The sequence below is a fragment of the Paraburkholderia panacisoli genome, from assembly GCF_008369935.1.
GTDB lineage: Bacteria > Pseudomonadota > Gammaproteobacteria > Burkholderiales > Burkholderiaceae > Paraburkholderia > Paraburkholderia panacisoli.
Genome location: NZ_VTUZ01000027.1, coordinates 56,543 through 114,213 on the forward strand (window position 1 = coordinate 56,543; position 57,671 = coordinate 114,213).

Sequence of the window (57,671 nt, forward strand, 5' to 3'; positions counted from 1 at the left end):
ACGAGTCGGAGTACCTGTACCTCGTCGGCGACATCATCGACGGCTGGCAGTTGAAGAAAGGCTGGTACTGGCCGCAGGCGCACAACGACGTCGTGCAGAAAGTGCTGCGCAAGGCGCGCAAAGGCACCCAGGTGATCTACGTGCCCGGCAATCACGACGAAGCCGCGCGCCAGTTCTGCGACCTCGCGTTCGGCGACATCCACGTGCGCGGCGAAGCGTTTCACACCACGCTCGCCGGCAAGCGTCTGTGGATCGTCCACGGCGATCTGTTCGACGGCGTGATCCAGCACGCCAAGTGGCTCGCCTATCTCGGCGACACGCTCTACACGATGATCCTGGTCCTGAACCGCTGGTTCAATCGCATCCGCAGCAAGCTCGGCTTTCCGTACTGGTCGCTATCGCAGTACCTGAAGCACCAGGTGAAGAACGCGGTGAACTTCATCTCGTCGTTCGAGAGCGTGATGACCGACGAAGCGCGCCGCCGCGGCTGCGACGGCGTGGTCTGCGGGCACATTCACAAGGCCGAGATGCGCGACATCGACGGCGTGCTGTATTGCAACGACGGCGACTGGGTCGAGAGTCTGTCGGCACTCGTCGAGACCTATGAAGGCGAACTCAAGGTGATCTACTGGACCACGCTGCGCGCTCCGCAGGTCGACACGCAGAAGGCCCGGGCGACCGCGTAGTCTTCCTAACTTCCATTGCACCCGAATCGAGGAACAAGCCGATGAAGATCATGATCGTCACCGACGCATGGGAGCCGCAGGTCAACGGCGTCGTGCGCACGCTGAAAAACACCACGCGCGAACTCACCGCGCTCGGCCATCAAGTCGATCTGCTGACTCCGCTCGAATTCAAAACGATCCCCTGTCCGACCTATCCGGAGATTCGCCTGTCGCTGCTGCCGCGCCGTAAGCTGCGCGAGCGCATCGCCACGTTCGCGCCCGACGCGCTGCACATCGCCACCGAAGGCCCGCTCGGGATGGCCGCACGCACTTATGCGCTGCGCCACAAGCTGCCGTTCACGACCGCTTATCACACGCGCTTCCCGGAATATGTGCAGGCGCGCTTCGGCATTCCGCTTGCCGCGACCTACAAGTTCCTGCACTGGTTTCACAAGCCGTCGCTGGCCGTGATGGCGCCCACGCCGGTGGTCAAACAGGACCTCGAAAAGTTCGGCTTCACGAATGTCGTGCTGTGGACCCGTGGCGTCGATCTGGAGATCTTTCACCAGATGGACTCGAAGGTGCTCGACACGGCGCGGCCGATCTTCCTGTACGTCGGACGCGTGGCGGTCGAGAAGAACGTCGAGGCGTTCCTGCGACTCGATCTGCCGGGCTCGAAGTGGGTCGCCGGCGAAGGCCCCGCGCTTGCCGAATTGAAGTCGCGCTATCCGCGAGCAAACTATCTGGGCGTGCTCACGCAAGCGGAACTGGCGAAGGTGTACGCGGCGGCCGACGTGTTCGTGTTCCCGAGCCGCACCGATACCTTCGGCCTCGTGCTGCTCGAAGCGCTCGCGTGCGGCACGCCGGTGGCGGCGTATCCCGTCACCGGTCCGATCGACGTGCTGGGCGACGGCGGCGCGGGTGCGATGCATGAAGATCTGCGCGAGGCCTGCCTGGAAGCGCTGAAGATCGATCGCAATCACGCGCGCGCGTGGGCCGAACGCTTCTCGTGGGCGGCGGCGTCCGCGCAGTTCGCCGCGCATCTGAAGCCGTTGCCGCACGCGTCGTATCGCGAGGAAAGCGCCGCCGCGTGACGCGGCGCGCGAAGGCCGTCCATGCGAACCAGCCAATCCACGCAATCTGCCGCGAGGCGCGCGTCGAACGGCGCGCTGCGCGCCATCGAGGCCGAGCGCGATGCCGCCGCCCCCGATCCGTTCGACGACGTCGGCGAACCCGCCACACCGATTCATTCGGAGCATGCACAGGGTATGAACGGCAGCGCCGCTGCGGACCGCGCCGACGACGCACCACACGAACCGCTCAGTCCCGACGATCCGCTCGCGCCGCTACCCTTCAATCCGTACAAAGGCAATCGCGGACTCACGCGCGCATGGCACGCGATGAAAAACTCGCTCGCCGGTTTTCGCGTCGCGATTCGCGAGGAGAGCGCGTTTCGTCAGGAACTCACGCTCGCCGCAATCCTGATTCCGTGCGGGCTGCTGGTGCCGGTCGAGCCGGTGTCGCGCGTGTTGCTGCTCGGCTCGGTGCTGCTGGTGCTGATCGTCGAGTTGCTGAATTCGAGCGTGGAAGCGGCGATCGACCGGATTTCGCTCGAACGCCACGAACTGTCGCGCCGCGCAAAGGACCTTGGCAGCGCGGCCGTGATGGTCGCGCTCGGCATGTGCGTGATGACGTGGGGGTTGATCGTCGGGCCGCTCGTCGCGCGTTGGCTCGGCGCGGTGGTGTGACGCCCACGTCGCGCGCGGCGCGTCCCAAAAGCATGAAAACCTTCAGGATCCGCTTGGTATAAGAACGGTCAGTTTATAATCGTTCGATAGTCTCACTGGAAAGCGCCGGGCCGCCCCGTGATTTCCTGGCCCTTCGGGGGGACTTGGCGCGCAGCGCCAGGTTCAGGGGCGCTCGAACATACCAACCGCATCCGGGTGGAACACGCAGCGGCGGCACGCCGCCGCGCGCCCAGCCCGGCATAACCAGGGCCGGACGACATGGAAGCCAAACCTCCCCGCCGCACGCGCGAACGGATTCTCGAACTGTCGTTGAAGCTGTTCAACGAAATCGGCGAGCCGAACGTCACGACGACGACGATTGCCGAGGAAATGGAAATCAGTCCAGGCAATCTGTACTACCACTTCCGCAACAAAGACGACATCATCAACAGCATCTTCAGCCAGTTCGAGCAGGAGATCGAAAAGCGTCTGCGTTTCCCCGACGACCATCGCGCGACCATCGACGAAATGTGGTCGTATCTGCAATACATGGTCGACTTCACGTGGCGCTACCGTTTCCTGTATCGCGACCTGAACGACCTGCTCGCGCGCAACCGCACGCTCGAAACACACTTCAAGCAGATCATCAGCCACAAGGTGCGTTTTGCGAGCCAGTTCTGCGAGCAACTCGTCGCGGACGGCGAAATGGTGGTCACGCCGCAAGAGATGCAGGTGATCGCCACCAACGTCGGCGTGATCGGCACGTACTGGCTGTCGTATCAGTTCGTGATGAATCCGCGCAAATACAATGAGCAGGAAGCGATCCGCGCGGAGCTGCATCAGGTGAGCGTGCAGATCGTGTCGCTGATGGCGCCTTATCTGCGCGGCCGCTCGCGGCAGATTTTCGACGACCTCGTGTCCGGCAAGCTGCCCAAGCGCGAGTTCTACGACTACCTGCCGCCGAAGGAAGGCGCGGCGCCTCGCAACGAATCGAAGGACGTTTGAGCATGAAGTCGGTGTGTGTGTATTGCGGCTCCGCGAACGGAGCCAAACCGCTGTATACGGACGCCGCGCGCGCTTTCGGCCGCGCGCTGGTGCAAGCCGATCTCGCGCTGGTCTATGGCGGCGGCAAGGTCGGGCTGATGGGCGTGATCGCCGACACGGTGATGGCCGAAGGCGGCCGCGCGATCGGCGTGATTCCCGAGCTGCTGGTCAACAAGGAAGTCGGCCATAACGGGCTGACCGAGTTGCACGTGGTGCCCGACATGCATCAGCGCAAGAAGATGATGGCCGACCTGTCCGACGCGTTCGTTGCGATGCCGGGCGGCGTGGGCACGCTCGAAGAGCTGTTCGAGGTCTATACGTGGGCGCAGCTCGGCTACCATGGCAAGCCGGTGGCGGTGCTGAATATCGACGGCTTTTACGACCCGTTGATCAGCATGCTACGGCACACGGTGGACGAAGGCTTCATGCGTAAGACCTATTTCGACATCCTGCAAATAGATGCCGATCCCGTCGCGCTGATCGACAAGCTGCAACGCTATCAGCCGCCCGTCAGCGACAAGTGGGCGATCAAACGCGACTCGGTCTGACGCGACCCGGTCTGACGCGGCCCGGTCTGACGCGACCCGGTTGAACTTGCCACAGCTCTGAGTGCCCCGCCCTGATTCCACTACGCCGCGTTCAGGCGCCTGCAACACCGGCCGCGCTTCGCACGGCCCTCACGCGAACGATGAGGTTGCGATGACGAAAGCCGTTCTGATCACTGGTGGCAGCCGCGGCATCGGCCGTGCGACCGCGCGTCTGCTTGGCGCTCGCGGCTGGTTCGTCGGCGTGAACTACGCGCGCAATCTGGCCGCCGCCCGGGACACCGTCGCCGAAGTCGAGCGCGCCGGCGGCCACGCTTTGGCGATCGAAGGCGACGTCGCCAACGAAGCCGATGTGATCGCGATGTTCGACGCGCTTCAGCAAAAGTCCGGCCGGCTCGATGCGCTCGTCAACAACGCCGGGATCGTCGCGCCGTCGAGCCAGCTCGCCGACATGGACCTCGCGCGTCTGAAGCGGATGTTCGACGTCAACGTGCTCGGCGCGTATCTGTGCGCGCGCGAAGCCGCGCGGCGCATGTCGACGGATCGCGGCGGCGCGGGCGGCGTGATCGTCAACGTTTCGTCGGCGGCGGCGCGCCTCGGCTCGCCGAACGAATACGTCGACTACGCCGGCTCGAAAGGCGCCGTCGATACGATGACGCTCGGCCTCGCCAAGGAACTCGGCCCGCAGGGCGTGCGCGTGAACGCGGTGCGCCCCGGCCTGATCGATACCGAGATCCACGCAAGCGGCGGCAAGCCCGAGCGCGCCGCGCAGCTCGGCGCGACCACGCCGCTCGGCCGCCCCGGCAGCGCCGGCGAAGTGGCCGAAGCCATCGTCTGGTTGCTGAGCGACGCAGCGTCCTATGTGACGGGCGCGCTACTCGACGTTTCCGGCGGACGCTGAGTCACGCCCGTTTTCAAGGCGCGGCCCGCGGCCGCCCCTTTCCCCCGCGCTTCCCATCCCCCGAACTACGAATTTCCGTCGATTTGACGACGAGTGCGTGCGTTTGCGCATGTATCGCCAACACATTCGGACTTTTCTGTAATCGGCCGTAATAATTCGCGACTACAATCGCATCCGATCGCGTGCAATAGCAGGCGACGCACTGCCATAACATCAGTACGCGGCCCATGCCGCCGCGTGCGGCGACCAGAGATTTTCATGCTAGAAAAACCAGCCGCGCCGTGGCGCGCGACACATGTCGCAACGACGACATCCGCGCCCGCCGTTACCGCAGGCGGCGCTCAAGAGCCTCCACATTCGGTCCCGCGCGGCGGAGCGCTGCCCCACCCGGTGCATGGCCCGCTTCACAACCCGCTCGACAGCCGGTTGCACACCACCCCCGCCGACGCCGCGCGCGCGGCCGGGCACGGCGCGCAGACAGCCGAAGCGAAAGCCTTCCCGGACGCCGCCACCCCCGCCGGCGCAACCGATCGCGCCGCCCGCGGCGTGCGCCGCTGGCGCGCGCTCGCCGCTGTTCGTCCGCTGTTATGGCTCGTCGCGCTGGCGATCCTGTGCGCGTGGCTGCTGCCTGGCACCCTCGGCCATGAGCCGTGGAAGCAGGACGAAACCTACACGTTCGGCATCGTCCAGCACATGCTCGACACCGGCGATCTGGTCGTGCCCACCAACGCCGGCCAACCGTTCGTCGAAAAGCCGCCGATCTACGACTGGGTCGCCACCTGCCTCGCCTGGATGTTCGGCCGCTATCTGCCGCTGCACGATGCGGCGCGTCTCGCGAGCGCGCTGTTCGCCGGACTGACGGTCTACTACACGGCACGCATCGCGCGCCGCGCGGCGGACGCGTCGAGCTGGTTCGACCTGCGTGTGATCGGCACGCTGGCGTTGTTCGCCGGCACGCTTGTCGTCGTCAAGCACGTGCACGATTTGATGACCGACATCGCCCTGATGGCCGGCGCCGCGCTAGGCTTCTGCGGACTCTTCGAGCTGGTGTTGGTGCATCTGCGCGACGACGCGCGTGAGCAACCGGTCGACGCGCGCGCGCGGCGCGATGCGATCCTCAGCGGCGCGGCGATGTTCGGCGCGGGGGTCGGCGTGACGCTGCTGGCCAAGGGCCTGTTCGTACCGCTCGTGTTCGCCGCGACCACCGTCGCGGTACTCGTGCTGTATTCCGCTTGCCGCAGCCGCAGCTTTGCCGGCGCGCTCGGCGTCGCCGCGCTGGTGTGCGCGCCGTTCGCGCTGATCTGGCCGATCTGCTTCTACCTGCGCTCGGAAACGCTCTTCAAGGTCTGGCTGTGGGACAACAACGTCGGACGCTACTTCGGTTTTTCGGTGGCCGAACTCGGCTCCGAAAACGAGAGCCACCTGTTCGTGCTGCGCACGGTGTTGAGCGTCGGCTTCCCGGTGGTGCCGCTGGCGCTAGCCGCGCTTGCCGGCGGCGCGTGGCGGCGCTGGCGCGATCCGCGCGTGGCATTGCCGGCGATCTTCGCGGGCATCGGCTTCGCCGTGTTGCAGAGCTCGGCGACCGTGCGCGAGCTGTACATCCTGCCGTTCATCGCGCCACTCGCATTGCTGGCGATGCAGGGTGTGGAAAGGCTGCCCCGTCGCCTGCATGTGAGCTGGGACATGGTGAGCCGCGTGCTGTTCGGCAGCACGGCGGCACTCACGTGGATCATCTGGTCGATCATGAGCAGCCCGACGCACACGCATGCGCAGTTGCACCTGCTCAGCCGCTGGCTGCCGCTCGATTGGGTGTTGCCGGTCAAACCGGTGCTGGTCGCCGCCGCCCTGCTGATGACCTTCGGCTGGCTATGGCTGCTGCCGCTCTTCAAGCACAGCGGCAAGTGGCGCGGCGTGCTGAGCTGGTGCGCGGGCGCGACGCTCGCGTGGGGGCTGGTGAGCACGTTGCTGCTGCCATGGCTCGACTATGCGAAGAGCTACCGCTCGGTGTTCGAAGAACTGGCGGCGAAGATGAATATCGAGTGGAACGACGGCGATTGCATGGCTAGTGCCGGGCTGGGCGAATCCGAAGCGCCGATGCTCTACTACTACACCGGTATCGAGCATCAGCCGGCTGCGGACACGCGCAACACCGAATGCACGTGGCTGATCGACGAAAGCCGCCGCGACCATGCGCGCGCACCGCAGGGCGAATGGCGCCTGTTCTGGTCGGGCGCGCGTCCGGGGGATACGGATGAACTGTTGCGGGTGTTCGTGCGTACGCCCGCTACCACCACTCCGGCTGCGGCGCCACGCAATTAGCGCGGCAGCGCCCGCGCGCGTTGGCTTATCTTCGGCTGCCTAGAACGACGAACCGGGTTCGCGCAGAAACGCGATTTCCTCCGCGCTCGACGCGCGCCCAAGCACCGCATTGCGATGTGGAAAGCGCCCAAAGCGCTCGATGATCTCCGCGTGCCGCACCGCGAACCGGTAGTAAGACTCGCCACCCGGTTCCGCTTGCAGCTGCTTGGACAGCCGCAGCGACTCGCGCTGGCTGGCGAGCGTTTCGTCGTGTTCGAACGGCAGATAGGCAAATGCGCGGTGATGCGCGCTCGGCAGCAGCCGCTCGGCGCCGCTTGCGATCATCCGTTGCGCGACACGCAATGCCTTCTGATCGGCGGCAAACGCGCGCGGCGTGTTGCGATGGCAATTGCGCGAAAACTGATCCAGCACGATGATGAGCGCCAGCGCGCCAAGCGGAGTGGTCTGCCAGTCGTCGAGGGCGGCGCTGCCCGTCGTGTCATTGGCCGCATCGATCAGCGCACCGAAGCGCTCCCGCAGCATCGCATCGAACGCTTCGTCGCGGGAAAACCAGCGCTTGTGTTCCTCGCCAAAGGCGGCCGAGTCCGGCGCGCCGAACCAGCAGTCGAGCACCTCGCGCGCCTGCGGCGCGAGCGCCGCGTAGTCCGCCAGCATCGAGTACGGCGCGCCGACCGGCTCGTCAGCCATTGCGGTTGCGCATCCAGTCGGCGGTTTCGAAAAACGAACCGAGCAGACGTTCACGCAGCGGCTCTGCCAGTCCGATATCCTCCATCGCCCACGCCATGCATCTGAGCCACTGATCCCGCTCGCTCGACGCAATCGCAAACGGCAGGTGCCTCGCGCGCAAGCGCGGATGGCCAAACCGGCTGATGTAATGATCGGGGCCGCCCATCCAGCCGCACAGGAACCAGAAAAACTTGTCGCGCGAGCCGTCGAGCGACTCCGGATGCAAAGCCCGAATCCCGGCGAAATCCGCTTCCAGATCCATCAGGTCGTAAAACCGGTCGACCAGTTCGCGCACCCGCGCTTCGCCGCCCACCAGTTCGAAGGCCGTCGGCTGCGCCGTGGACACTTCGTCGTTCAAATCGCTCATAACCCGCTCGTCAACCAGAAATAAAAATCACGCGTCCCGCAGCGATTGCAACGCGGGTCGCGCCAGCACATGCCGCAGGCTCAGCCAGCCGCCCACGCCGGCACACGCGACGCCCGCGGCAACGCCCGCCGGCAGCAGCCACGGATCGAAGCTCAGATAAAACTCGAACACGCGGGTCGCCAGCACCCAGCCGATCACCTGCGCGCCGATCGCCGCCATCAAGCCGGCCAACGCGCCCACCGCGACGAACTCGGCAATCTGCACCGTGCGCACCTGCCGATGCGACGCGCCGAGCGCGCGCAGCAGCGCGGATTCTCGCATACGCTCGTCGCGCGTGCCGGCGAGCGCCGCGTACAGCACCAGCACGCCCGCCGCGAGCGTGAACGCGAACAGGAACTGCACCGCGCCGATCACCTGCTGCAACACGCGCTGAATCTGCGCGAGAATCGGACCGGTGTCGATCGCGGTGAGATTCGGATAGACGCCGATCAGGCCGTCGATGGTCGACTGCCTGTCCTGCGGCAAATGGAAGCTCGTGATGAACGTCGCGGGGAAATCCTGCAACGCGGCGGGCGGCATCAGCACGAAGAAGTTGACCTTGAACGACCCCCAGTCGAGCTTGCGCACACTCGTCACCGGCGCGTCGATCTGCAGGCCGGTCACGTCGAAGCGCAGCACGTCGCCGGGCTTCACGTTGATCAGCTTGGCGAGCCCCTGCTCGATCGAAATTTGCGGCGTCTTCGTGTCGCCGTACCACGTGCCGGCGGCGATGCGGTTGTCGTCGGGCAGCTCGGTCGTGTAGGACAGGTTGAATTCGCGGTCCACCAGACGCCTCGCGTCCTCGCCCTTGAACGAGTCCGGATTGACCGGTTTGCCGTTGATCGCCGTGAGCCGCCCGCGCACCATCGGCGAGAGCACCGTGCCGGGCACGCCGTGCGTGTCCAGATAGTGCGTGACGGCGTCGCGCTGATTGGGCTGGATGTCGATGATGAACTCGTTCGGCGCATCGGGCGGCGTCGATTTGCGCCAGCCTTCCACGAGGTCGTTGCGCGTCATCGCGATCAGCAACAGACACATCAGGCCGATGCCGAGCGCGGTGATCTGCAACGCGCTCGCACTGCTGCGCCGCTCGAGCGACGCCAGCGCATAACGCCAGCCGATGCCCGCGTTCACGCGCTCGCTGCGCACGACCCGCGCCGCGCCCCACAGCGCGAGCCGCGCGATGCACGCGAACACCAACAACCCGCCCGCGAAGCCGCCCGCGACGATCCCGCCGAGCTTCAGCTCGCCCGCCGCGACGATCAGCAGCGCGGCGAACAGCACGATGCCGAGCGCGTAGGCAGCCCAGGCGGTGCGCCCCGCTTCGCCCCATTCGCGGCGCAGCACGCGTACCGGCGGCACGCGCGTGAGCGGCAGCAACGGCGGCAGCGCGAAACCCAGCAACAGCACGAGCCCGGCCGCGATGCCTTCGAGCGCGGGCCACGCGCTCGGGTACGGCAGCGCGACATCGATCAGACTGCCGAGCCACGTCAGCAACGCGAGATGCCCGAGATAACCGAGCGCGACACCGAGCGCGCCGCCGACCAGACCGAGCCCGACGAACTCCAGCGTGAACAGCGCGCGCAGTGCCGCCTGGCTGACGCCGAGGCAGCGCATCGCCGCGCAGCCGTCCAGATGCCGGCGCATGTACCGGTGCGCGGCCATCGCAATCGCCACGGCTGCGAGCAACGCGGTAAGCAGCGACACGAGCGTGAGGAAATGACCCGCGCGATCGAGCGTCTGGCGCACTTGCGGCTGGCCCTCCTGCAACGATTCGAGCGCGACGCCGCGCATCTTGCCGCCGTCCACCTTGTCGTGCGCGAACTGCGCGAAACGGGCCACCGACGCATCCGCGCCCGCCACCAGCAGCCGGTAGGTCACGCGGCTGCCGAAGGTGATGAGACCGGTCGATTGGACTTCGTCGGCGCGCAGCATCAAGCGCGGCGAAAAGTTGATGAAGGAAAAGCCGCGGTCCAGTTCACGCGTGATCAGCGCGCCGACCGTGAAGCTGCGATTGCCGACTTTCACGGTATCGCCCACATGCAGCTTCAACGCGTCGAGCAGTGCCTGGTCGACCCAGACGGTGCCCGGTGCCGGAATCGACTGCGCGGGATGGTCCGGCGTGCCGGGTGCCGGCGCGATCCGCACCGCGCCGCGCAGCGGATAGCCGGGCGACACCGCCTTGATCGCGGCGAGGCGCGAGACCGGCTGCGCGCTGGTCGAATTGATCATGCTGGGGAAAATCGCCGTGCTGGCGGTGTTCAAACCGAACGCCCTGGCCTGCGCGGCAAATTGCGGATCGACCGGATGATCGGCGCGCACGATGAAGTCGGCGGCGATCATCCGCCGCGCGTCGCGCTCCAGCCCCTGATGCAGGCGGTCGGCGAGGAAGCCGACGCTCGACAACGCCGCGACGGCCAGCACCAGCGCCAGCAGCAGCATCGTCAATTCGCCCGCGCGCCAGTCGCGCGCCGTCATGCGGATAGCCTGACGCAGCAGATCCCTGCCGCCGAACCGGCGCGCCGGCGTTGACCTGGCGCGCGCCGTGGAACCCCGTACCCTATCGCTCAATCGTGCCTGCTCCTGGCAAAACGCGACACCATGTGCATGGCCATGCCGCGAAACCCGACCTGCACGCCGCGCCAGAGCCGGGGCAACGCCCAGCCGGCCAGCATCAGGAAACCCACCATCAATACCAGAAAAACGAGCGGCACGAACAGCGCGAGCAGCATGCCGCCGAACACGAGGCCGTCTTCCGCGGTCGAGGTGATGACATTCGACACCGGTTCCGGCGACAGATTGATCAGCGCGCGCGTGCCCGCCTTGGCCAGATGGGCGGTGCCCGCCAGCGTGCCGCCCGCGAGCGCGGCGACGGTCAGCAGCGCCGGATCGGCATGGCCGAGCGCGCCGGCTGCCAGCACGGCGCCGGCCGGAATGCGGATGAAGGTATGGATCGCGTCCCACAACGAATCGAACGCGGGGATTTTGTCGGCGAGGAATTCGGTGACCGTCAGCACGGCCGCCGCGCCGATCACCCACGGCGACGACAGCGCAGACAGCGTATCGGGAAGATGGATCAGGCCGAGACGCTCGAACACGCCGGCCAGCAGCACCGTCAGATAGAGGCGCAGACCGCTGCCCCACGAAAGGCCAGCAGCAAGCGAAAGTGATTCGAGCATGGCCGCCTCCAGGCGCGCTGTGCGTGCCGGGCGCTTCGGCAGCCGATAAAGCCTGGAGCCCGGAGAGGCCCCGCACCGAAGTCGTCAGACCCGCGCCAAGCCGGCCGCGCCATAGAGGCCGCGGGCAGTGTCAGGTTGGATTCGGTTTCATTATAGCCACGATAATTCGCAGAACGTAGAGCGGCGAAGAAACGGCGGCGGGGATCAATCGCGGGGCGGGGCCGCTTTGGCTTGCCCGATGGCGCAGACTAACCGGGGCTTATCGAACTGCATGGGGCCTCGATGCCAGCGCGCGACGCGCGCAATTCAATGCCCGGACGACAGCTTCAGCCCGATCAGACCGATCAAGATCAACGCCGCGCTGGCGACTCGCGCGACGCTCAACGCCTCGCCCATCATGACGATCCCGAAGATGAACGCGCCGACCGCGCCGATCCCCGTCCACACGGCGTAGGCGGTGCCGAGCGGCAACTGGCGCATCGCGACGGCGAGCAGCGCGAAGCTGCCGAGCGCGGTCACGGCCGTGAACACGGACGGCCACAGGCGGGTGAAACCTTCGGAGGACTTGAGGCCGGCCGCCCACGCGACTTCGAGCAAACCGGCGATCAATAGAAGAAACCAGGACATGAGACAGCTCCATGATGAGATGGGGCCGTCCCCGTTCGTAGCAAAAGCGTAAGGTCGTCCTTACGAAGCGTAATTATATCGAAGCGGCTCATTCGTTGCTTCGCGGCTGCCTCACACCGCGCCCACGAGGCGATAGCCGACGCCGGTTTCCGTAATGATGTGTTCCGGTTGCGCCGGATCGCGCTCCAGCTTGCCGCGCAGATGCGCCATGTAGATGCGCAGATAGTGATGGCTCTCCACATGCGACGGCCCCCACACGTCGCGCAGCAACTGCCGGTGCGTCAACACGCGGCCGGCATGGCGCACGAGCGTCGCGAGCAGCCGGTATTCGATTGGCGTCAGATGGATCGCGGCGCCGTCGCGCGTCACCTGGCGCAACGCGAGATCGACCGTGACCTCGCCGAAGCGCACCTGCGGCGACTCGTTCGCGCCGCCGTGATTGCGCCGCCGCATCTGCGCGCGGATGCGCGCGAGCAATTCGGACACGCCGAACGGCTTGGTCAGGTAATCGTCAGCGCCGGCATCGAGCGCGGCGACTTTCTCGCTCTCCTGGGTGCGCGCCGACAACACGATCACCGGCAGCTGGCTCCAGCCGCGCAGTTCCCGGATCACGTCAAGGCCGTCGGTGTCGGGCAAGCCGAGATCGACGATCACCAGGTCGGGCTTGCGCGTCGCGGCTTCGACGAGACCCTGCTTGCCGGTTTCGGCGTCGTGCACGACGATGCCCTCGCCTTCCAGCGCGGTTCGCACGAAGCGGCGAATCTGCTTTTCGTCTTCAATCAGGACGACGGTGATGCTCGGGTCACTCATGGGCGGGCTTGGGCAGCGGGTTGAGGGTGGCGGGGGCGGCTCGGGGGTTGGTGCGGAGCTCGGCGTGCGGATCGGCTTCGAGCCCGGCCTGCGCCAGCGGATCCGCGCCCTCGTGTTCCAGAGCATCCGGCGCCTCGGGCGGCGTGTCCATTGGCAGCGTGAACCAGAAGCGCGCGCCTTCGACACGGCCATCCGCAGACAAGCGGTTGAGCGCGCCGATTGTACCGCCGTGCGCCTCGACGATCGCGCGGCAGATCGCCAGGCCAAGGCCGATGCCCGGCTTGGCCGATTCCTTCTCGCCGCGCGTGAACTTCTCGAACACGCGCGCTTCCATCCCGGCGGGCAGACCGGGGCCGCCGTCGTCGACGGTGACGCGCACGAGCGGCTTGTCGTCCGCGTCGATGCGCTGCGCGCCGATCGTCAACGGCGTGTCCGGCGCGGTGTACTTGGCCGCGTTCTCGAACAGGTTCGAGAAGAGCCGCTCCATCAGCACGGCATCCAGTTGCAGCAGCGGCAGGTCGGCGGGCAGCGCGACGCGCACCGGATGATTCGCCAGCACGCGCCGGCACGCACGCAACGCGGCGCCCACCGTTTCTTCGAGCAGCGTCCACTGCCGGTTCAGTTGCAGGCTGCCCGCCTGCAAGCGCGCCATGTCGAGCAGATTCGTGACGATGTCCGTCATGCGCAGCGCCTCTTCGTGGATCGCGTCGACCAGGTCGTCGCCGGGCTGCGCTTGCGCGTGCGCTTCGTCGTGCCCCTTGCGCCCCTGCGCCAGCATCGACGAGAAGCCGACGATCGTCGTCAACGGCGTGCGCAAATCATGCGAGATCGCCGACAGCAACGAGTTGCGCAAACGCTCCGATTCCATGTTGACGAGCGCATCGCGCGCGATGTCGACGTAATGCACCCGTTCCAGCGCCAGCGCGATCTGCGCGGCGAACGCGTCGAGCATGCGTTGCTGTTCGGGCACGTCCAGCTCGCGCTCGTCGCGCAGCACCACCGCGAGCACGCCGCGCGTGCGCATCGGCGCCTTCAGCGGCAGATACAGCGCGCTGGCGGCCGGCAACGTATCCGTGCCATGGCCAGCGGGCTTCTGCTGATCGTAGACCCACTGGCCCACGTCGAGATCGAGCAGCTCGCCTTCGAGTGTGATCGCCGCGTCGGGGTCCTCGATCTTCTGTTTGACCTGGTCGGCGCTGTCCGGCAGCAGGATCGCGACGCGCGCGCCGAACACCTCGCTCACGTGCCGGCTGCCGATCTCGACGATCTGCTCGGTGGTCAGCGCCGCCGCGAGTTCGCGCGCCATCGCGTACATCGCGCCGGTGCGCTGCTCGCGGCGCCGCGCGACGCTCGCCTCGCGGCGCAGGCTCGACGTGAGATGGCTGATCACCAGCGACGTCAGCAGCATGCCGAAGAAGGTCAGCAGATACTGCGTATCGGACACCGACAGTGACATGCGCGGCGGCACGAAGAAGAAATCGAACGCGGCCACGCTGAGGAACGACAGCACCACGCCCGGCCCCCTTCCCAGCCTCACTGCCGTGAAGATCACGCCGAGCAGATACAGCATCACGAGGTTGGTCAGATCAATACGGTCGATCAGCTGGCTCGACAGCAGCGTGATGCCCGCGCAGATGGCCAGTGCGAGCGCATACGCGCGCGGCGGCGAACGGCGTTCGCGCGCCGCGCTCAGCGCGTCGCGCCATGCGTTCGCGGTGGTGCTCAGCAAGCGCTGCTCCGCGCCGCCCGCGTGTTCGGACGATGCGCGAATCAGCGTGAGATCGAGCTCGCCCGCCTGCTCCGCGATCCGCTCGCTGAACGGCCGGCGCAGCCAGCGCTTGACGCCGGTACGCGACGGCGCGCCGGCCACCAGCTTCGACACGTTGCGGGCCTGCGCATAGCCGATCAGCGCGGTGAGCGCATCGGCGCCCGCGAGCGTCGCGGTTTCGGCGCCGAGTTCGGCGGCGAGCTTCAACGCGTTCAGCGTGCGTTCGCGGCGCGCGTCGGGCAAGCGCTGCAACGCGGGCGTTTCCACATAGACCGCCAGCCAGTCAGCCTTGAGGCTGGCGGCGAGGCGCGCGGCCGCGCGCACCAGCGCCGGCGCTTCCGGGCCGGGGCCCACGCACACCAGCAAACGCTCGCGCGCCTGCCAGATGCGCTGAATCGAGCGGTCGGCGCGATATTCCCGCATCTGCGCATCGACGCGATCCGCCGTGCGGCGCAGCGCCAGCTCGCGCAGCGCAATCAGGTTGCCCTTGCGGAAAAAGTTGCGCACCGCGCGCTCGGCCTGCTGCGGCATGTACACCTTGCCGTCGCGCATCCGGTCGAGCAGTTCTTCGGCGGGCAGGTCGACCAGCGTGACTTCATCGGCGCGATCGAACACGCGATCCGGGACCGTCTCCCACACGCGAATCCCGGTGATCTGGCCGACCACGTCGTTCAGGCTTTCGAGGTGCTGGACGTTGACCGTCGTGTACACGTCGATGCCCGCGTCGAGCAGTTCGTGAACGTCCTGCCAGCGCTTCAGATGGCGCGCGCCCTGCACGTTCGAATGCGCGAGTTCGTCGACGAGGATCAGTTGCGGCTTGCGGGCGAGCGCGGCATCCAGATCGAACTCGCCGAGCTTGCGGCCGCGATATTCGATATGCGCGAGCGGCAGGACTTCGAGGCCTTCGAGCAGCGCGGCGGTCTCGCTACGGCCATGCGTTTCGGCGATGCCGATCACCACGTCGGCGCCTTCATCGTGGCGGCGGCGCGCGGCCTGCAACATCGCATAGGTCTTGCCCACGCCGGCCGATGCGCCGAAGAAAATCTTCAGCCTGCCGCGCAGACGCTTCTCTTCGTCGCGTTGCAGCTTGTCGAGCAGTTCGTCAGGATCGGGGCGGTTCATGCTTAGTGCTTGTAGGGGTTGTCATCGTCGTACGCGCGGCGGTGTCGGCATGGTGGCACGGCCGCAGCCGGCCTGCAAATGACGGCGCAACAGGCAGCGACACGACGCGACGTAGCAAAGGCAAAAGGCGGCGTCTCGCGGACGCCGCCTTGGGCATGCTGCGGCGCGCGGCCGCGCTGCCTAGCCGTGCTTCATCTCGTCGAGCGCGAGGTTCAGCTTCAGCACGTTCACGCGCGGCTCACCCAGAATGCCGAACTGGCGGCCGGTCGTATAACGGTCCACCAGCGCCTGCACGTCGTTCGGCGCGAGCCCGCGCGTCTTGGCGACGCGCGCAATCTGATAGGCCGCCGCCGCCGGACTGATTTCGGGGTCGAGCCCGCTGCCCGACGACGTCACCAGATCGACCGGCACCGGCTTCGACATGTCAGTGCCGGCGGCCTTCAACGCGGCAAGGCGCCCGTTGACTTCGTCGAGCAGCGCCGGATTGGTCGGCCCGAGGTTCGAGCCGCTCGAACCCTGTGCGTTATACGGCATCGGGCTGGTCGCCGACAGTCGGCCCCAGAAGTACTCCGGCGCATCGAACTGCTGGCCGATCAGTTGCGAGCCGACCAGCTTGCCGTTCTGCTCGAGCAGGCTGCCGTTGGCCTGGTCGGGCAAAGCGGCCTGGCCGAAAGCGGTCATCACCGCGGGGTAAGCGAGACCCGTGAGCGCGGTGAGCACCGCGAAGATCACGAGCAACGGACGGAACAGATTTTTCATGATGATTGATTCCTTTTAGGCCGATGCGGCTCAAACCCAGCCGAACGCGGCCAGCACCATATCGATCAGCTTGATGCCGATGAACGGCACGATGATCCCGCCCAGACCGTAAATCAGCAGATTGCGGCGCAACAGAATCGCCGCACCCAGCGCGCGATAACGCACGCCCTTGAGCGCGAGCGGAATCAGCAGCACGATCACGAGCGCGTTGAAGATCACTGCCGACATGATCGCCGACGCGGGCGTCGCCAGATGCATCACGTTCAGCGCGTTCAGCGCCGGGTAGGTGGTGGCGAACGCGGCCGGAATGATCGCGAAGTACTTGGCGACGTCGTTGGCGATCGAGAACGTGGTGAGCGAGCCGCGCGTCATCAGCATCTGCTTGCCGATCTCGACGATCTCGATCAGCTTGGTCGGATTCGAATCGAGGTCGACCATGTTGCCGGCCTCTTTCGCGGCCTGCGTGCCGGTGTTCATCGCCACCGCGACATCGGCCTGCGCGAGCGCCGGGGCGTCGTTGGTGCCGTCGCCGGTCATCGCCACGAGGCGCCCTTCGGCCTGGTGCGCGCGGATGGTCGCGAGCTTCGCTTCCGGCGTCGCTTCGGCGAGGAAGTCGTCGACGCCGGCCTCCGCTGCGATCGCCGCCGCGGTGAGCCGGTTGTCGCCGGTCACCATCACCGTCTTGATGCCCATCTTGCGCAGTTCGGCGAAGCGTTCCTTGATGCCGCCCTTCACCACGTCCTTCAACTCGATCACGCCGAGCACGCGCGCGCCGTGCTCTCCCTTCTCCGCGACCACCAGCGGCGTGCTGCCGCGGCGCGCAACTTCGGTTACGGCATTGTTGACTTCGCTCGGGAAACGGCCGCCGTTGGCTTCGACGTATTGCTTCACCGCATCGGCCGCGCCCTTGCGGATTTCACGGCCCGGCGCCCCGGACGAAGTCCCCGTGGGATGCAGATCGACGCCGCTCATCCGCGTCTGCGCGGTGAAGCCGAGGAACACCGCATGCAGCGACGCCATATCGCGTTGGCGGATGTTGAAGCGCTGCTTGGCGAGCACGACGATGCTGCGACCTTCCGGCGTTTCGTCGGCGAGCGACGACAGTTGCGCGGCGTCCGCGAGCGCTTCTTCGGTCAGGCCCGGCGCGGGCACGAATTGCGACGCCTGACGGTTGCCGAGCGTGATCGTGCCGGTCTTGTCGAGCAGCAGCACGTCGACATCGCCGGCGGCTTCGACCGCGCGGCCCGAGGTGGCGATCACGTTGGCCTGCATCATGCGGCTCATGCCGGCCACGCCGATTGCCGACAGCAGCCCGCCGATGGTGGTCGGAATCAGGCACACCAGCAGCGCGACCAGCGCGGTGATCGTCACCACGTGACCGGCCTTCGCGGCTTCAACCGAAAACATCGAGAACGGCAGCAGCGTCGCGGTGGCGAGCAGCATCACGATCGTCAACGCGACCAGCAGGATGGTCAGCGCGATTTCGTTCGGCGTCTTCTGACGCTTCGCGCCTTCGACCATCGCGATCATGCGGTCGAGAAACGCTTCGCCCGGATTCGCCGTGACCCGCACCACGATCCAGTCGGACAGCACGCGCGTGCCGCCCGTCACCGACGAAAAGTCGCCGCCCGACTCGCGGATCACCGGCGCGGATTCGCCCGTGATCGCCGATTCGTCGACCGACGCGACGCCGTCGATCACTTCGCCGTCGGCCGGAATCACGTCGCCAGTTTCGACCAGCACGACGTCACCTTTGCGCAGATCGGTCGCCGTGGTAATGCGAATCGGCGACTTCGGATGCGGCTCGTTGAGCTTCTTGGCCATCACGTCTTTCTTCGCGCTGCGCAGCGACGCCGCCTGGGCCTTCGAACGGCCTTCGGCGAGCGCTTCCGCGAAGTTCGCGAACAGCACTGTGAACCACAGCCACAGCGTGACCGCGAGAATGAAGCCCGCGGGCGCCTCGGCCTGGCCGCCGAGCGCGGCGATCCACAGAATGGTCGTCAGAATGCTGCCGACGTACACGCAGAACATCACCGGATTGCGGAACTGCGTGCGCGGCGTGAGCTTCTTGAAGGAGTCCACGATCGCCGGGCGCAGCAGCGCCGGGTCGAACATGGACCGGGTTGCATTATGTTCAGTCATTGAATCCTCGAATATCCCGTTTGCGCTTATGAGCCGTTGGTTCGCATGGGCGGCCTCAATGGGCGCCCATCATCATCAGATGTTCGACGCCAGGGCCGAGCGCGAGCGCAGGCACATAAGTGAGCGCGCCGACCAGCAGCACCGTGCCGAGCAGCAGCACGACGAACAGCGGGCCGTGCGTGGGCAGCGTGCCGCCGGTCACGCCGATGCGCTTCTTCGCGGCGAGCGAGCCGGCAATCGCGAGCACCGGAATGATCGTGCCGAAGCGGCCGAACCACATCGCGATGGCGGTAAGCCAGTTGTAGAACGGCGTGCTGACCGTCAGACCCGCAAACGCGCTGCCGTTGTTGTTGGCCGCCGAGCTGAACGCGTAGAGGATTTCGGAGAAACCGTGCGCGCCGGGGTTCGCGATGCCGGCCTTGCCCGCCTCGGTGAGCACCGCGATCGACGTGCCGACCAGCACCAGCAGCGGCGTGAGCAGCACGACGATCGACACCATCTTCATCTCGTACGCCTCGATCTTCTTGCCGACGTATTCAGGCGTGCGGCCGATCATCAGGCCCGCGACGAACACGGCCAGCAAAGCGAACACGAGCATCCCGTACATGCCGGAACCCACGCCGCCGAAGATCACTTCGCCGAGCTGCATCAGCAGCATCGGATAGAGGCCACCGATCGGCGTCAGCGAGTCGTGCGTATTGGCGACCGCGCCGCACGAAGCCGCCGTGGTCGCGACCGTGAAGATGCCCGACTGCGCGATGCCGAAGCGCGTTTCCTTGCCCTCCGCATTGCCGCCCGACTGCAACGCGTTCGCCGACTGATCGACGTGCAACGCGGTGAGCGCCGGATTGCCGCCCTGCTCCGCGCTGATCTCGCCGACCACGCACACGCCGAACGCGATCGTCATCGCCGCGAGCACGGCCACGCCCTGCTTGCGGTCGCCGATCATCCGCCCGAACAACAGTGCGAGCGCCGCCGGAATGACGAGGATCGCGAGCATCTGCAGGAAGTTCGAGAACGGCGTGGGGTTTTCGAACGGATGCGCCGAGTTGCCGTTGAAGAAACCGCCGCCATTGGTGCCGAGCATCTTGATCGCTTCCTGCGACGCAACCGGACCCATCGCGATGGTTTGCGTCTTCACCGGCGTATCGACCGTGACCGGATTGCCCTTCGCGTCCTTCACCGGACTGCCTTGCGCATCGAGCTTCGGTGCGGCGTAGGTGGTGGTTTGCAGCGTCGGCACGTCCTGATAGGCCTTGAAGTTCTGGATCACGCCCTGGCTCATCAGCAGCGCCGCGATGATCATCGACATCGGCAGCAGCACGTACAGCGTCACGCGCGTGATGTCGACCCAGAAGTTGCCGATGGTTTGCGCGGTGTGGCGCGCGAAGCCGCGCATCAGCGCGATCACCACCACGATGCCGGTGGCCGCAGACAGGAAGTTCTGCACGGTCAGGCCGAGCATCTGCGTCAGATAGCTGACGGTTTGTTCAGGCGTATAGTCCTGCCAGTTCGTGTTGGACACGAAGCTGACCGCCGTATTGAACGCGCCGTCGACCGTCATCGGGCCGAACTGCTGCGGGTTGCCCGGCAGCCAGCCTTGCACGCGCAACAGCACGTAAAGGAAACCCACACCGAGCACGTTGAACGCGATCGTCGCGATCGCGTAGTGCTTCCAGCCCATTTCCGTCGACGGGTCGACGCCCGCGATCCGATACAGCAGACGTTCGAGCGGGCCGCCCAGCCGGACGACGCACGAGCTGCCGTCCATCACCGCGGCCAGATAGCGCGCCAGCGGCACGGCGGCAGCCAGCAGCACGACGATGAACAGGCCCACCTGCAGGACATTGTTCGAGTTCATTCAATGTCCTCCGCGCGCAACAGCGCATAGACAAGGTAAATAAACAGCAGCGCGGTGGCCGAGCCTGACAACCAGAGAATCCAGTTCATGAGCGCGCTCCCTGGCCACGGCGAAACTGCATCAGCTTCTCGCAGCCGCTAATCAATGCAAAGGTCAGCGCGGCAAACAGCACCAGCCCCCCGACATACAGCACATCCATTTTTCTTCCCCATTCACGGACTTTGGATAGATGCAACGGTAAGCCTTGGGGCGTAAAGGCCGGGTCAAAGGTGGGCGCGCGGGTATAAAGATCGTGTAAACGGACAAGGCCGTTCCATCGAAAGATGGAACGGCCTCGCTTGTTGCGCACATGTCGTGCACGTGTCGCTTCGCGTGCGGCGCTTGCCGCCGCATTCGCTGCATCTGCCGCATCAAAGCGGCGGCGCGCTGCTATTCGCTTACGGCATCAGCACCGTCGAGCCCGTGGTGCGGCGGCCTTCGAGCGCCGCATGGGCCTGACCGACATCCGCCAGCGCGTAACGCTGATTAATGCTCGTCTTGACCTTGCCCGACAGCAGCACGTCGAACAGTTCCGCCGACATTGCATCGTAGTCGCTGCGCTTCGCGATATAGGTGAACAGCGTCGGGCGCGTGAAGAACAGCGAGCCGCGTCCGGCGAATTCCGACGAGTCGATCGGCGGCAACGGCCCCGATGCATTGCCGAAGCTCACGAACAGGCCGAGCGGCGCGAGGCAATCGAGCGAGCCCGTAAACGTATCTTTACCGATCGAGTCGTACACCACCGGCACGCCCGCGCCGTTGGTGATCTCGCGTACGCGCTTCGTGAAGTTCTCGCGCGTGTAGACGATCGCGTGATCGCAGCCGTGCGCTTTCGCGATCGCGGCTTTTTCATCGGAGCTGACCGTGCCGATCACGGTCGCGCCGAGCGCCTTGGCCCACTGGCACACCAGCAGACCGACGCCGCCCGCCGCGGCCTGGATCAGGATCGTGTCGCCGGCCTTCACCGGATACGTGCGGCGCAGCAGATACTGGGCGGTGAGGCCTTGCAGCATCACCGACGCGGCCTGCTCGTCGCTCAATGCGTCGGGCAGCTTGACGACCTGCGCCGCCTGCAGCACGCGCTCCTGCGCATACGCGCCAGGCGGGCGCGCGACATAGGCGACACGGTCGCCGGTCTTCAGCCCCGTGACGCCCGCGCCGACCGCGCTGACCTCGCCGGCCGCTTCCATGCCGAGGCCGCCCGGCAACGGCTGCGGATACAAGCCCGTGCGGAAATACACGTCGATGTAGTTCAGCCCGACCGCCGTCTGCCGGATGCGAATCTCGCCCGCGCCGGGCTCGCCCACTTCGACGTCGACCCATTTCATCACTTCCGGGCCGCCGGTTTTGTCGAATCGGATTGCTTTGGCCATCATGTCTCCTCTTGAGGCGGGTGTTGTTCGAGCTTTTTTCAGGTTGCCGCGAGCGCGCCGTCAGACTGTTGATTGAGGCGCAACGTCAGCACGTCGAGCACCATGCGCGCGGTCGAGATGTTGGTCGCGCACGGAATGTTGTGCACGTCGCACGCGCGCACCAGCGCGTTGATGTCCGGTTCGTGCGGCTGCGGCGTCATCGGGTCGCGCAGGAAGATCACCATGTCCACCCGCCCTTCCGCGAGTTGCGCGCCGATCTGCAGGTCGCCGCCGTGCGGGCCCGACAGCATCCGCTCGACCATGAGGCCATGCGCGTCGCTGATGCGTCCACCGGTCGTGCCGGTCGCGACGATCTCGCAGCGCCTGAGCGTATCGACGTATTCGCCGGCCAGTTTGACGATGTCGTCCTTCTTGTGATCGTGCGCGATCAGCGCGATGCGGGTGGTCATGACGTAAGACTCCTGAAACCGTGATGATTGTCGTTGTTGTGTCGTGGTGCTTCGTTTCGTTGCGAGGCCGAAGCGGCTGCTCGTGCCGCGTTGGCCGCTTCGGCAGCCGTCCGCTCAGAACGTGCCGGGATACGCGCCGCCATCGATCAGCCAGTTCTGCCCGGTGATGTAGCCGGCATGCACGCTGCACAGGAACGCGCACGCCCGGCCAAATTCGTCGCTATGGCCGAAGCGGCCGGCGGGGATCGTCTTCATGCGCTGCTTGCGCGCGTCGTCGATGGAAATGTTTTGCGCCTTGGCCTGCGCCTCGAACGTCACCGCGATGCGGTCGGTGTCGAACAGCCCCGGCAGCAGGTTGTTGATCGTCACGCCGGTCGGCGCGACTTTGCGCGCGAGCCCTGCGACAAAGCCGGTGAGCCCCGAGCGCGCGCCGTTCGACAGGCCCAGCACGTCGATCGGCGCCTTCACCGCCGAGCTCGTGATGTTGACGATACGGCCATAGCCGCGCGCACTCATCGAGTCGATGGTCGCGCGGATCAGCTCGATCGGCGTGAGCATGTTGCTTTCGAGCGCGCGAATCCAGTCCTCGTGCGTGAAGTTGCGAAAGTCGCCCGGCGGCGGCCCGCCCGCGTTGTTGACCAGGATGTCCGGCTGCGGACAGGCGGCGAGCGCCGCGGCGCGGCCTTCCGGCGTGGTGATGTCGCACGCCACCGCCTTCACTTCCACGCCGCTTTGCTTACGGATTTCGGCGGCGGTCGCCTCCAGCGTTTCGGCGGTGCGCGCGACGATCGTCAGGTTGACACCCTCGGCGGCGAGCGCTTCCGCGCAGCCGCGTCCCAAACCCTTGCTGGCCGCGCAAACCAGCGCGGTGCGTCCTGCGATTCCCATGTCCATGTGTGTGCCCTCGTGGCGTAGTCGTGGCGCGTCGGCGCCATGGCGTTGCAAAGATTCCCCTGATTCTAGAAGAATCGGTGCCGGACTGCGCCCACCCGCTGCAATCTCCGGTATCTTCGGGCGGCACTCTTTCGGTAAACTTGCGCCGTGGCGCGTCCGCCGGCCCGCTGCTTTGCGGACCGGGCGGCGCGCCGAACGATTCCCGAACCGATCCCTCTTGCGCCCTCCGCGCCCCCGCCATGACCCAGGACAGCCGTTTTCCCAATCTTTTCATCCTCGATCACCCGCTGATCCAGCACAAGCTGTCGCACATGCGCGACCGGGACACGTCGACACGCACGTTCCGCGAGCTGCTGCGCGAAATCACGCTGCTGATGGGCTACGAGATCACCCGCAACCTGCCGATGACCACGCGCCGCATCACCACGCCGCTCGTCGAGATCGACGCGCCGGTGATCGCCGGCAAGAAGCTCGCGATCGTGCCGGTGCTGCGCGCCGGGATCGGCATGTCGGACGGGCTGCTGGAGCTGGTGCCGTCGGCGCGGGTGGGCCACATCGGCGTGTACCGCGCCGAAGATCACCGGCCGGTCGAGTATCTGGTGCGGCTGCCGGATCTGGAGGACCGCGTGTTCATCCTGTGCGATCCGATGGTCGCGACCGGCTACTCGGCGGTGCATGCGGTCGACGTGCTCAAGCGCCGCAAGGTCGCCGCCGAGAACATCATGTTCCTCGCGCTGGTCGCCGCGCCCGAAGGCGTGCAGGTGTTCCAGGACGCGCATCCGGACGTGAAGCTGTACGTCGCGTCGCTCGATTCGCACCTGAACGAGCACGCGTACATCGTGCCGGGTCTGGGCGACGCCGGCGACCGGCTGTTCGGCACGAAGAACTGAAGGCCGGCTGGAAGCCGCCTGAGCACGGCCCGGAAAAATGCCGGGGGCGGGTGCGCAACGCCGCCTCACCCTCGTGTCCGTGCGCTTTGCGCGCAGTTTCCGGCCACGTCACCCTCTGCCGCGCCCCGGCGGCGTGATAAAATTCGAATCCGCTCCAGAAGCGGCCCAATCCGCGTCTGCGCCTGCACCGTCTGTACCGCCATCTGGCGCATCGCGCCTGTGCGCAAAGCTTGCAGAGCCGGCGCCGGGTTTGCCGCACGCCAGCCGCCCCGCCCCCACCGCGCCGCCGACCTTCGGCCCCGCTGCGCCGGGCCCGGCGCAGCGTGAGCAGGCTGCAGCCGGGTGACACGGGCAGCTAGTTCGGACGGGCCGCCGCCGGCGGTCTCACACCACGGTTTGACATCGAGGCGCGCAACGCGAGCGCCCGACTTCGCAACGACAATTGCACTATGCGTGCGCCCCGCTGGCGCGCGCGACGGAGAAAGGTATGGCGGGTCATTCGAAATGGGCCAACATCAAGCATAAGAAAGCAGCGGCCGATGCCAAGCGCGGCAAGGTCTGGACGCGGCTCATCAAGGAAATTCAGGTCGCGGCCCGCATGGGCGGCGGCGACATCGACTCGAACCCGCGTCTGCGGCTCGCCGTCGAAAAGGCGTACGACGCCAACATGCCGAAAGACAACGTCAACCGCGCGATCCAGCGCGGCGTGGGCGGCGTGGACGGCGCGAGCTACGAAGAAATCCGCTACGAAGGCTACGGCATCGGCGGCGCGGCGGTGATCGTGGACACGATGACCGACAACCGCACCCGCACGGTCGCGGAAGTGCGTCACGCGTTCTCGAAGAACGGCGGCAACATGGGCACGGACGGCTCGGTGTCGTTCATGTTCGATCACGTCGGCCAGTTCCTGTTCGCGCCCGGCACGGCCGAAGACAAGCTGATGGAAGCCGCGCTCGAAGCCGGCGCCGACGACGTCGTCACGAACGACGACGGCAGCATCGAAGTGCTGTGCCCGCCGAACGATTTCCCGAAGGTGAAGGCCGCGCTCGAAGCCGCGGGCTTCAAGGCCGAAGTGGCCGAGGTGACGATGAAGCCTCAGACGGAAGTCGAGTTCACCGGCGACGACGCCGTGAAAATGCAGAAGCTGCTCGACGCGCTGGAAAATCTGGACGACGTGCAGGAAGTCTATACAAACGCCGCGATCGCCGACGAATGAGCGTGCTCCGGCAACGCGCGGCGCGCGAGTTCCCATCGAACCGCGCCGCGCTGCCGGCTGGCCCTCGCGTCATTGCGTCATCGCGTCGTTGTGTGCTCGCGAAGCGGGCGTCTGGACCTCGCTGCGCGTTTGCGCGCGGCCATGCCATCGTCACTCGGGTTCGCACGCGTTCGGCTTGCCAGCTTCGCTGGCGTCCAACATGTGCGGCGCGAATCTCGCTGTTTATTGCACGGTTGAGCTTGCTGCTTCAGCCGTTTATGGTTTTTAAGTCTCGGGGATTCACATGAAGTTACTCGTCGTCGGTTCCGGCGGTCGCGAACATGCACTCGCATGGAAGCTCGCGCAATCGCCGCGGGTTCAGCTCGTCTACGTCGCGCCGGGCAACGGCGGCACCGCCCAGGACGAGCGTCTGCGCAACATCGACATCACCGCGCCGGCCGCGCTCGCCGATTTCGTCGAGCAGGAACAGATCGCCTTCACGCTGGTCGGGCCGGAAGCGCCGCTCGCGGCCGGCATCGTCAATCTGTTCCGCTCGCGCGGCCTGAAGATTTTCGGGCCGACTAAGGAAGCCGCCCAGCTCGAAAGCTCGAAGGACTTCGCGAAGGCGTTCATGAAGCGCCACGCGATCCCGACCGCCGAATACGAAACCTTCGCCGACGTCGCCGCCGCGCATGCCTATCTGGACGCGAAGGGCGCGCCGATCGTCATCAAGGCCGACGGCCTCGCCGCCGGCAAGGGTGTGGTAGTCGCGCAAACGCTGGAAGAAGCGCACGCCGCGGTCGACATGATGCTGTCGGACAACAAGCTCGGCGACGCCGGCGCGCGCGTTGTGATCGAGGAATTCCTCGCCGGCGAGGAAGCGAGCTTCATCGTGATGGTCGACGGCAAGCATGTGTTGCCGCTCGCGTCGAGCCAGGACCACAAGCGTCTGCTCGACGCCGACCAGGGCCCGAACACCGGCGGCATGGGCGCGTATTCGCCCGCGCCGATCGTCACGCCGCAATTGCATGCCCGCGTGATGCGCGAAATCATCCTGCCGACCGTGCGCGGCATGGAGAAGGAAGGCATCCGCTACACCGGCTTCCTGTACGCCGGTCTGATGATCGACGCGCAAGGCAACCCGAAAACGCTCGAATTCAACTGCCGCATGGGCGACCCCGAAACGCAGCCGATCATGGCGCGTCTGAAGGGCGACTATTCGAAGGTGGTCGAGCAGGCGATTGCCGGCGCGCTGGATACGGTCGAACTGGAATGGGACCGCCGCACCGCGCTGGGCGTGGTGATCGCCGCGCACAACTATCCGGATACTCCGCGCAAGGGCGACCGCATCAACGGCATCCCCGCTGAAACCGCGGATTCGGTCACGTTCCACGCCGGCACCACGCTTGCCGACGGCAAGCTGACCACCTCGGGCGGCCGCGTGCTGTGCGTGGTCGGCCTGGCGGATTCGGTGCGCACCGCGCAATCGGTCGCATACGAGACGATCAACCAGATCTCGTTCGACGGCATGCAGTATCGCCGCGACATCGGCTACCGTGCGTTGAACCGCAAGCACGACGCCCGCACCGAAGGCAAGTAGTAAGTCACCACCCCGCTCGCCCGCGTGCGGCGCCAACGGCGCTACACTGCGGGCGCTACACTGTAAGTTTCGGCGTCCACGGCAGCAGGTGGGCCGGCGCGGGCGAGAGCCCGTGGCCCGGCGCGAAACACCGTACGGCCGCGCCTCGCCAGGTTTCTCCCTGACGAAGGCCCGCCCCTCACGAAGAACCCGCGGCACGACGAGCGTGCCGCCCTCAGCATCCGCATTCATGACCGATTCGAGCTACGACGCACAAGCCGTGCGCAGCTGGCTGCAAGGCCTGCAAACGCATATTGCGGACACGCTCGGCGCGTTCGACGGCACGCCGTTCGCGACCGACACGTGGCAGCGCGCGCCGGGCGAGAAGCTGCGCGGCGGCGGTTGCACGCGGATTCTCGAAGGCGGCAAGTTTTTCGAGCGAGCCGGCATCGGCTTCTCGGATGTCGCGGGCGACGCATTGCCCGGTTCGGCGAGCGCGGCACGTCCGCAACTGGCCGGGCGCGGTTTCGAAGCGATGGGCGTGTCGCTCGTGCTGCATCCGCACAATCCGCACTGCCCGACCGTGCATATGAACGTGCGTCTGCTGATCGCAACCAAGCCGGGCGAAGAGCCGGTGTTCTGGTTCGGCGGCGGCATGGATCTGACGCCGTACTACGGCTACGAAGAAGACGCGCAGCATTTCCACCGTACCTGCCGCGACGCGCTGGAGCCTTATGGCGCGGACCTCTACCCCAGCTTCAAGCGCTGGTGCGACGAGTATTTCTTCCTCAAGCATCGCAACGAACCCCGTGGCATCGGCGGGATTTTCTTCGACGATTTCTGCGCGCCGGGCTTCGATCAATCGTTCGCGATGCTCAGGAGCGTCGGCGACGCGTTCCTCGAAGCGTACCTGCCGATCATCGAAAAGCGCCGCAACATTCCGTACGGCGAAGCCGAGCGCGACTTCCAGGCGTATCGGCGCGGCCGCTATGTCGAGTTCAATCTGGTGTTCGACCGTGGCACACTGTTTGGACTGCAGAGCGGCGGACGCACCGAATCGATCCTGATGTCGATGCCGCCTGTAGTGACCTGGCGCTACGACTGGCATCCCGAACCGGGCACGCCGGAAGCGCGTCTCTACAGCGATTTTCTCGTGCCACGCGAGTGGGTGTGACGCGCATTTCGCCTGCACCGCACTGCACGCGCCCGCCACGTGGCTACGATTGAGGACCTTCACCTGAAGCCGAACGCTCACCCTGTCGCCCTGCCACGCCGGATCGGCCTGCTAGGCGGCACTTTCGATCCGATCCACGACGGCCACCTCGCGCTCGCGCGGCGTTTCGCCGACGTGCTGCGGCTGACCGAACTGGTGCTGCTGCCGGCCGGTCAGCCGTGGCAGAAAGCGGACGTGTCGCCGGCCGCGCACCGGCTCGCGATGACGCGCGTGGCGGCCAGCACGCTCACGCTGCCAGGCGTGACGGTACGCGTCGCGACCGACGAAATCGATCACGATGGCCCCACGTACACGATCGACACGCTGCAACACTGGCGTGCGCGCGAAGGTGAGGACGCATCGATCGCGCTTCTGATCGGCGCGGATCAACTGGTGCATCTCGACACATGGCGCGACTGGCGGCGCCTGTTCGACTTCGCACATATTTGCGCGGCCACCCGGCCCGGCTTCGACCTCGCGTCGATTCCACCGGCGGTCGCACAGGAAATCGACGCGCGCCGTGCCCGCGCCGACGTTCTGCAAGCCACGCCCTGCGGCCACTTGCTGATCGATACGACGCTTGCGTTCAACGTTTCGGCCACCGACATTCGCGCGCATCTGCGCGAGCACGTGCGTCAACGGCTTGCCCTCACCGGCGGCGAACAGCAGGACGAGGCCGCGAGCCATGTCCCCACTGCGGTGTGGGACTATATTCTTCAACATCATCTGTACCACCGGTAACCCCATGGATATTCGCAAACTACAACGCGTGATCGTCGACGCTCTCGAAGACGTCAAGGCGCAAGACATCAAGGTGTTCAACACCAGCCACCTGACCGCGCTGTTCGATCGCGTGATCGTCGCGAGCGGCACCTCGAACCGGCAAACCAAGGCGCTCGCGTCGAGCGTGCGCGAAGGCGTGAAGGAAGCCGGCGGCGAGATCGTCAGCACCGAAGGCGAGGACATCGGCGAATGGGTGCTGGTGGATTGCGGCGACGCGATCGTCCACATCCTGCAACCGGCGCTGCGCCAGTACTACAACCTCGAGGAAATCTGGGGTGAGAAGCCGGTGCGCATCAAGCTGTCCACGCCCGATCCGTTCGGCGGCGCGCGCGCGAGCGAGTCTGAAGACGAGGACGAAGACGAAGAAGCGCCTGCTGTGAAGAAGCCGGCGCGCAAGACGGCCGCGCGCCGCAAGTAAGCGGGCTTTGGCCGGCATAGCGTAGAAGTCCGCCACTGCATCCGCGATCACCTTCGTCATGAAACTGCACATCCTCGCCGTCGGCCACAAGATGCCGGACTGGATCGCCACTGGCTTCGACGAATACGCGAAGCGCATGCCACCCGAGCTGCGCATCGAGCTGCGCGAGATCAAACCCGAGCAGCGTTCCTCCGGCCGTCCGGCGGAAAGCGTGATGGCCGCCGAGCGGCAGAAGATCGAAGCCGCCTTGCCGAAGAATGCGCGCATCGTCGCGCTCGACGAACGAGGCAAGGACTGGACCACGATGCAGTTGGCCGGCGCCCTGCCCGGCTGGCAGCAGGACGGCCGCGACGTGGCCTTTCTGATCGGCGGCGCCGACGGGCTCGATCCCGATCTGAAAGCGCGCGCCGACATGCTGTTGCGCGTGTCGAGCCTGACCTTGCCGCACGCGATGGTGCGCGTGCTGCTTGCCGAACAGCTTTACCGCGCGTGGACCATCACGCAAAATCACCCCTATCACCGCGCGTGAGCAGACGAGGCGGCTGACCGGTCGCGAGTTTCGTTGCACGTCTTGCCACGCGTTTCTGGTCTTGCCGCCGGTGCCGATGCCGGTCGGCTTTTACGTCGACCTTTCTGCATCGATCCCATTTTCAACGCGCCTGATTGACGTACGTGACGTGCATACGGTACGTGTGCGACGCGTTCGATCGACACCCGATCGGCACGCCCGTGTCACGTTCCTGCATTCGCGTTCCTGCAATCCGCTTCACCGAGACCTGTACATGCCCACGCCCGCCGCTTCGCTGCATCCGTTCGTCTACCTCGCTTCGCAAAGCCCGCGTCGCCAGGAGTTGCTGCAACAGCTCGGCGTGCGGTTCGAACTGCTGCTGCCGCGCCCCGATGAAGATGCCGAAGCGCTCGAAGCCGAATTGCCCGGCGAACACGCGCGTGATTACGTGCAGCGCGTGTGCATCGCCAAGGCGCACGCCGCGCGCGCCCGGCTCGTGGCCGGCGGCCATGCGGTGCGGCCGATCCTCGTTGCAGATACAACCGTCACGATCGACGACGCGATTCTCGGCAAGCCCGTCGATGCCGACGACGCCGTCGCGATGCTTACGCGCCTCGCGGGTCGCCCTCACGAAGTGCTGACGGCCATCGCCGTGATCGACGCCGACGGCGCGTTGCTGCCCGCCGCGCTATCGGTGTCGAGGGTGCGTTTTGCTGCGCTGCACGCAGACGCGATCCGCCGTTATGCGGCGAGCGGCGAGCCGCTCGGCAAGGCGGGCGCGTATGGCGTGCAGGGACGCGCCGCGGAGTTTATCGAACATATCGACGGGTCCTATTCAGGTATCATGGGTTTGCCGCTTTTTGAAACCGCTGCCCTCCTGCGTGCAGCGCGCATCGACTTCTAAAATAACATCATGAATGAAGAAATCCTGATCAATGTCACGCCGCAGGAAACGCGCGTCGCGCTCGTCCAGCAGGGCGCCGTCCAGGAACTTCACGTCGAACGAACGCTGTCGCGCGGGCGCGTCGGCAATGTCTATCTCGGCAAGGTCGTGCGCGTGTTGCCGGGCATGCAATCCGCCTTCATCGACATCGGTCTCGAACGCGCGGCGTTCCTGCACGTAGCCGATATCTGGCATCCGCGCATTGCCGGCGAGCCGCAACATCAGACACCGCATCAGCCGATCGAGAAGATCGTGTTCGAAGGCCAGACGCTGATGGTGCAGGTCGTCAAGGATCCGATCGGCACGAAGGGCGCGCGGCTGTCCACGCAAGTGAGCATTGCCGGGCGCACGCTCGTGTATCTGCCGCAGGAACCGCACATCGGCATCTCGCAGAAGATCGAGAGCGAGGCCGAGCGCGAAGCGGTGCGCGCGCGCCTGACCGCCGTGCTGCCCGCCGATGAAAAAGGCGGCTACATCGTGCGCACGATCGCCGAAGATGCGACCAGCGAAGAGTTGGCCGGCGACGTCGCATATCTGCGCAAGACGTGGGCCACGATTCTGTCGCAGGGCCAGCGCATGCCGCCGACCAGCCTGCTCTACCAGGATCTGAATCTCGCGCAACGCGTGCTGCGCGATTTCGTCAACGATGAAACGTCGCGCATTCAGGTCGACTCGCGCGAGACTTATCAGATGCTTGCCGACTTCGCGGCGGAGTTCACGCCGGCGGTGTCGTCGATACTGCATCACTACACCGGCGAACGGCCGTTGTTCGATCTGTACAACATCGAAAGCGAGATTCAACGTGCGTTGTCGCGGCGGGTGGATCTGAAGTCGGGCGGCTATCTGGTGATCGACCAGACCGAAGCGATGACCACGATCGACGTGAACACCGGCGGTTATGTGGGCGCGCGCAACTTCGACGATACGATCTTCAAGACCAACCTCGAAGCCGCGCATACGATTGCCCGGCAATTGCGGCTGCGCAATCTGGGCGGCGTGATCATCATCGACTTCATCGATATGGAAAACACAGAGCATCGCGACCAGGTGCTCGGCGAGTTGAAGAAGGCATTGTCGCGCGATCGCACGCGCGTGACCGTGAATGGGTTCTCGCAGCTCGGGCTGGTGGAGATGACGCGCAAACGCACGCGCGAGTCGTTGGCGCATGTGCTGTGCGAACCGTGCCCGGTTTGCCAGGGCAAGGGGCAAGTGAAGACGCCGCGTACGGTTTGCTATGACGTGCTGCGGGAAATTCTGCGCGAGTCGCGGCAGTTCAATCCGCGCGAGTTTCGTGTGGTGGCGTCGCAGCAGGTGATCGATCTGTTCCTCGAGGAAGAGTCGCAGCATCTGGCGATGCTGATTGATTTTATTGGCAAGCCGGTGTCGTTGCAGGTGGAGTCGAATTTGAGTCAGGAGCAATACGATATTGTTTTGATGTAGCTTGATTGACTTTTGTTTCGAGTTGATCGGAAAACGAAAAAGCCGACCCTCGCGGGTCGGCTTTTTCGTTGGCGTGGCTCTATCCCAATAACATTACTCGCGGACTTCGAATCCGATGATTACGCGGCAGCGCTCGCCACACTCGACCAGTCCTATCCGTGGGGGCGAAACCAGCGTCGCAAATCGATCGTTTCGATCGAGGCAACGTTGGGGGCGGAGCTGCTTGTTGAATGTGACAACGTTGAAGTAGAGCCCTTGAACTCTGCGGCCAACTAGCGGCTACCGCGAGGAGACGCTCTCAGACCGATCGCATCCACTCCAGGGATTTTGCGCCGTTGCTGCTCGCCGCGAAACGTCGTTCAGTGCAATTGGAAAATCGAGCAGACGGACACGGTCTTCGCGAGCCGGGATGATCTCATTAAAGCCAACCCCGCCTGAATATGCCAACTGCGCCGCAACGGCGGAGTCGGTTTGCCCCCCGCCGCGCCAATCCGTCGCTCGCGGCGTTTGCGATATCGCCGCCCGATGCTGTCGGCACTTCCCCCCACCTCTCCCGACCCTCAATTTCCCAATTGACTCGCCTGCCCAACGCGCGTAAAACCTAAACCATCCCACTGGATGTTAATTGGATGTTCTCTGGATGCCCATCGGAGTGCAAATGCCCAAACTCAACCTCGTCGACAGTTCACGCCCCAAAGGGGGCGACACCGAAAAAATCACCATCAACCTCGGTCCGGTCGACCTCGGCCAGATAGACCTGCTGGTCGAAGAAGGCTTTTACTCGAACCGCACCGACATGATTCGCACGGCGATCCGCAACCAGCTTGCGGTGCACGCGCAGGTGGTCACGGAAACGGTGACACGGCGCGCGATGGTGCTCGGCTTGCAGCACTTCTCCCGGCAAGACCTCGAAGCCGCCCAGGCCGCGCACGAACAACTCGACATCCACGTCCTCGGCCTCGCCAGCATCGCCTCCGATGTGCCGCCGGAACTCGCGGCGGCGACGATTGCATCGGTCGTAGTGCTCGGTGCGTTTCACGCCTCGCCCGCGGTCAAGGCGGCGCTCGCCGGACGCATCAGCTAGCCGCTTCGTTCGACTCGTCGAGTGACGCAAGCTGCGGCTCGTCACTCGCTCACCCATGCCGCGAGGCAACTCAACGAAAGCCATCATGAAGATGAACGAAGATTTTCTGAGGTCGATGAAAGACGCCTTCGATCTGCTGCACACGAAGGGTCCCACCGAAGCGACCGCCGCGGTTCAACGCGCGCTCGCTGGGGTCAACGCAGAAGCGGTCCATGCGCGCACGCCGCATACTCCGCGCGCGCCGAGCAATTGGACGCAAGCATGGTCCCGGGTTCAAGCGGAGGCTGAGGCACAGGCGCAGGCATACGCACAAACGCAAACGCACGCGCGCCCGAAGCCGCGCACCCCTGCCCCACACACCTTCGACGCCGCGACACCCGGCGCCTTCAGCACGCACACCTTCAGCAACAGTGCGGGGCAGCGTCAATACAAGCTATACGTGCCGGCGGTTTACAACAACGAGCCGTTACCGCTGATCGTGATGTTGCACGGCTGCACGCAGAACGCCGACGACTTCGCGGCCGGCACGCGCATGAACGAGATGGCCGAGCGTCATGGCTTCATCGTTGTGTATCCGAATCAGTCGCAAGCGGCGAATCATTCGAAATGCTGGAACTGGTTCAAGCCTGGCGATCAGCAGCGCGGCCTTGGCGAACCGTCGATGATTGCGGGCATCACGCGCGAGGTGATGACGCACTATCGCGTCGATGCCGCGCGAGTCTACGTGGCTGGCCTGTCGGCGGGCGGCGCGATGGCGGATGTGATGCTGAACACGTCGCCCGAGCTGTACGCAGCCGCTTGCGTGCATTCGGGCCTCGCCCACGGATGCGCGAAGGACCTGCCCTCGGCCCTCGCCGCGATGAAGGGCGGCAAGCCGCAGCGCAAGCCCGCGCGCGCCGCGCCGCAACGTCCGCTGATCGTGTTTCATGGCGATGCGGACACGACGGTCCATCCGTCGAATGCGACCGGTCTCGTCGCGTCCTTCGATGCCGGCACTACGACCGTCAGTGCGCCGGCCACTGCGGCTCACGCGTCGCGGAACGGACGCGGCGCTACGCTGCAACGGCGCGTCGCGGCCAATGGCGTCGAAGCGGAGTACTGGTTGATCCACGGTGCGGGCCACGCGTGGGCCGGCGGCAGTCAGCGCGGCTCGTACACGGACCCGGCGGGCCCCGATGCGACCGAGGAGATGCTGCGATTCTTTCTCGCTCATCCGCGGATGGATTGAGCGGAGGGTCGCTTTGAGATATGATTTCATATAACTTACCGCGCTTTACAGCGAAGTCAGTTAACGATCACCTAGTCGACACAGTGGCTTATATTTTAAGTAAATTCATGTTTTGGTTGCAATAAATGGATTTTGGCGGCAATGCTCTCTCAGCGTTGCGAGTCATTTATCAAAGTATAGTTGTAGGACGACATACAATAACTTCTAATCGCATAGCGTCGTCGCCACCGTCCAACTGCGCACCCAAGTCCAATATTCCGTCCGCCCGACCAACCTCTCCTTTCCCGCCGGCGGCAAGCACCAACGAATCCCCCTCGATGCAACGACCGACTCCGGTTTATCAAGGCCCCACCCCGCCGCCATACGAATCAGCAGCAAAGCAATGAAAGCGACACGGCTCGTGGTCAATCCACACAGTGCGCGACGACAACATCATTAGAAATATGACCATGTCTATCACAACAACTGGACCGCGCGAACCCGCGCGTTTCTTTTCGCAACCCAGAGTGCTGATCATGCTCGCGACCTTCTGCTGCCTTCTGTGGGGCAGTTCGTATCCGGCAATCAAGATCGGCTACGCTTTGCTGGGCATCGCGCAAAGCGACATTCCATCGAAGCTGGTCTTTGCCGGCTACAGGTTCGTGCTCGCAGGACTGCTTTTGCTGATAGTCGCCGCACTGTCGAAAAAGCCGCTTTTCAATTTGGACCGCCGTAACGCCGGGCAGTTGATGCTGCTGGGCTTTACGCAAACCGCAATCCAATACGTTTTCTTCTATATCGGCCTCGCCTACACCACAGGCGTTCGTGGGTCCATCCTGAACGCAACGACGACTTTCTTCAGCGTGTTGCTGGCCCATTTCATCTATAAGAACGACAAAATCTCACCGCGCAAAGCTGCCGGGTGCCTGCTGGGATTTGTGGGTGTCATGGTCGTGAATGCCGGCGACGGGTTATTCGATTTTGCATTTGCGCTGCTCGGCGAAGGCTTCATCGTCATCGCCGCCTTTGTCCTGTCCGCCGCATCGATTTATGGAAAACGTATCTCGCAGGGCATGGACGTCATGGTCATGACCGGGTACCAATTGGGGTTTGGCGGCGCTGTGCTGTTGGCGGCGGGATATGCCACCGGAGGAACCGTGCGCGCATTCACAGCGGAATCGGCGGCGTTGCTGGGTTACCTGGCGATCCTCTCCGCATTGGCCTTCACGTTGTGGAGTTTGCTCCTCAAATATAACCAGGTCGGCAGAGTGACCGTTTTCAATTTTCTGGTCCCCGTGTTCGGCACGACGTTGTCCGCCATCTGCCTGAACGAAAACATCATGGAGTTGAAAAATCTTGTGGCGCTCGTTCTCGTATGCAGCGGAATATGGCTGGTCACTCGCTCGCCAAAGCTGCGTTCGCGTCATTCAAAACCGGCCGTTGTTTTGACCGATGTTCAGGAGTGCCGCAGCAGCCACGGCCGATAGGATTGTTGCGCCAGGCCGCCTGGCGGACTTGTTGGTACGCGCTTGAGCCTCGTCTGGCAACTCAGCCTCACGCCGCGACCTCGCAGCCGGCCTGTTCCAGCGCGGCCTGCGCATGCTCGTGCAACTCACCGCCCGCAAGCGACGCGTCCGGCGTGCGCACCCACGCAGCGATGCGCAGCGTTGCGCCGCCGTCCTCCGGGTAATGGGCCACCGAGACAATCGGTGCGAGCGTCGTGCCGTTTAGTACGCGTGGTTCGTCGGCGACCAGCTTCTTCAATTCGCCGATCGCGGCATCGACGTCCTTGCGCTGGGCAAGTTCGACATCGACCTCGATGCGCTGCGTGCCGCCGCTGCTGTAATTGATCACCGGATTGCTCCAGATCTGGCTGTTCGGCACGAACACCGCGTTGCCGTCGCCACGCTCGATACGCGTGGTGAACAGCCCCACTTCGCGCACAATGCCAGCCGCCGCGCCGCTGCCCTCGATCACGTCGCCGACGCGAAACGGCCGCAACAACAATAGCATCATGCCGGCCGCGATATTCTGCAACGTGCCTTGCAATGCGAGCCCGATCGCGAGGCCGGCAGCGCCAAGCACCGCGAGCACACTGGCGGTCGCAATGCCGACCTCGCCGAGCGCCGCGATGAAGACGAGCACGCGCACCGCCCAAGTGCCCATGGCGGCGAGCATCGGCGCGAGCGTCGGGTCAGCATGCGTGCGGGCGAGCGCTTTGGCGAACATCGCACCCACACGGTTCGACAGCCACCAGCCGACCACGAGGATCAATACGGCCAGCGCGATTTGAAGCGCGTCATGTGTGAGCGTGACGAGCAGCGACGGTTGCAGATGCAATAGACGGGAAATGAGATCGTTCATCGTGACTCAGTTTCGTTGCGGGATAGGTTCTCCTGGCGCGAGTCAGCAGGATGCGTTCCTGCCCTCACGTTTTACGCGGAGGCACATGGCTTGCTTTCCTTTGCACCGGCAACACCCCGCTTGCGTTTGCGAATAGGGAGAACCAGATGACTGCGCATTTCAAGCCGCACGACCGCCTCAGTTCGAACACGCCGCGAGGCATCACGCAAGGTAAGGTCGTGCGTGTCATTTCTACGCATACGACCGTGGACGGCAAAAGCGTCGATGCGTAAGAATCCGACCCGCGTTACGAGGTGGAGTCCGAGAAAAGCGGCAAGCATGCCGTTCATCGCGGCGACGCGCTGCGGCGTCTGAAGGATTGAAGGGATTCGAGGAATTGAAGCGCGGATACTGCGCGAAAAAATGAATGGCCGCTGGGCCGAGTTCTACTTCAAGCCGTTTTGCTTGAAGCCGGGAGGCAAAGTCATCCACCGCAACCTCAACGGCAGTTCGCGCAACGCATCCAGCGTCTGCAGCGTCTGATCGGTATCGCCAAGCAGCACGCCCTTTGGTGAGACTGCCGGAACGGCGACCGTTATATCCGTGGATGCAGGTCGTCGCGCGGAGCCGCCAAGATTGAACGTGCTTGCCGTCGAAGCCGGCGACAGCCATAGACGGGGCGGCAAGCGAAGCAACGAACGGCAAGGAGTGCCAATTGCCAGTTGCGCTTATTGAAAGCACTCCGGTGAAGCGGCAAAGCCGCGCAGGCGCGCGGCAACGTCAGCCGTGTAATGGCGCGCTGTATTCCACTCAAGCGTGTGTCGATCAGACGGGAACAAACAACGCGCCGCGCTCCGAGACCGATAGATTCAGTTCAAGCCGCCGGCGCCGCACCGCGCGGCAACGCCGCTTCGATGAACACCGCGCACAACGCCTCCATCCCCTTCGCGTCTTCCGCATCGAAGCGCGCGACGACCGGGCTATCGACATCCCATACGCCGATCAGCGTGCCGTCCGGCGCGACGAGCGGCACGACGATTTCCGATTGCGACGCCGAATCGCACGCAATATGACCGGGAAACTCGTGCACGTCGCGCACGACCTGCGTCTGCCGGGTCTGTGCGGCCGTCCCGCATACGCCCTTGCCGAGCGGGATGCGTACACACGCGGGCTTGCCCTGGAACGGTCCGACGACCAGTTCGCGGCCGTCGTGAAAGTAGAAGCCGGCCCAGTTGAGATCGCTCAGCGAATGAAACACGAAAGCGGAAAAATTCGCTGCGTTGGCGATCCAGTCGGTTTCGCCGGCGAGGAGCGAGCGCGCCTGGGCGACCAACTCTTCGTATTGCGCGGCTTTAGGCAGATGCGAGGCAGAGGAGACTTCGAACATGACGGCGTCCGTGATGAGAGCAAAAAGAGGAACAGCAAGTCGTGCAGTGTAAAGCAAGCGCCCGCTTCCTTCACGGCGCGCGGCCGCCGTTGCACATGCTCGCCCCTCCACACCGGTTGGCTTCAGCCGCGCTTAAGACCAGTCAGCGCGTCTGAAGCCAGCGGACCGGACAGTACCTTTGTTACTGATCGACGCCGATGATCACGCTCGACGCCTTGAAGATCGCCGTTGCCGCCTTGCCGCTCGCGAGGCCGAGGCGATCGACGCTCTCATTGGTGATGACCGCCGCGACCTGCGCGCCACCCGCGCTGATGATCACTTCCGAATTCACCGCACCCTTCGTCACCGCCGACACGGTGCCGGCGATGCAGTTGCGCGCTGAGACCTGGCTCTGCGCGACATCGACCATCACGATCACCGACGATGCCTTGACCAGCGCGAACGCTTTCTTGCCGGCAGCAAGACCAAGCGACGTCGCGCTGCCGTGCGTGATGACCGCGACGATCTCGAGGCCGTCCTGGGTGCGCAGCGTGACTTCGTCGTTCACTGCGCCGTGTTTGACTTCCGCCACTTCGCCGGCGAATTGATTGCGTGCGCTGGTTTGCATGTCGTGCTCCTTGCTGGTTGGGACGCCGCGCATGAAGGTTGCGAAGCGAGGTTTGGAGTTACGGACCAGTGTAACGAAACGCCCACCGGCTGCAATCGCACGCGCTTGCAGTGCGCGCGATGAACGATCCGAACCCATATGAGAACACGTAAGCGCTGCGTATAGGCGCGCATAACGCGGCGCCGGCACCGCATGACACGGCCGGACGCGTCGCACGACTCACGGACGCCGTATCATCGTGCCCTGGACCCACTCTGCCGAACTCTATGTCTGTCGCCGTCCTGTTCCGCCGCCTTGCCGTTTCATGGCCGGGCGCCTGCCGCGCCGCCGCGCTGTGCACCGCCGCGGCAATCCTCGCCGCCTGCAGCGCCCCTCCGCCGGCGCGCGATGTGCGTACACAAGCGCACGCGTTCATCGACACCGTCACGCTATTCCCGCTCGAACATTACGACCAGAACGTCGACCACTGGCTCCAACCCGGCAGCCCCGCCTACGACCTGCCGTTCCTCAGTCCCGAGGACCAGCGGGCCCACTTCGACGCGCTCTTCGCGCGCTACTTCGGCACCGGCGCGAACGCGCCGTCGCCGTGGAATTCCGCCTACGTGACGCAGCGCGTTTATCGTGAGCAAGGCGCGGATATCGCCGCGTTGCAGCAACGCCGCATCGACAAGTTCGACAACACCGGCAAGGAAGGCGCAGCGCTCGGCTACGGCGAGAATTTCCGCCCGCATGACAAGGCATGGATCGACGCGATCGCGCGCAACATGAACGTCGAGCAGTTTACGCGGACACCGGTCTATCGGCCCGAGCGCCGCGCGATCGCCACCGGCAACCTGATGGTGCGCGAACTGCCAACCACCGACCCATCGTTCTACGACCATCATCTGGCGGGCGAAGGCTATCCATTCGATAACCTGCAAATCTCGGCCGTGCGCCCGGGCACGCCGTTGTATGTGCTCGGTAGCAGCGTCGACGGCGCATGGCAGTACGTGCAGACGCCCGACGTCCAGGGCTGGGTGCGTAGCGATGGCGTCGCACTGGCCGACGACCGCTTCGTCGACGCATGGCGCGCGGCTGCCGGCAAATCGCTGGGTGCGGTGACGGTGGCCTCGGCGCCGGTGCGCGACAGCAGTGGCGCGTTCCGCTTCGACGCGCCGGCGGGCACGATGCTGCCGCTGTTGCGTGCGTCGCCATCCTCGTTGCCCCAACGGTCCGTCGCAGTGGCAAACGGCGCGCGGCAGGCGGCAGCGGGCGCCGTCACCGTCACAAACGAGCGGGGCACCGTGGACGACACCCCCGTGCTGCGCACGGTTCTCGTCCCCGCCCGCGATCCCGACGGCCGCGCGCTCATCCGCACCGCCACGCTGACCGACACGCAAATCACGCCGATGCCGCTCGCCGCCACGCCGCGCCATCTGGCGATGCTGATGAAAGCGCTGATCGGCCGCCCCTATGGCTGGGGCAATAGCGGGCTCTACAACGATTGTTCGTCGGAGCTGCAAAGCATTTTCGCGGTGTTCGGCGTGTGGCTGCCGCGCCATTCGTCGACGCAGATGAGCGCCGGGCGCATGATCGACCTGTCCGCGTCCACGCCCGCGCAGCGGCTCGACTATCTCGCGCGGCATGGCGAACCGCTGCGCACGCTGATCTACATCGGCGGCCATGTGATGCTGTACATCGGCAACACGACCCGCGACGGCGTCACGGTCCCCGTCGTCTATCAGGACGTGTGGGGCTTGCGGCCCGCCGACGACAGCCGTCGCGCGGTGATCGGCGGCTCGGTGATCTTGCCGCTGTATGAGCACATTCCCGAGGACGCTTCGCTGCAATCGCTGGCGGCTACGCGTACGTTCCAGATCAGCATTCTCGGCGCGCCGGGCGGGGTCGCGGCGCCGCAGGACGAGGACAACCCGGCGGGTTGAAGCGGGCCGGGGGGCTGGCAGATGCGGCGGCGGCCGTCGCCGCGTCGGCATCCCCACTCAGCACCCGCACTTCGCGCTTCGCCCTTCGCCCTTCGCCCTTCGCCCTCCGCCCTCCGCACCTCGCACCTCGCACCTCGCACCTCGCACCTCGCACCTCGCACCTCGCACTTTGCACTTCGCACTTTGCGCTTGCGCACCCCGGCGCGCCCACACGTTCGCACTCCGCTTCCACACGCGCACACCCGCACACGCTCGCCCTGCACATCCACGCGCCACGCGCTCCCGCCCCCAGTACTTCCGCAACTCCCCCCAAAAATATTTTTTCCGGAGTGTCGATCCAACGGTAACGAACTCGTCGTAATGTTGAAAGCCTGGCTCACGCAGCCGGTCTTTCAAGTCACGAACCTGTCACTTCAAGGAGTCACCGACATGACTAGCGCCGCCGTCAAACCGATCCCCGACGGGATGCACTCGCTCACTCCGTATCTGATCTGCGCCAACGCCGCGGAAGCCATCGCGTTCTACACGAAGGCCTTCAACGCCGTCGAGCAGTACCGGCTGCCCGGGCCGGGCGGCAAGGTGATGCACGCCTGCCTGAAGATCGGCGATTCCATGCTGATGCTGACCGACGAATGGCCCGACCATCAGGCGTTCGGTCCGAATACGCTAAAGGGCACGCCGGTCACGATTCACCACTACGTGGAGGACGTGGACGCCAGTTTCAAACAGGCCGTCGATGCCGGCGCGACCGTCCTGCTGCCCGTCTCCGACATGTTCTGGGGCGACCGCTACGGCCAGGTGAAAGACCCGTTCGGCCATCACTGGTCGCTCGCCACGCACAAGCGCGATCTGAGCACGGAGGAAATCCAGCAGGCCATGGCCACGATGAAGTGCGAGTAGCAAGCAACGGAGAATAACGGCGAGGCCGCCCGCCTTGCAGGAGCAGAGACATCATGCAAAGGATTGCGCCGTGCCTGTGGTTCGACGGCAATGCGGAAGAAGCGGCCCGCTTCTATACGTCGGTGTTTTCGGATTCGCGCATCGCCACCACGCTGCATTACACGGACGCTGGCCCCGGACCAGAAGGGGGCGTGCTGGCCGTCACGTTCGAGATCGAAGGCCAGGAGTTCATGGCCTTGAACGGCGGCCCGCAATTTCCCTTCACGCCGGCGATTTCGCTGTTCGTGCACTGCGGTTCGCAGGAGGAGATCGACCGCTACTGGTCGATGCTCATCGACGGCGGCGGCGCGCCGTGGCAATGCGGCTGGCTGCAGGACCGCTTCGGCGTGTCGTGGCAGATCGTGCCCGACGCGCTCGGCGAGATGCTGCGCGATGAGGACCGCGCGAAAGCGAGCCGCGTGATGCAGGCGATGATGAAAATGGTCAAGCTCGATGTCGCGCAGCTGGAGCAGGCATATCGCGACGGATAGCACGCGCTCCGACCCTCCCTCACTGCATCACGCCGCCGCATGGTCTCGCGGTCTCGCGGCGATCCCGCCGCGAGACCGCGACGGCGCCATCTTTGATAGCATCGGTCTCGACCCATAAACGGCGGGACCACAACAAGTGCGAGTCAACCATCAGGCGTTTTTTTGTTCGTTGTTCATCGCGCGTCTCGCCGATCAGGTCCTGCTGTTTCTCGTCCCCCTCGTCGTATTCCAGACCACACACCAGGTCTCGTGGTCAGGCCTGGCGTTTTTCATCGAAACGCTGCCGCGCTACCTGGTCTTCCCGTTCTTCGGCGCATTGTGCGATCGCATCTCGCCGCTCAGGCTGATGAGGGTCAGTCAGGCCGTGCGCGCGCTGGCGTGTTTCGGCGGCGTGTTCGCGTACGCGCTGTTCGGCGGGATCGGCTGGCTGATCGCGCTGTCGGCGGCGTGCGGCGTGCTCACGAGCCAAGGGCTGGTGGCGCGCGAAGTCATGCTGCCGCAAATCTTCAGCACGCGGCAGTTTCAGCGCGTGCTCGCCTACTCGCAACTGGCCGACCAGTTAGGCTTCGTGCTCGGCCCGATGCTGGCCGCGCTGCTGCTCGGCTGGTGGCGCTGGGAATCGGTGGTGGGCGTCGCCGGTGCGCTGTTCCTCAGCGCCGATGGCGCATTGCTGCTGTGGCAGCGCACGAGCGGATTTAAGGCCGGCAATCCGCCGCCCGAGGCCGCGGGCCACTGGAGCTTGCCGTTGCGCATCGCATTGCGCCATGTGCTGGTGCTGCCGGGTCTGAAGAAGGTCGTGCTGCTGGCGGCCGCCGAAAACCTCGTGATCGGCGTCACGCTCGCCACGTCCGCCGCAATGGTGACGGGCTATCACGCGCAGTCGAACCACTACTATGCCGGCCTGCAAACGGCCGGCGCCGTCGCCACGGTGCTGATTCTTTTGACGATCGCGCGCACTGCATGGCCTGCCCGCGTGCTCGGCCGGGTCGCTTTCGTGGCGATCTGCGCGGGCGGCGTGATCGCCGGCGCGAGTGCGGCGCCTTGGGGCTATGCGCTTGGCTTTCTATTGATCGTCGGTTTCGACAAGATGTTCAACGTCTACATCCGCAGCGCGCGTCAGCGAATCATTCCGCCGGCGGACTACGGCAAGACGACCGGCGTGGTGATTCTGCTGAACAACATGACGCAGCCGCTCGCCGGCTTGCTGGTCACGCTGTTCTCCACGCGCACGCAAACCGGCCCGCTGATCGTGACGCTTTCGGTCGCGATGGGCGGCATCGGCGCGGCGGTGTCGATTGGCTCGGCGCTGTGGCGGCGCAAGCGTGCGCTGGCGCTTGGGGAATGACGCCGCATCCGGCTCGATGAGCGCCGCCAGGTTCGCGATACGGGAGGCGATGCAGAACATGCCGGCATGCCGCCGCCGAACTTCCGTATTTAAAGCCGCAATGCGCGTGGATCGGCTGGCGCGTCGCAGAGGACTTCAACAGTGGCCGATGGAATATGGAATCAGCATACGCGCGCCATATTGAGTGAATTAATTCATTCGACTGTGGTGCGGCGCACGGAAGTTATCAACAGAAACTGGGCACAAATCTGTGCATAACTACCAGCCAAAATCCGCAAGCCGTTGAAGCGATTGCCATTTTCACCGCGATGCCGAAGTTGGGCACGCCGCTCCCTTCAATCCCGCACCGCGCCCGACGCGACACCGTGCTGCGCGTCCTGCGCCGCCGACACATGGCGTGCCTCTTCGCGCCATTGCCGACGCGACTGCATCATCCGGCGCACCGCAAGGCGCGCCATCCGGACCCAGCCCGACGGCCGCGGGTCGGCCAGCATGCTGAGCGCGCGCGCATAGTCGAGCGTGAGGCCGGGGGTCCACGCCATCGTCGCGGCGCGTTTGTGCAGTTGCGCGGCCACCCATAATTCCGGCGTCGTGATCACACGCAGAAACGGCCGCCAGCCGCCGACGCTGCCCCACACGCGCGCCGATGCGCCTTCGAGCGCCGCCTCCAGTGCACGCGACACGCTGCTCGAACAGTTGCGATGCGTCAGGTTGTAGGTCGTGTCCTGCCGATACACGTCCCAGAATCGGCGCAGCCGCAGCGGATCGTAATTGCGGATGCGCACCTGAACCGTCGACGGACACCACGCCTTCGATTCAGTCGGATAGTCCGGCTGGAACATGCCCGGCACGTCGTTCTCGCGCGTGGCGCGCAGGAGCCGCGTGAAATCGTCCGGGGAACGATCGATCTCGACGCCCGGATACAGGCTGATGTCGATGCCCTCGGGCGATTCGAGCGCGGCATGCCCCGTCGATATCACGCCATGGCGATCCACCGCCGCGATATAGCGGTCGACGATCGGCTGCCGCCGCGCCTCGCTTTTGGCCGACCCGACCGGCGCCCACACGTGGACGGTCAACGCGGCTTCATCGGCGGCGGGCGGGCCGTCCCATTCGAGCCGCGCCGTACGGCTAGCCGGCGCCGCGCGCGCCGCGGCATGAGCGGGGGGTACGAGCGTCGTCCATCGCCGCATCGTCCGACGCAACCGCCGGGTTCGATACCAGCCGCCGCACACGCGTGCTCAGCAGAATCAGGTTCCAGCCGCCGAACATCAGCCCCAGACCGAGACAATACGGAACGGTGCCGACATAGTGCGTCGGAAACGGCTGGAAGAAAAAATCGCCAGCGCGATTTCGAGGCCGCCACCGATCATCGCGAGCCGCCACGTGCGATAGCGGACCACTCGCGCGGAGACGATCTGCAACAGACCATCGGCCAGAAAGAGCGTGCCGAAGATCATCGACAGAATGAAGTTGCCGTGGTGATGCCCGGCGAGAATCAGCGCCGCCGCGAAGCAGAACGCGAACCCCTTCACATAGCGCAGCGTGCGCTGCCCGCCCATGCCGGTCCACGCGACGGCGGGCGTGCACAGCCCTTCGAGCAACAACAACAAGGCGAAGGGCGTGATCGGGAAATAGAGCGCGTTGTCGAGGGCGTCGATGAACACCACCACGCCGAGCAGCAGACTCAGCCAGCCGGCGATCTGCAACGACCGCCAGCGGGTTCGCAGGTAATCGACGCCCAGCAAGATCATGACGAGACGAACCATCGCGAGCCCTCCTTGACCGATGCAAGCATCAGCTTCTGTTCGTCATCTTATACAGAATCGTCGGGAGAAATCGCGCTGCGGGGCGCGGCTATGCGCGCGCAAGCCGCCGCTCGCTCATGTTCGCGGCGGCGTGCGGTTCATCGTGCGGAATTCGTGTGCGGCTCTTTGTGTGCGACGGCACACGGGTTTTATCAAGCCGGATTCAAACAGGCGCCAATCCGGCCTGATAAACAGAACCCCGGCGCGCCACTCCTCCAACGCGCCGGTCGACAACCAATATCAACAACCGATCACGCCACCGCAGCTTGCGGCATCGCCTCACCCTGCTCACCGCCCAACGCATCGAGCAGATCCGTCAGCATGCGGTCGAGTTCGGCGGTCATCAGCGTGAGGTCGGAATCGAAGCGTTCATCGTCGTTCTGCGCGGTCGGGTCGCTCGCTTCCTTCAGCACGTCGAGCGGCGCGATGCGCTTGATCGTCAACGAAGGCGTCAGCACGAATGACACGCGATCGTTCCACGTCATCGCGAGACGCATGCATTGCTTGCCGGCTTCGATATGCCGGCGCATATCTTCGGTATCCAAAGTATGTCCGACGTAGCGCACGGTGGCATTGCCTTCCGTGGGCGAGCGCAACTCGGTGTCCTGGTCGAGCGTGAAGCCCGCCGGACCCTCGCCGGAGAGCAGCCACTCCGTCATCGCCGCGACCGGCGACTGCGTGACGCGCACGGTGCCGAGCGGCAACTGATCGATCGACTTCACCAGCAGCCCTCGCACTTCGTCGGCGATGGCTTGCGAGGCCGCGTCGATCACCAGCCAGCCGTTCTTGCAGTCGATCCACACGCGGGTGTCGCGGCGAATGCTGAACGCGCGCGGCAGCAGTTCGTCGGTGACCTGCTCCTTGAGTTCGCGCATCTGCTTGCGGCCAGGTTTGAAGCCCTGCTGCTCCTCGAGTTCGAGCGCGCGCGCCTTGGTCACCTGGGTGACGACCGACGCGGGCAGCAGTTTCTTTTCGGTGCGGAACACCAGCAGCATCTGGCCGTTGAGCGCGTACACCAGCGAGTCGTTGTCGCGCGGCGACGCCCAGCCATGGCTTTGCATCTCGACGCTATTGCCGGGTGCAAACGCGTGCGGCGCGAGCCACTTCTGCATCTGTTCGGGGGTGACGGACCACGGAGCGGGAAGACGGTGCAACTGAAGGTTTTTGAACCACATGGGCGAGGTCGTTTCCGGGCAAAGCGCGACATTCTATATGACGACCGGGCCGCGGCGCGCTCGTCGAGCACCCGACTCGCCGGCTATTTTCAACCAGGAAGCGAAATTCATTTAAGCGACAGACCGATTATCAAACACCGTAGTTAACCAGAGGATGCGTTTCGTCCGCTTCGAGTTCACTTCGGCTTCTCTGGAGCACGCCATGTCGACGTCATTGCTTTCCCGCCTCGCCCGCCAGATTTTGCTCGGCGCGATCAAGCCGTAATGGTTTTGTCCTATCCGTTCTGGAGCGCGCTTTGCACGCAAATCACCTAGACTTTTTGATAGATATGACCAAGACGGAGGCGGCCATGGCCGATGAAACCGCACACTGGCAAGTGGTGGAATACGAAGGCTTCGAAATTCACGTGTCACCGGTTCCCAAAAATCCACCCGACGCAGCGAACCCATCAGCCGCGGCGGATAACCGCTACACCTATCTCGGCTACGTCTGCCACCCGGGCGCCGATCCCGCCATTCCCGGCCACGCGGTGCCGTTTCATGCGGACGGCGAAGAGAGCTTCGCCGGCAAGGACGAAGCACTTTACGAAGCCGTGCATGTGGGACGCAGCATCATCGACGGCACGCATCCGGATTTGACGGTATTGCCGCTGGTGACGGGCGGGGTGTGACGGACGTGAGCGGCACGGGCCCTCCCGTGAGCGCCCCGCTCGGACACCGGCACCCCTCAGCCAAACGCCCGCTTGATCCGCGACTTCAGCAACGCGCGCCGCAGACGCCCGGTCCGCTCAGGCTCGCTGACCGCCGCGCCGCCTTCGACAGCGGTGCCCCGGCGCAGGTAGTAGCGATCGAAAGTCGCCTGCGTCATGCCCCACTTGTTGAGGAACTGGCGACGCCCGTCGTTCTTGACGACCTTGCCGGTGCTCTTTTGCTGGAAGTGATAGACCAGGCTGTCGCCGACGCCGAGGAACACGCGGCAGCCGGCGTCCCACAGCTTCATCGAGAAGTCGTTGTCGCTGCTCATACCCGGACTCAGTTCGCTGCTATAGCCGCCCACCTTATGCCACCAGTCGCGATGCACGAGCGTAGGCGGCCAGGTCGCGCCGCGCCAGTCGGCGCGCACGAGGCCGGACGCCGCGGCGACCAGCTGGTCGGCGCGGAACGTCTGCGCGTCGCGGCCGAAATTCTGCACGACCACGCACGGATTGCCGGAGTCGACGGGTTCGATCATCGTGCCGGACAGCATGAACAGGTTGTCGGCGGGCATCTGCGCGAGGCGTTTGACGAGCGCGTCGTCCCAGCCGGGGCAGCAGTACATGTCGTCGTTCATGTAGACGATGTAATCGCGCGTGGCGCGCGCCGCCGCGAGATTGACCGCGTGGCAGATACCGATGTTGCCGGGCGACGCCGTATGTTCGATCCCTTCGTCGCGCACCCAGGCGAGCGTGCCGTCCGAGCCGTCGTTCACGTGCACGATGATCTGATGCGCGTGCGTCGAATGGCGCCGCAGGCTCTCGATCACGAGGCGCAGGTAAGGCAGGTTGTTCCAGGTCGGGATGATGATTGAGAACATCGATGCGGTCCGTTGAGCTGCGTGCGGGTGCGGCACGCGCCGCGCGCCGGTCATGAGATTCGCGGGGATTGTACCGCGCCCGCTCGCGCGACAAACTTTGCGGCCCCGGTTGTGCGGCTGGCCGCCGCCGTCGCACAGGGGGCACGCTTGCGGCGCTCATGCGCTCAGGGGTCGCACGCCTGGTGGCCCGGATGACCGCGCGCCGCCACCTCGACTCGCCGGCCGCTGCCGGGCAAACCACTGCCTGAGCCCGACAGCAAGCATTTTGCAAGGAGGCGCACGGTTATAATCGCGGTCGCTCTGCCGTCTTGAAAATGTCACCAAATGGTCCGGCTTCCCAGCAACTCCACCACCGGAACGGTAGTGTTCATACAAATCGTTGCCCTATGATTTTTGCTTCCAGTCTGGTCTGGCTCACCTCAGCCCTGCTGTTTCTCGCGCCCGCCGTCAATCTGATGTGGCGCGGCGGCACCGGCTACTGCTTCTTCGCACTTGTCGCGCTGGCGCTCGGCGCCGCAGTGGTCAACCGCCGCATGCCGGGCTATTTCTCCGCACTGCGCACCTATCGCTGGTTCACCGTCGGCATGCTGGCCCTCGTCGTGGCGATCGGTGTCCAGCAACTGGTGCTCGGCTTCTGGCTGCCGCGACAGTTCGACGCATTGTCGCGCTTCATGCTGGCGTTGCCGGTGTTCCTGCTGCTGCGGCAATTGCCGTCGCGCAATTTGCGCATGATCGGCTGGGGTTGCGCGGCCGGCGCGCTGGCGGTCGGCGTTTGGGCGATCGTCGATCAGCCTCCCGGCGGGTGGACCGATGCGAACCGTCTGAACAATTCCTACACGAATGCGATCCCGTTCGGCGATACCGCGCTGCTGCTCGCGTTTCTATCGGTCTTCACGCTCGGCTGGGACAATCCACGCGACTGGCGCGTGCTGCTGCCGCGCCTGCTGGCGCTGGTCTCGGGCGGCTACGCGTCGTATCTGTCGGGCACGCGCGGCGGCTGGCTGGCCGTGCCGGTATTCGTCGTGCTGCTCGGCATGCAGTACCAGTGGTTTGCGCACAAAAAGCGTCTGCTGATCGCGACGCTGGCGATCGTGGTCGTGGCCGGCGCGCTGCTGTCGACCGAGCGCGTCCACAAGCGCATCTTCGAAGTGTCGACCGACGTGTCGATGATGCACAAGGGCGAGGACTACACGTCAGTGGGGCTGCGTCTGCAATTGTGGAACGCGTCGCGGCTGATCTTCATGCGGCACCCCGCGTACGGGATCGGCAAGGGGCATCTGGTCGGCGAGTTGGGCGTGATGGCCAAACGCGGCGAAGTGAAAGCCGAAATCGTCAACGAGCGCGCGCATAGCGACTTCTTCTCGACGCTCGCCGAGATGGGCGCGATCGGCGTGATCTGCCTGCTGCTCTTCTACCACGGGATCTCGGTGTATTTCTGGCGGCACCGGCGCTCGACCGATCCGGCCATCCGCGCGGCCGCCTATTCGGGCCTCGCGGTCGCCACCAGCACGGTGATTTTCGGGCTCACCATCGACGTGCTCGTGCCGATCATGGTCACCGCGCTGCTCGCGCTGCTGGTCGCGACGCTGCTGGCGGTCGTCGATGCGAGAAAACGCGAACTGCGGGAAATGGCGCAAGCGCCCGCGTCGAACGCGACGCGCCGCGCGGCAGGCGTCAAGGTGTGAGGGCGCGCCGGTTTCTTCAGGGCCGGCGCTGACCAGGTTCGGCGCCGGGGTTCGGCGACGTTTCGAAGGCTACCGGCCTTCCGCCCATCGGCGAGCTCTCGCTTGCCCACTTCGGCCGCGCTGCGGCGCGCGGCGCTCATCGGTCAGTTCAACGCGTGAACAGCGCATAAAGCGCGGCGACATGCGCATCGACGCTCGGGTCGTACACCAGACTGTCGAGCGGCTTCGCGATGCGCGCGCCGCCGTCGCGCACCCGCTTCAGCGCCTCCTCGATCGCCCGCTCGAAACTCCCCGCCGACTGCCGCGAAAACTCGATCTTCGCCGGACCGGTCACGGTCTCCGCCGAGCCGACGTTGTCCGCGATCACGACGGGCGTGCCGCACATCACCGACTCGACGCCCACCAGCCCGAACGGCTCATACGCGGACGCGACGACCGTGAAGTCGGCGGCCGCGAAAAGCTTCTCCATCTCCTTGCTATAGCCCACATAGCGAATCGTCTCGCCGGTTTTCGGCACGGGACGCCCCGCCACGACGAGGCACACCGGCAGCGTGGTCCGTGCAAAGAATGCTTCCAGCAGCGGATAGCCTTTGCGTTCGTGGCTGGTCGACGAGAACAGGAAGATCACCCGGTCTTCGGGCAGATCGAGCTGGCGGCGCACCGCCGCGCGCGCCGCGTCGGCGAGCGGCTGGAAGCGCGCGGTATCGACGGGCGGATAGAGCACGTCGATACGCCCGGCGGGCACGCCGTAAAAACGCTGCAACTCGCGGCTCATCAACTGCGAATGCGCGACGATCGAGCGCGCGTGCGTGTAGACACGCCGCTCCATGTCGATCTGCCATTCGTCGCTGCGCCGCGCGCTGCGCCCGGCGGCTTCGAGCGAGCCCTGATGCGTGCCGCCGCACAACGCGACGTCGGCCTGGGTGGAGTGATTGATCGAAAACACGCAGGCGGGCCGGTGCCGTTTGAGTCGCTGCTTCAGCCGCCAGTCGAACGCCAGATTGCGCAGCTTGCGCGGCACCCAGCGCACGTTCAGCGGCTGCGCGTCGATCCACGCTGCCTCGGGCAGCGCGCGGTCGATTTCGCGGGCGAAGAGCGTCGGCCGCAAGCCCATCCGATGCAAGCCGGCGATCACGTCGCGCGTGTAGCGTTCGGCGCCGCCGCTATTTTTCAGTGCCTGGGCGGTCAGCGCGATGTCGGTGAGTGGGCGGCGGGTCGGCTCGGACAAGGATCGGATCTCGGTGAGTGCTGATGCGGCAAATACGCGGCGCAAGGCCGCGCGGGCCGGTTTTTGCGTTGGTTTGGCGTAAGCAGCGGCAATTGTAAAGGATGCCCCGGTTGCGGCGCGCATCGCGCAGCCCACGCGCCACCGATTAGAATCTAGCCCAATCGCACCTGCCCCACTCCATGACCGATAGCCCATCACCCCACTCATCTTCCGCCGCGCCGGCAGCCGAGCGCCCGCTGGTCACGCTGCTGCTGATCGCGTACAACCAGGCCGAGCAGATCGGCGACGCCGTGCGCAGCGCACTCGCGCAAACCTATCAGCCGCTCGAAATCATCATCTCCGACGACGCGTCGAGCGACGCCACCTTCGCCGCGATCGAAGCGGCGCTTGCCGGCTACAGCGGCCCGCACCGGGTGATCACGCGGCGCAACGCGACCAACCAGGGGATCAGCGCGCACCTGTCACAAATCGCGCAGAGGGCGCAGGGCGAACTGCTGTTCGTCGCCGCGGGCGACGACATGTCGGCGCCCACGCGCTGCGAACGGGTGGTCGATCTCTGGCTCGCGCGCGAACGCCGTCCCGACCTGATCGCCACCGACCTCGCCGACATGGACGAAGCAGGCAACGTTCACGAACGGCTGAGCCCGACCGAACTGGATACCTACCGCACCTTCGACGACTGGCTGGCCAACCGCCCCAGGCTGATCGGCGCGGCGCATACGTGGTCGCGGCGCCTGTTCGAGCGTTTCGGGCCGATGCTGCCGGGCGCCGCCGCCGAGGATCAGATCATGGTGCTGCGCGCGATCCTGTCGGGCGGCGCCGTGAGCCTGCGCGAGCCGCTGGTGCGCTACCGGCGCGGCGGGCTGTCGCGCAAACGGCGTTACCGCTCGGTGGACGAACTGATCGCGCGGATGCGCCAAAGCAATCGTTACGGGCTGGCGGAACTCGCGCAATTGCAGCGCGACGCCGAGATCGGCGGCGTGGGCGAGCGCATGCGCGCGGCGATGGCGCCCAAGCTCGCCCGCGAGCAGTTCATTCGCGCGATGTTCGAGGCCGGCAGTCTTGGGCAGCGCCTTGCTTTGCTGATACACGGCGCCGGCGTGAAGCTCGGGCTGCGCATCCGCATGTTTCTGTATGCGAGTTGTCCGGCGGTCTACGCGCCGGGGATCTGGCTCAAGCGCGTCGTGCGCAAAGACCGGGGCTGAAGGCGCGCCTCAGTGCGCGCGGTGATGAGCGGCAAATGCCCGCCGCCGTGGCGCCGTTGGCCCGCCGCCGCCGGACTATGAATAATAAGCCTCGCTCAGCAGCGTGATGAGGCGCGGCGCCCAACCTTGGACCAGGCGCCGCTCGACCCGGCCGGATCAGGCCGCGTTCTGCTGGAACTGGATGCGATGCAGATGCGCATACAGCCCGTCCTGCTGCAACAGTTCGCGATGGCTGCCGCTCTCGACGATGCGCCCCGCTTCCATCACGAGAATCCGGTTCGCGCGCTCGATCGTCGACAGGCGGTGCGCGATGACCAGCGTCGTGCGGCCCTTCATCAAGGTTTCCAGCGCGGCCTGCACGTGGCGTTCGGACTCGGAATCCAGCGCCGAGGTGGCTTCGTCGAGGATCAGGATCGGCGCGTCCTTGTAGATCGCGCGCGCGATCGCCAGACGCTGCCGCTGTCCGCCCGACAGCATCATGCCGTTGTCGCCGACCAGCGTGTCGATGCCGTTCGGCATCGTTTCGACGGTGTCCCACAGATTGGCCGCGCGCAGCGCCGCCTTGACCTTCTCCGGGTCGGCCGTCTGGCCGTACGCAACGTTGTTCGCCACCGTGTCGTTGAACAGCACCACGTCCTGGCTCACCATCGCGATCTGGCTGCGCAGCGCGTGCAGGTCGTATTCCGGCAGCGCCACGCCGTCGACCAGAATCGCGCCGCCGGTCGGATCGAAAAAGCGCGGCAGCAGATTCACCAGCGTGGTCTTGCCGCTGCCCGACGGGCCCGCCAGCGCGACCATCTCGCCCGGTGCCACCTTGAACGACACCCGCTCGAGCGTGTGGCGGTTGTGCGTGGCGCTCGTGCCGTAAGTGAACGACACGTCGCGGAACTGCACTTCGCCGCGCGCGCGCTCGAGCGGCTTGCCGCCGCCTGCCGGCTCGGACGGCTCGTCGATCAGACCGAAGATCAGCTCGGCCGCGGTCATCCCGCGTTGCAGCGGCTGGTTCACGTCCATCAGGTGCTTGAGCGGCGAGATGATCAGCAGCATCGACGTGACGAACGCGACGAAGCCGCCCACCGTGGTCTGATCCGACGACGACTGCACCACCGCGATCGTGATCACGACGGCGAGCGCGATCGACGCGAGGAACTGCGTCAACGGCTGCGCGAGACCGCCGGAAACCGTCATGCGCATCGCGTAGCCGCGCAGGCGCTTGCTCATCGCCGTGAAGCGGTCGGTTTCGTACTGCTCGCCGTTGTGCACCTTGACGACCTTGTAGCCGCCCACCGTCTCTTCGACGATGTACGACAGCTCGTTGGTCAACAGCTGATGCTCGCGGTTCAGACGCCGCAAGCGGCGGTTGATCTTGCCGACCAGCCAGCCGATCCCCGGCAGCAGCACCGCGACGATCAGCGTCAGACGCCAGTTCAGATAGAACAGGTAGCCGAGCAGGAAGATCACCGTCAGCGAGTCGCGCACCAGCGTCACCATCACGCTCAGCAGCACGTTGAGGATCTGGTTCACTTCGAAGACGATCGCGTTGATCACCGTGCTCGCGGTCTCGCGCTGGAAGAACGCGACGCTCGTGTGGATCATGCGGTTGAACATCTTCAGACGCAGTTCGAGCAGGATCTTGTTCGACACGTACGCGAGCAGATAGCCGGACGCATATTGCGACACGCCGCGCACCAGCGCGAGGCCGATCACCGCGACCGGCACGAACCACTTGGCGTTGTCGCTGGCGTGCGCGCCGAAACCTTTGTCCAGCAGCGGCTTGAGCAAGGCGGGGATGGCAGCGTCGGTGCCGGCGCTGACGGCCATCGCGGCGATCGCGCCGACCACCACCCACAGCAGCGGCTTGATATACGGCCACAGGCGCCGGAAGACGACGGCCGGCGACGACGCCTCACCTGAACCGATGGGTTTGCTTAACGTTGGCTTCGCGCTCAAGGAATCCTCTGGGAATGCGGGACGGCACCCGCGCGACGGGCGGCATGGCCGCCGCGGGGAATATCAAAAAGGAGCATTGTAATCGGTTGGGGCGCAGCGGCCCGGGCGTGGTGGTCGGGTGCTGGCTTTGTGGGGACTGGCCTGGCGACGAACGACGTGCAGCATGGTCACGTACCGCTGGACGCGAAGGCCGCCAGGCAAAGCGCGTGGTATCCGTCGCGCCTTTGCCCTATGCTCCGGGGCCCGGCATAGGGCCGGATGAGCCCGGCTGTGTATACTCGCGGGACCCGCTTGCGCCGCTCGCTTGCGCAACTCGTTTCCGTCACTTCGCCTTCGCAACTCAGGTATGCAAGAAACCACCCTCGGCGTCGCCATCATCACTCAAAACGCGGCGGCGCGGCTGGCCGAATGCCTGCAAGCCGTGGCCTTCGCCGATCAGATCGTCGTGATCGATGGCGGCAGCACCGACGGCACCACCGAGATCGCCCGCGCGCACGGCGCCCGCGTGATCGAACAAACCGACTGGCCGGGCTTCGGCCCGCAAAAGAACCGCGCGGTGGACGCGCTCAGCACGAGTTGGATTCTGTCGATCGACGCCGACGAGATCGTCTCGCTGGAACTCGCGTCAGCGATCCGGGCGGCGCTGATGGCGCCCACCGCCGACGTCTACGCGGTGGACCGGCTGTCGAGTTTCTGCGGCCACTGGATTTATCACAGCGGCTGGTATCCGGACTGGATTCCGCGCCTGTTCAAACGCGGCGCCGCGCGCTTTTCCGACGACCTCGTGCACGAGCGCCTGGTGTTCGACACGCCCGCCCAGCGCCTGACCGGCAAGCTGATGCACTACTCGTACGAGGACTTCGAAGGCGTGTTGCGCAAGCTCGACGCGTATTCGACGGCGGGCGCACAGCAACGTTACGCCGCGGGTCAGCGCGGCAGTTTCGGCAAGGCGCTCGGGCGCGGCGCGTGGGCGTTCGTGCGGACCTACCTGCTGCGGCGTGGTTTTCTGGATGGCCGCGCCGGCTTGATGATCGCGGTGTTCAATGCGGAAACGGTGTACTACCGGTTTTTGAAGCTGGCGCGTTTGGGTGAACAGAAGCGGCGGTAGGTGGCGGCCAAAGGCGGTGTGGAACGACGGCGATTTAACTTTGCTTGCCGTCGGTCGACAGGGAGTGACGCCGCGCCAGGTTCAGCATCGCCGCGTCGCGCGACGCTCGCATTCGAATCCCGTCAGCCGCTTCGCCAATTAAACGCGCGGCCGGCATTCGCCGCCGCCAATTCCGACAGGGTCTCGCCCGCGCAAACCGAGCGAACCGCCCGGCCTGCGCAACCAAAACCCGATCCTCAATAAACGATCTCGATCGAGCTTCCCGCAAACTCGCCGCGCAACGCAGCAAGCAGTTCGTCGGTCGGCTTCACGCGCCAGGCGTCGCCCAGACGCATTTCCCCTTGCGCATTCTCGCTGCGATAGACCACCTGCACCGCCAACCCGTTCGGAATCTGCACCGCCTGACGCTGACGGCCATTGTCGCCGCCATAGCCGCCGCCGTTGCGCCCGCCGCCGCCGTTGCCGCCGCGAGATGAAGCCGCTGGCGCAGCCGCCGCCTGCGGCTCATCCTTGCCCGCGCTATGCGCTTCGAGCACACGGCGCAACGCCAGCGCGTCCGCATTGCCGTTCATCTGCACCTTCACGGCTTCCGCGTAACGGCAGCGTGCGCGGCCGAGGTCCATGACCGTGTCGACAGTAAAGCGGATGCCGCCCGTGAACGCGTCGTTACGCGCCTGGCCTTGCACGACCAGCAGTTCATCTTCCTTGAACAACTGCTTGTGCGCCTCGAAGGTCTCGTTGAAGACCGTCACTTCGCATTGGCCCGTGCCGTCGTCGAGCAGCGCGATCAGCATCTTGCCGCGCTGGGTCATCTGCGTGCGCAGCGACGCGATCACCCCTGCGACCAGCTTGTCGCGCCCTTCCTTCAACTCGCCGATCTTCTGGCGCACGAAGCGTCGCACTTCGTCCTTGTACGCGTCGAACAGATGGCCCGACAGGTAGAAGCCGAGCGCGGCCTTCTCTTCCTGCAGCTTCTTTTTTTCCGGCCACTCCGGTTCGTCGATCAGTTCGTGACCTTGCGACGGCGCGTCGCCCATGTCGAACAGACCCGCCTGCAACGCATTGGCGCTCGCCTGCTCGGCCGCTTCCATCGCGAGCGAGACCGACGCGATCAGTTGCGCGCGATTGGCGTGCAAGGTGTCGAATGCACCCGCGCGGATCAACGCCTCGACCGTGCGGCGATTGACGATCCGGCGGTCGACGCGGTTGCAGAAATCGAAAATGTCGATGAACGGACCGTCCTCGCGCGCGCGCAGGATTTCTTCGATCGCGTTCTGGCCGCTGCCCTTGATCGCACCGAGCCCGTAACGGATGGTTTTCGAGCGCTTGCCGTCCGGCTCGGCGACCGGCTCGAAGCGATACGCGGACAGATTCACGTCCGGCGGCAGCACCGCCATCTTGTTCGCGAGGCAGTCTTCGAACAGGATCTTGACCTTGTCCGTGTCGTCCATCGCGAGCGACATATTCGCCGCCATGAATTCCGCCGGATGGTGCGCCTTCAGCCACGCGGTGTAGTACGCGAGCAGCGCATACGCGGCCGCGTGCGACTTGTTGAAGCCGTAGCCGGCGAACTTCTCCATCAAGTCGAAAATTTCGTCGGCCTTTTCGCCGGTCAGCCCGTTCTTCGCCGCGCCCTGCCGGAACAGTTCGCGATGCTGGGCCATTTCCTCGGCTTTCTTCTTACCCATCGCGCGGCGCAGCAAGTCGGCGCCGCCCAGCGAGTAGCCGCCGATGATCTGCGCCATCTGCATCACCTGCTCCTGGTAGACCATGATGCCGTAGGTCTCTTTCAGAACAGGCTCGACGCGCGGATCGGGATACTCGACCACTTCGCGGCCGTGCTTACGCGCGCAGAAACTCGGGATCAGGTCCATCGGGCCCGGACGGTACAACGCGACCAGCGCGATGATGTCCTCGAAGCGGTCGGGCTGCGCGTCTTTCAGCATGCCCTGCATGCCGCGGCTTTCCAGCTGGAACACGGCGACCGTGTTGGCCTTCTTCAGGATCGAGAACGACGCCGGGTCGTCGAGCGGCACCTGGCCGAGCGACCAGTCCTGCTTCGACGGATCGAGACGGCGGATATAGCGCTCGGCCCAGTCGAGAATCGTCAGCGTGGTCAGACCCAGAAAGTCGAACTTCACGAGCCCGACGGCCTCGACGTCGTCCTTGTCGTACTGGCTGACGACGCCGCTTTCGTCGCCCTGCGTGTACAGCGGGCAGAAGTCAGTCAGCTTGCCGGGCGCGATCAGCACGCCGCCCGCGTGCATGCCGACGTTACGCGTGAGGCCT

The 57,671-nt window shown here is 65.3% G+C and carries 51 protein-coding genes and 1 pseudogene (2 of these 52 running past the window's edge); 28 read left to right on the forward strand and 24 right to left on the reverse strand.

Features of this window, described 5'->3' with window-relative positions; genetic code table 11:
- The 7 genes from FVF58_RS31850 to FVF58_RS31880 form a co-directional block, all read left to right on the forward strand.
- Positions 1-686: the 3' portion of a UDP-2,3-diacylglucosamine diphosphatase gene (locus FVF58_RS31850; RefSeq protein WP_149673745.1), read on the forward strand. Its footprint begins 256 nt before the window's first position; the window shows 686 of its 942 coding nt (coding positions 257-942); its start codon lies beyond the left edge, outside the window; it ends in the stop codon at positions 684-686.
- A gap of 41 nt (positions 687-727) precedes the next feature.
- Positions 728-1,759 (forward strand): glycosyltransferase family 4 protein, encoded by a 1,032-nt coding sequence (locus FVF58_RS31855; protein WP_149673746.1) that lies wholly within the window; start codon positions 728-730, stop codon positions 1,757-1,759.
- Between the two features lie 21 nt (positions 1,760-1,780).
- Positions 1,781-2,413 (forward strand): diacylglycerol kinase, encoded by a 633-nt coding sequence (locus FVF58_RS31860; protein ID WP_149673747.1) that lies wholly within the window; start codon positions 1,781-1,783, stop codon positions 2,411-2,413.
- A gap of 258 nt (positions 2,414-2,671) precedes the next feature.
- Positions 2,672-3,397, forward strand: coding sequence for a TetR/AcrR family transcriptional regulator (locus FVF58_RS31865; RefSeq protein ID WP_149673748.1), 726 nt, complete (start codon positions 2,672-2,674; stop codon positions 3,395-3,397).
- Between the two features lie 2 nt (positions 3,398-3,399).
- Complete coding sequence (locus FVF58_RS31870; protein WP_149673749.1) at positions 3,400-3,984, forward strand: LOG family protein; 585 nt, start codon at positions 3,400-3,402, stop codon at positions 3,982-3,984.
- A 151-nt stretch (positions 3,985-4,135) separates the two neighbouring features.
- On the forward strand, positions 4,136-4,882 hold the full coding sequence (locus FVF58_RS31875) for an SDR family oxidoreductase (RefSeq protein WP_149673750.1): 747 nt from the start codon (positions 4,136-4,138) through the stop codon (positions 4,880-4,882).
- 258 nt (positions 4,883-5,140) lie between these two features.
- Positions 5,141-7,201: an ArnT family glycosyltransferase gene (locus FVF58_RS31880; RefSeq protein ID WP_149673751.1), complete on the forward strand. Its 2,061-nt coding sequence runs from the start codon at positions 5,141-5,143 to the stop codon at positions 7,199-7,201.
- Positions 7,202-7,240: 39 nt separating this feature from the next.
- On the opposite strand, the gene FVF58_RS31885 is transcribed toward FVF58_RS31880, so the two are convergent.
- From FVF58_RS31885 to FVF58_RS31955, 15 genes are all read right to left on the reverse strand, one after another.
- On the reverse strand, positions 7,241-7,888 hold the full coding sequence (locus tag FVF58_RS31885; RefSeq protein WP_149673752.1) for a DUF924 family protein: 648 nt from the start codon (positions 7,886-7,888) through the stop codon (positions 7,241-7,243).
- The gene (locus FVF58_RS31890; protein WP_149673753.1) at positions 7,881-8,294 is read right to left on the reverse strand and encodes a group II truncated hemoglobin; all 414 of its coding nucleotides are present in this window, start codon (positions 8,292-8,294) and stop codon (positions 7,881-7,883) included. Before FVF58_RS31890 ends, FVF58_RS31885 begins: the two co-directional genes overlap by 8 nt.
- 27 nt (positions 8,295-8,321) lie before the next feature.
- A complete protein-coding gene (locus FVF58_RS31895; RefSeq protein ID WP_188130975.1) occupies positions 8,322-10,904 on the reverse strand; it encodes an ABC transporter permease in 2,583 nt (860 codons plus the stop codon).
- Positions 10,901-11,512, reverse strand: a complete 612-nt coding sequence (locus FVF58_RS31900) for a DUF4126 domain-containing protein (protein WP_149673754.1) — start codon at positions 11,510-11,512, stop codon at positions 10,901-10,903. Before FVF58_RS31900 ends, FVF58_RS31895 begins: the two co-directional genes overlap by 4 nt.
- A gap of 306 nt (positions 11,513-11,818) precedes the next feature.
- Positions 11,819-12,139, reverse strand: a complete 321-nt coding sequence (gene sugE, locus FVF58_RS31905) for a quaternary ammonium compound efflux SMR transporter SugE (protein ID WP_149673755.1) — start codon at positions 12,137-12,139, stop codon at positions 11,819-11,821.
- 111 nt (positions 12,140-12,250) lie between these two features.
- Positions 12,251-12,949, reverse strand: coding sequence for a two-component system response regulator KdpE (gene kdpE, locus FVF58_RS31910; protein WP_149673756.1), 699 nt, complete (start codon positions 12,947-12,949; stop codon positions 12,251-12,253).
- Positions 12,942-15,839, reverse strand: a complete 2,898-nt coding sequence (locus tag FVF58_RS31915) for a DUF4118 domain-containing protein (RefSeq protein WP_149673757.1) — start codon at positions 15,837-15,839, stop codon at positions 12,942-12,944. Before FVF58_RS31915 ends, kdpE begins: the two co-directional genes overlap by 8 nt.
- Before the next feature lie 180 nt (positions 15,840-16,019).
- Positions 16,020-16,598 (reverse strand): potassium-transporting ATPase subunit KdpC, encoded by a 579-nt coding sequence (gene kdpC, locus FVF58_RS31920; protein ID WP_149673758.1) that lies wholly within the window; start codon positions 16,596-16,598, stop codon positions 16,020-16,022.
- A gap of 30 nt (positions 16,599-16,628) precedes the next feature.
- The gene (kdpB, locus tag FVF58_RS31925) at positions 16,629-18,740 is read right to left on the reverse strand and encodes a potassium-transporting ATPase subunit KdpB (protein ID WP_149673759.1); all 2,112 of its coding nucleotides are present in this window, start codon (positions 18,738-18,740) and stop codon (positions 16,629-16,631) included.
- 55 nt (positions 18,741-18,795) lie between these two features.
- Positions 18,796-20,601 (reverse strand): potassium-transporting ATPase subunit KdpA, encoded by a 1,806-nt coding sequence (kdpA, locus tag FVF58_RS31930; protein WP_149673760.1) that lies wholly within the window; start codon positions 20,599-20,601, stop codon positions 18,796-18,798.
- Positions 20,598-20,690, reverse strand: a complete 93-nt coding sequence (kdpF, locus tag FVF58_RS31935) for a K(+)-transporting ATPase subunit F (protein ID WP_149673761.1) — start codon at positions 20,688-20,690, stop codon at positions 20,598-20,600. The genes kdpA and kdpF overlap by 4 nt, the downstream gene beginning before the upstream one ends.
- On the reverse strand, positions 20,687-20,800 hold the full coding sequence (locus FVF58_RS31940) for a potassium ABC transporter ATPase (RefSeq protein WP_149673762.1): 114 nt from the start codon (positions 20,798-20,800) through the stop codon (positions 20,687-20,689). Before FVF58_RS31940 ends, kdpF begins: the two co-directional genes overlap by 4 nt.
- A 238-nt stretch (positions 20,801-21,038) precedes the next feature.
- Positions 21,039-22,013 carry a quinone oxidoreductase family protein gene (locus FVF58_RS31945; RefSeq protein WP_149673763.1) on the reverse strand — a complete coding sequence of 325 codons (975 nt, stop codon included), beginning with the start codon at positions 22,011-22,013 and terminating at the stop codon, positions 21,039-21,041.
- 38 nt (positions 22,014-22,051) lie between these two features.
- A complete protein-coding gene (locus tag FVF58_RS31950) occupies positions 22,052-22,462 on the reverse strand; it encodes a methylglyoxal synthase (protein WP_149673764.1) in 411 nt (136 codons plus the stop codon).
- A 114-nt stretch (positions 22,463-22,576) separates the two neighbouring features.
- Positions 22,577-23,356 carry an SDR family oxidoreductase gene (locus FVF58_RS31955; protein ID WP_149673765.1) on the reverse strand — a complete coding sequence of 260 codons (780 nt, stop codon included), beginning with the start codon at positions 23,354-23,356 and terminating at the stop codon, positions 22,577-22,579.
- Between the two features lie 239 nt (positions 23,357-23,595).
- Here FVF58_RS31955 and upp point away from each other — a divergent pair, with 239 nt between their 5' ends.
- The 12 genes from upp to FVF58_RS32015 all read left to right on the forward strand — a co-directional run bounded on the left by upp (position 23,596) and on the right by FVF58_RS32015 (position 36,103).
- Entirely contained in the window at positions 23,596-24,246 is a 651-nt protein-coding gene (upp, locus tag FVF58_RS31960; RefSeq protein WP_149673805.1) for a uracil phosphoribosyltransferase, read from the forward strand.
- A gap of 487 nt (positions 24,247-24,733) precedes the next feature.
- A complete protein-coding gene (locus FVF58_RS31965; RefSeq protein WP_149673766.1) occupies positions 24,734-25,462 on the forward strand; it encodes a YebC/PmpR family DNA-binding transcriptional regulator in 729 nt (242 codons plus the stop codon).
- Positions 25,463-25,745: 283 nt separating this feature from the next.
- Positions 25,746-27,041 (forward strand): phosphoribosylamine--glycine ligase, encoded by a 1,296-nt coding sequence (gene purD / locus FVF58_RS31970; RefSeq protein ID WP_149673767.1) that lies wholly within the window; start codon positions 25,746-25,748, stop codon positions 27,039-27,041.
- 229 nt (positions 27,042-27,270) lie between these two features.
- Positions 27,271-28,194, forward strand: a complete 924-nt coding sequence (hemF, locus tag FVF58_RS31975; protein ID WP_149673768.1) for an oxygen-dependent coproporphyrinogen oxidase — start codon at positions 27,271-27,273, stop codon at positions 28,192-28,194.
- A 48-nt stretch (positions 28,195-28,242) separates the two neighbouring features.
- Positions 28,243-28,974 (forward strand): nicotinate-nucleotide adenylyltransferase, encoded by a 732-nt coding sequence (locus tag FVF58_RS31980; RefSeq protein ID WP_149673806.1) that lies wholly within the window; start codon positions 28,243-28,245, stop codon positions 28,972-28,974.
- A 4-nt stretch (positions 28,975-28,978) separates the two neighbouring features.
- Entirely contained in the window at positions 28,979-29,434 is a 456-nt protein-coding gene (gene rsfS / locus FVF58_RS31985) for a ribosome silencing factor (protein WP_149673769.1), read from the forward strand.
- Positions 29,435-29,492: 58 nt separating this feature from the next.
- Positions 29,493-29,963, forward strand: a complete 471-nt coding sequence (rlmH, locus tag FVF58_RS31990) for a 23S rRNA (pseudouridine(1915)-N(3))-methyltransferase RlmH (RefSeq protein ID WP_063495252.1) — start codon at positions 29,493-29,495, stop codon at positions 29,961-29,963.
- A gap of 253 nt (positions 29,964-30,216) precedes the next feature.
- A complete protein-coding gene (locus tag FVF58_RS31995; RefSeq protein WP_149673770.1) occupies positions 30,217-30,846 on the forward strand; it encodes a Maf family protein in 630 nt (209 codons plus the stop codon).
- 9 nt (positions 30,847-30,855) lie between these two features.
- On the forward strand, positions 30,856-32,325 hold the full coding sequence (gene rng, locus FVF58_RS32000; RefSeq protein WP_149673771.1) for a ribonuclease G: 1,470 nt from the start codon (positions 30,856-30,858) through the stop codon (positions 32,323-32,325).
- A 658-nt stretch (positions 32,326-32,983) separates the two neighbouring features.
- Entirely contained in the window at positions 32,984-33,409 is a 426-nt protein-coding gene (locus FVF58_RS32005; protein WP_149673772.1) for a CopG family transcriptional regulator, read from the forward strand.
- An 85-nt stretch (positions 33,410-33,494) separates the two neighbouring features.
- Positions 33,495-34,637 carry an extracellular catalytic domain type 1 short-chain-length polyhydroxyalkanoate depolymerase gene (locus FVF58_RS32010; RefSeq protein ID WP_149673773.1) on the forward strand — a complete coding sequence of 381 codons (1,143 nt, stop codon included), beginning with the start codon at positions 33,495-33,497 and terminating at the stop codon, positions 34,635-34,637.
- 449 nt (positions 34,638-35,086) lie between these two features.
- Positions 35,087-36,103: a DMT family transporter gene (locus FVF58_RS32015; protein ID WP_425468987.1), complete on the forward strand. Its 1,017-nt coding sequence runs from the start codon at positions 35,087-35,089 to the stop codon at positions 36,101-36,103.
- 67 nt (positions 36,104-36,170) lie between these two features.
- On the opposite strand, the gene FVF58_RS32020 is transcribed toward FVF58_RS32015, so the two are convergent.
- A complete protein-coding gene (locus FVF58_RS32020; RefSeq protein ID WP_149673775.1) occupies positions 36,171-36,980 on the reverse strand; it encodes a mechanosensitive ion channel family protein in 810 nt (269 codons plus the stop codon).
- A 146-nt stretch (positions 36,981-37,126) separates the two neighbouring features.
- Here FVF58_RS32020 and FVF58_RS54480 point away from each other — a divergent pair, with 146 nt between their 5' ends.
- Complete coding sequence (locus tag FVF58_RS54480; RefSeq protein ID WP_342802416.1) at positions 37,127-37,252, forward strand: hypothetical protein; 126 nt, start codon at positions 37,127-37,129, stop codon at positions 37,250-37,252.
- A 581-nt stretch (positions 37,253-37,833) separates the two neighbouring features.
- Here FVF58_RS54480 and FVF58_RS32030 read toward each other — a convergent pair.
- Positions 37,834-38,346 (reverse strand): GAF domain-containing protein, encoded by a 513-nt coding sequence (locus FVF58_RS32030; protein WP_149673776.1) that lies wholly within the window; start codon positions 38,344-38,346, stop codon positions 37,834-37,836.
- A gap of 181 nt (positions 38,347-38,527) precedes the next feature.
- Positions 38,528-38,953: a TOBE domain-containing protein gene (locus FVF58_RS32035; RefSeq protein ID WP_149673777.1), complete on the reverse strand. Its 426-nt coding sequence runs from the start codon at positions 38,951-38,953 to the stop codon at positions 38,528-38,530.
- A gap of 266 nt (positions 38,954-39,219) precedes the next feature.
- Here FVF58_RS32035 and FVF58_RS32040 point away from each other — a divergent pair, with 266 nt between their 5' ends.
- The 4 genes from FVF58_RS32040 (at position 39,220) to FVF58_RS32055 (ending at position 43,650) form a co-directional block, all read left to right on the forward strand.
- A complete protein-coding gene (locus FVF58_RS32040) occupies positions 39,220-40,875 on the forward strand; it encodes an SH3 domain-containing C40 family peptidase (protein ID WP_149673778.1) in 1,656 nt (551 codons plus the stop codon).
- A gap of 429 nt (positions 40,876-41,304) precedes the next feature.
- Positions 41,305-41,775: a VOC family protein gene (locus tag FVF58_RS32045; protein ID WP_149673779.1), complete on the forward strand. Its 471-nt coding sequence runs from the start codon at positions 41,305-41,307 to the stop codon at positions 41,773-41,775.
- 53 nt (positions 41,776-41,828) lie between these two features.
- On the forward strand, positions 41,829-42,305 hold the full coding sequence (locus FVF58_RS32050; protein ID WP_149673780.1) for a VOC family protein: 477 nt from the start codon (positions 41,829-41,831) through the stop codon (positions 42,303-42,305).
- A gap of 136 nt (positions 42,306-42,441) precedes the next feature.
- Positions 42,442-43,650 carry an MFS transporter gene (locus FVF58_RS32055; protein ID WP_149673781.1) on the forward strand — a complete coding sequence of 403 codons (1,209 nt, stop codon included), beginning with the start codon at positions 42,442-42,444 and terminating at the stop codon, positions 43,648-43,650.
- 335 nt (positions 43,651-43,985) lie between these two features.
- On the opposite strand, the pseudogene FVF58_RS32060 reads toward FVF58_RS32055, so the two are convergent.
- Together FVF58_RS32060 and FVF58_RS32065 are read right to left on the reverse strand one after the other, a co-directional pair.
- A pseudogene (locus FVF58_RS32060) lies at positions 43,986-45,419 on the reverse strand (HdeD family acid-resistance protein).
- A gap of 290 nt (positions 45,420-45,709) precedes the next feature.
- Positions 45,710-46,633 (reverse strand): recombination-associated protein RdgC, encoded by a 924-nt coding sequence (locus tag FVF58_RS32065; protein WP_149673782.1) that lies wholly within the window; start codon positions 46,631-46,633, stop codon positions 45,710-45,712.
- Between the two features lie 350 nt (positions 46,634-46,983).
- Here FVF58_RS32065 and FVF58_RS32070 point away from each other — a divergent pair, with 350 nt between their 5' ends.
- Positions 46,984-47,304, forward strand: coding sequence for a hypothetical protein (locus FVF58_RS32070; protein WP_149673783.1), 321 nt, complete (start codon positions 46,984-46,986; stop codon positions 47,302-47,304).
- A gap of 56 nt (positions 47,305-47,360) precedes the next feature.
- Here the strand turns inward: FVF58_RS32070 and FVF58_RS32075 are convergent, their stop codons facing one another.
- A complete protein-coding gene (locus FVF58_RS32075; protein WP_149673784.1) occupies positions 47,361-48,206 on the reverse strand; it encodes a glycosyltransferase family 2 protein in 846 nt (281 codons plus the stop codon).
- Between the two features lie 386 nt (positions 48,207-48,592).
- Here FVF58_RS32075 and FVF58_RS32080 point away from each other — a divergent pair, with 386 nt between their 5' ends.
- Positions 48,593-49,891, forward strand: a complete 1,299-nt coding sequence (locus FVF58_RS32080; RefSeq protein WP_149673785.1) for an O-antigen ligase family protein — start codon at positions 48,593-48,595, stop codon at positions 49,889-49,891.
- A gap of 148 nt (positions 49,892-50,039) precedes the next feature.
- On the opposite strand, the gene FVF58_RS32085 is transcribed toward FVF58_RS32080, so the two are convergent.
- Positions 50,040-51,119, reverse strand: a complete 1,080-nt coding sequence (locus FVF58_RS32085) for a glycosyltransferase family 4 protein (RefSeq protein WP_149673786.1) — start codon at positions 51,117-51,119, stop codon at positions 50,040-50,042.
- 179 nt (positions 51,120-51,298) lie between these two features.
- On the opposite strand from FVF58_RS32085, the gene FVF58_RS32090 reads away from it, so the two are divergent.
- Positions 51,299-52,324: a glycosyltransferase family 2 protein gene (locus tag FVF58_RS32090; protein ID WP_149673787.1), complete on the forward strand. Its 1,026-nt coding sequence runs from the start codon at positions 51,299-51,301 to the stop codon at positions 52,322-52,324.
- A 156-nt stretch (positions 52,325-52,480) separates the two neighbouring features.
- On the opposite strand, the gene msbA is transcribed toward FVF58_RS32090, so the two are convergent.
- A complete protein-coding gene (gene msbA, locus FVF58_RS32095; RefSeq protein ID WP_149673788.1) occupies positions 52,481-54,274 on the reverse strand; it encodes a lipid A export permease/ATP-binding protein MsbA in 1,794 nt (597 codons plus the stop codon).
- Positions 54,275-54,620: 346 nt separating this feature from the next.
- On the opposite strand from msbA, the gene FVF58_RS32100 reads away from it, so the two are divergent.
- Positions 54,621-55,382: a glycosyltransferase family 2 protein gene (locus FVF58_RS32100; protein WP_149673789.1), complete on the forward strand. Its 762-nt coding sequence runs from the start codon at positions 54,621-54,623 to the stop codon at positions 55,380-55,382.
- A gap of 236 nt (positions 55,383-55,618) precedes the next feature.
- On the opposite strand, the gene dnaE is transcribed toward FVF58_RS32100, so the two are convergent.
- Positions 55,619-57,671 carry the 3' portion of a DNA polymerase III subunit alpha gene (dnaE, locus tag FVF58_RS32105; RefSeq protein ID WP_149673790.1) on the reverse strand. 1,526 nt of this gene lie beyond the right edge of the window, so 2,053 of the gene's 3,579 nt are visible here — the last part of the coding sequence; the start codon falls outside the window, past its right edge; the stop codon is at positions 55,619-55,621.

Coding starts and splice junctions, on each gene's coding strand:
- FVF58_RS32010 (WP_149673773.1), top strand. CDS start 33,495: ATGAAGATGAACGAAGATTTTCTGAGGTCGATGAAAGACGCCTTCGAT.
- FVF58_RS31885 (WP_149673752.1), bottom strand. CDS start 7,888: ATGGCTGACGAGCCGGTCGGCGCGCCGTACTCGATGCTGGCGGACTAC.
- FVF58_RS31900 (WP_149673754.1), bottom strand. CDS start 11,512: ATGCTCGAATCACTTTCGCTTGCTGCTGGCCTTTCGTGGGGCAGCGGT.
- FVF58_RS31950 (WP_149673764.1), bottom strand. CDS start 22,462: ATGACCACCCGCATCGCGCTGATCGCGCACGATCACAAGAAGGACGAC.
- kdpB (WP_149673759.1), bottom strand. CDS start 18,740: ATGACTGAACATAATGCAACCCGGTCCATGTTCGACCCGGCGCTGCTG.
- FVF58_RS31880 (WP_149673751.1), top strand. CDS start 5,141: ATGCTAGAAAAACCAGCCGCGCCGTGGCGCGCGACACATGTCGCAACG.
- FVF58_RS31945 (WP_149673763.1), bottom strand. CDS start 22,013: ATGGCCAAAGCAATCCGATTCGACAAAACCGGCGGCCCGGAAGTGATG.
- FVF58_RS31860 (WP_149673747.1), top strand. CDS start 1,781: ATGCGAACCAGCCAATCCACGCAATCTGCCGCGAGGCGCGCGTCGAAC.
- FVF58_RS31890 (WP_149673753.1), bottom strand. CDS start 8,294: ATGAGCGATTTGAACGACGAAGTGTCCACGGCGCAGCCGACGGCCTTC.
- kdpE (WP_149673756.1), bottom strand. CDS start 12,949: ATGAGTGACCCGAGCATCACCGTCGTCCTGATTGAAGACGAAAAGCAG.
- FVF58_RS54480 (WP_342802416.1), top strand. CDS start 37,127: ATGACTGCGCATTTCAAGCCGCACGACCGCCTCAGTTCGAACACGCCG.
- FVF58_RS32050 (WP_149673780.1), top strand. CDS start 41,829: ATGCAAAGGATTGCGCCGTGCCTGTGGTTCGACGGCAATGCGGAAGAA.
- rlmH (WP_063495252.1), top strand. CDS start 29,493: ATGAAACTGCACATCCTCGCCGTCGGCCACAAGATGCCGGACTGGATC.
- FVF58_RS31995 (WP_149673770.1), top strand. CDS start 30,217: ATGCCCACGCCCGCCGCTTCGCTGCATCCGTTCGTCTACCTCGCTTCG.
- FVF58_RS32075 (WP_149673784.1), bottom strand. CDS start 48,206: ATGTTCTCAATCATCATCCCGACCTGGAACAACCTGCCTTACCTGCGC.
- FVF58_RS32080 (WP_149673785.1), top strand. CDS start 48,593: ATGATTTTTGCTTCCAGTCTGGTCTGGCTCACCTCAGCCCTGCTGTTT.
- FVF58_RS31875 (WP_149673750.1), top strand. CDS start 4,136: ATGACGAAAGCCGTTCTGATCACTGGTGGCAGCCGCGGCATCGGCCGT.
- FVF58_RS32035 (WP_149673777.1), bottom strand. CDS start 38,953: ATGCAAACCAGCGCACGCAATCAATTCGCCGGCGAAGTGGCGGAAGTC.
- FVF58_RS31870 (WP_149673749.1), top strand. CDS start 3,400: ATGAAGTCGGTGTGTGTGTATTGCGGCTCCGCGAACGGAGCCAAACCG.
- FVF58_RS31855 (WP_149673746.1), top strand. CDS start 728: ATGAAGATCATGATCGTCACCGACGCATGGGAGCCGCAGGTCAACGGC.
- kdpC (WP_149673758.1), bottom strand. CDS start 16,598: ATGAAAAATCTGTTCCGTCCGTTGCTCGTGATCTTCGCGGTGCTCACC.
- FVF58_RS32005 (WP_149673772.1), top strand. CDS start 32,984: ATGCCCAAACTCAACCTCGTCGACAGTTCACGCCCCAAAGGGGGCGAC.
- FVF58_RS32020 (WP_149673775.1), bottom strand. CDS start 36,980: ATGAACGATCTCATTTCCCGTCTATTGCATCTGCAACCGTCGCTGCTC.
- FVF58_RS32030 (WP_149673776.1), bottom strand. CDS start 38,346: ATGTTCGAAGTCTCCTCTGCCTCGCATCTGCCTAAAGCCGCGCAATAC.
- FVF58_RS32015 (WP_425468987.1), top strand. CDS start 35,087: ATGTCTATCACAACAACTGGACCGCGCGAACCCGCGCGTTTCTTTTCG.
- FVF58_RS31915 (WP_149673757.1), bottom strand. CDS start 15,839: ATGAACCGCCCCGATCCTGACGAACTGCTCGACAAGCTGCAACGCGAC.
- FVF58_RS31940 (WP_149673762.1), bottom strand. CDS start 20,800: ATGGATGTGCTGTATGTCGGGGGGCTGGTGCTGTTTGCCGCGCTGACC.
- upp (WP_149673805.1), top strand. CDS start 23,596: ATGACCCAGGACAGCCGTTTTCCCAATCTTTTCATCCTCGATCACCCG.
- FVF58_RS32040 (WP_149673778.1), top strand. CDS start 39,220: ATGTCTGTCGCCGTCCTGTTCCGCCGCCTTGCCGTTTCATGGCCGGGC.
- FVF58_RS32090 (WP_149673787.1), top strand. CDS start 51,299: ATGACCGATAGCCCATCACCCCACTCATCTTCCGCCGCGCCGGCAGCC.
- FVF58_RS32070 (WP_149673783.1), top strand. CDS start 46,984: ATGGCCGATGAAACCGCACACTGGCAAGTGGTGGAATACGAAGGCTTC.
- FVF58_RS31955 (WP_149673765.1), bottom strand. CDS start 23,356: ATGGACATGGGAATCGCAGGACGCACCGCGCTGGTTTGCGCGGCCAGC.
- kdpF (WP_149673761.1), bottom strand. CDS start 20,690: ATGAACTGGATTCTCTGGTTGTCAGGCTCGGCCACCGCGCTGCTGTTT.
- kdpA (WP_149673760.1), bottom strand. CDS start 20,601: ATGAACTCGAACAATGTCCTGCAGGTGGGCCTGTTCATCGTCGTGCTG.
- FVF58_RS32065 (WP_149673782.1), bottom strand. CDS start 46,633: ATGTGGTTCAAAAACCTTCAGTTGCACCGTCTTCCCGCTCCGTGGTCC.
- hemF (WP_149673768.1), top strand. CDS start 27,271: ATGACCGATTCGAGCTACGACGCACAAGCCGTGCGCAGCTGGCTGCAA.
- FVF58_RS31865 (WP_149673748.1), top strand. CDS start 2,672: ATGGAAGCCAAACCTCCCCGCCGCACGCGCGAACGGATTCTCGAACTG.
- FVF58_RS31965 (WP_149673766.1), top strand. CDS start 24,734: ATGGCGGGTCATTCGAAATGGGCCAACATCAAGCATAAGAAAGCAGCG.
- rsfS (WP_149673769.1), top strand. CDS start 28,979: ATGGATATTCGCAAACTACAACGCGTGATCGTCGACGCTCTCGAAGAC.
- purD (WP_149673767.1), top strand. CDS start 25,746: ATGAAGTTACTCGTCGTCGGTTCCGGCGGTCGCGAACATGCACTCGCA.
- FVF58_RS32100 (WP_149673789.1), top strand. CDS start 54,621: ATGCAAGAAACCACCCTCGGCGTCGCCATCATCACTCAAAACGCGGCG.
- FVF58_RS32045 (WP_149673779.1), top strand. CDS start 41,305: ATGACTAGCGCCGCCGTCAAACCGATCCCCGACGGGATGCACTCGCTC.
- sugE (WP_149673755.1), bottom strand. CDS start 12,139: ATGTCCTGGTTTCTTCTATTGATCGCCGGTTTGCTCGAAGTCGCGTGG.
- rng (WP_149673771.1), top strand. CDS start 30,856: ATGAATGAAGAAATCCTGATCAATGTCACGCCGCAGGAAACGCGCGTC.